The sequence below is a fragment of the Micromonospora sp. NPDC049203 genome, from assembly GCF_043197215.1.
Classification (GTDB): domain Bacteria; phylum Actinomycetota; class Actinomycetes; order Mycobacteriales; family Micromonosporaceae; genus Micromonospora.
In genome coordinates, this window is record NZ_JBICSV010000008.1 from 226721 (window position 1) to 282903 (window position 56183).

Sequence of the window (56183 nt, forward strand, 5' to 3'; positions counted from 1 at the left end):
CGTTCACCGGAATGTCGTACCGGGCCACGTAGGCGTCCACCTCCCGCTGCGTCCAGGCCGCTATCGGGTTCACCTTGACCTTGCCGCGCCGCGCGTCGAAGCCCACCACGGGCGTGTTCGCCCGGGTCGGCGACTCGTCCCGGCGCAGCCCGGCGGCCCAGGCGTCGTACCCGGACAGCGCCCGCTCCAGCGGCTCCACCTTGCGCAGCTGGCAGCAGTCGTCCGGGGACCTGTTGAACAGGCGCGGGCCGTACTGGCCGTCCTGCTGGCCCACGGTCATCCGGGGCCGGATCGAGCGCACCCGAACCGGCATCCGCCGGGCCACCTCGTCGCGGACCCGCAGCGTCTCCGGGAAGTGCAGCCCGGTGTCCAGGAACACCACGTCGACGCCGGGCGCGACCCGGGAGACCAGGTGCGCCAGCACGCCGTCGGCCATCGAGCTGGTCACGCAGAACCGCTCACCGAACGTCTCCACCGCCCAGCGCGCGATCTCCAGCGCGGGCGCGTCCGCCAGTTCCCGGCCGGCCTCCTCGGCCAGCGCGCGCAGCTCCTCCGGGTCGCGGCGAGCCGGCCCACCCGGGCCGATCAGGCCGAGGCCGGCGGCGGAGACGAGGCCGGTCACCGGGTCACCGCCCGGCTCAGCAGGCCGGTGAACTTGACCGCGAAGACCCGCGCACAGGCGTGGCACTCCCAGGCGCCGTGCCCGGCCTCGTGCGGCCGCAGGTCCTCCTCCCCGCAGTACGGGCAGTAGAGAGGCGCAGATCGGGCGTCGCTCATCGCGCCACCTCGCTTCGCTCGCTCATCGGAGCTCCTCCTCGTCGGCTCTGATCACCCAGTTGGCGAACGTCTCCCCCTCGGTCCGGCCGGCCAGGTAGCGGCGGGCGAGCCGTTCCACGTACTCCGGAAGCTCCTCGGCGGTGGTCTTCAGGCCGCGCAGCTTGCGGCCGAAGCCGGCCGTCTGCCCCTGCGCCATGCCGAGGCCGCCGCCGAGGTGCACCTGGAAGCCCTCGACCTGCCGGCCGTCCGGGCCGACCACGAGCTGGCCCTTGAGCCCGATGTCGGCGACCTGGGTGCGGGCGCAGGCGTTCGGGCAGCCGTTGAGGTGGATGGAGATGTCCGCGTCGAAGTCGCGCAGCCGCTCCTCCAGGCGCGCGACCAGTTCCTCGCCGCGCCGCTTGGTCTCGACGATGGCGAGCTTGCAGAACTCGATGCCGGTGCAGGCCATCGTGCCGCGCCGCCACGCCGACGGCCGGGCCTCCAGGCCGATCCCACGCAACGCCGTGACCAGCGAGTCGGTCCGCTCCGGCGCCACGTCCAGCACGAGCAGCTTCTGGTACGGCGTGAGCCGCACCCGGCCGCTTCCGTGCGCCTCGACCACGTCGGCGAGTTGCGCCAGCTGGGTGCCGGACACGCGGCCCACCACCGGGGCGGCGCCCACGTAGTTCGCGCCGTCGCGCTGGGCGTGCACGCCGATGTGGTCCACCGGCTTGGCCGGCAGGTCGGCGGCCGGACCGTCGAGCAGCGTGCGGCCCAGGTACTCCTTCTCCAGCACCTCCCGGAAGCGCTCCACGCCCCAGTCGGCGACCAGGAACTTCAGCCGGGCCCGGTTACGCAGACGGCGGTAGCCGTAGTCGCGGAAGATGCCGACCACCCCGGCCCACACGTCCGGCACCTCGTTGCGCGGCACCCAGACGCCGAGCCGCTTGGCGAGCATCGGGTTGGTGGAGAGTCCGCCGCCGACCCACACGTCGAAGCCGGGACCGTGCTCCGGGTGCTCCACACCGAGGAACGCGATGTCGTTCGCCTCGTACGGCGTGTCGACCAGCCAGGAGATCGAGGTCTTGAACTTGCGGGGCAGGTTGGAGAACGCCTTGTCGCCGACGTACCTGCTGACGATCTCGTCGATCGCCGGGGTCGGGTCGAGCACCTCGTCCCGGGCCACACCGGCGACCGGGCTGCCGAGCACGATCCGGGGGCAGTCGCCGCACGCCTCGGTGGTCTGCAGGCCGACCGCCTCCAGCCGGCGCCAGATCTCCGGCATGTCCTCGACCCGGATCCAGTGGTACTGGATGTTCTGCCGGTCGGTGATGTCGGCGGTGTCCCGGGCGAACTCGCGGGAGATGTCCGCGATCACCCGGAGCTGGGCCAGGTTGAGCTGGCCGCCGTCCACCCGGACCCGCAGCATGAAGAACTCGTCCTCCAGCTCGTGCGGCTCCAGCACGGCGGTCCGCCCGCCGTCGATGCCGGCCTTGCGCTGGGTGTAGAGGCCCCACCAGCGGAACCGGCCGCGCAGGTCCTGCGGGTCGATCGAGGCGAAACCGCGGTGGGCGTAGATGTTCTCGATCCGGTCCCGCACGTTCAGCGGGTCGTCGTCCTTCTTGATCCGCTCGTTGGGGTTGAGCGGCTCACGGTGCCCGAGCGCCCACTGCCCCTCGCCGCGTGGCCGGCGGGGCGCACGGGCGGCGGGCGCCGGGCTGTCGGGACGGGTCGGGGTGCTGCTGACCGCCATCGCGGCGTCCTCCATGGTCTGCTGCGGTGCCTGGAGCGCGGACGCGGCGGCCGGCCCTGGAGAGGGCCGTGGACGGCGATGTCGATGACGGCCGGCGCGAGTACGCGCCCGAGACGGAAAGGTCGGGCGTCGTCAGTGGGCCGGACAGATCGCGCTGCGCACGCGGCCGTAATCGACGTGGCGGCGAGCCACGAAGCGGCGGACGACAGCGGCGGTCATGTGCCTCATGCTGCCACACCACGCCCCGCACGACCACAGCTCCGCACTGTGATCCCACATCACGGGCCACCCCCACCACCCACCCCCACCCCGCCCTCTCTCCCGCCCCGCCCCGCCCCGCCCCGGTGATGAAGGAGTTAACGTCCCCAACCCGCCATCCGAGCCCCGCAATCTCCTTGGTCAACACCCCCACCTCCCTCCCCGGCCCGCCGCCGACGCGTTGATCATGAGGTTGGCGGGGACAAAAGGGACAGTGAGCGCGGTCAACCTCATGATCGACGGGGTGGAGGTGGGTGGAATCGGTGGAGAGGGGTGGGTGGAGGGGCTTGGGCGTGTGAGGCTGCGGGGGTGAGGAGGTTCGCGCCCGGCCGGCCGGGGCCGGTGGTGGTGTGGGTGGTGCCCGGGCTGCTCACGCTCGTGGTGACGCTGGCCGGCATCGGGCACGCCCAGCCGTGGCGGGACGAGCTGGCCACCTGGAGCGCGGCGACCCGGCCGGTACCGGACCTGTTCCGGATGACCCGCACCATCGACGCCGCCACCGGGCCGTACTACCTGCTCACGCACGGCTGGACCGCGCTGGCCAGCACGTCGCCGACGGCACTGCGGCTGCCGTCGGCGCTGGCCATGACAGTGGCCGCCGCGCTCACCGCCCGCCTCGGCGCGGTGCTCGTCGGCCGCCGCGCCGGGCTGCTGGCCGGACTGCTGTTCGCGGTGCTGCCGGTCACCTCGCGGTACGGGCAGGAGGCCCGCCCGTACGCCCTCGCGACGCCGCTCGCCGTGCTGTCCACACTGCTGCTGGTCGAGGCGCTGCGCCGGCCGGGACGGTGGCGCTGGGCCGGGTACGCGGCAGCGGTCGCCGCGCTCGGCCTGTTCCACCTGCTGGCGCTCACGCTGCTCGCCGCGCACGCCCTGGTGGTGCTGCTGGTCGCCGCGCGCGGCCCGTCCGCCGCGGGCCTCGACTCGCCACGCCCGGCCGATGCTCGCACGGATTCTGACGGCACACGGCGGAAGCCGATGGTGCTCGCCTGGTGGCTGGTGGCGCTGCTGCCGGCCGTCCTGCTGGTCACCCCGCTGGCTCTCGTCGCCGGAGGACAGCGTGGACGGCAACTCGACTGGGTCGATCCGGCTCGCCTGCCCGACCTGGCGGCGTTGCCCGGCGCGCTGGCGCAGAGCGGCGTCGTCGGCGGGTTCGTGCTCGCGCTCGCGGCGCTCGGCTCGGCCAGGATGGGCCGCCGGGCGCTGCTGCCGGCCGCCGCCGTGCTGTTGCCGGTGCTGCTGGTCTTCGCCGTCGGGACGGTGGTGCCGCTGTGGGTGACCCGGTATCTGGTGTTCACGGTGCCGTTCGCCTGCGTGCTGGCCGGCACCGCGCTGGCCGCCGCTCGGGCCGCTCCCGCACCGACGGCGACGCCGGGGACGGCGACGCCCGCCGAAACAGAACACACGGCGACGCCCGCCGAGACGGAACGCGCGGCAACGCCCACGGAAACGGAGCGCGCGGCGACACCCATGGAAACGGAACGCACGGCGACACCCACGGCAGCAGAGCGGGGACGGACGCCGCCCGGAGGGCGGATCGCGGCCGGACTGGCAGTGGTGGTCCTGGCCGGGCTGCTCGGGCTGCCGGATCAGGCGGCCCTGCGCCGCACCCACGAGTGGCCGCGCAGCGCACCTGTCGACTACGCGGGCGCCGCCGGGGTCATCCGCGCCGAGCAGCGGCCGGGCGACGCGATCGTCTACGCGTCCCGCGACGGCTGGCTGTTCCCGGATCTGGGCATGGCGTACCACCTGGGGCCGAGGTTGCCGCGCGACGTGCTCGTGGTCCGCGACCAGCGCCGGGACGCGAGTCTCTGGGCCGTGGAGTGCGACGACCCGGCGCGCTGCCTGGCCGGGACGGACCGGGTCTGGCTGGTGGTCACCGGCCGGCGCGCGGACCCGCTGGCGGCGGTGCCGGGTGCGAAGGGCGACGAGCTGCGCGCGGGCTACACCGTGCGGCAGGTGTGGCAGCGCCCGGGAATCACGGTGGCCCTGCTCGTCCGGTGAGACGGTCGGTGGTGCCGCGGGCCAGCGGTACGACGATTGCCGCCTCGGTGCCGCCGTCGGCGCCGTTGCGCAACGTGATGGTGCCGCGCAGCTCGCCGGTGACGAGCGCCCGGACGATCTGGAGGCCCAGGTTGCCGCCGCGTTCGGCGTCGAACTGCTCGGGCAGTCCCCGGCCGTTGTCGGTGACAGTGACGTGCAGTTGCTTGCGGGCCCGGTGCGCGGAGACCACCACCTCGGGCCGGGGCGCGGAGACCACCACCTCGGGCCGGGGCGGGGAGACCACGGCCTCGGGCCGGGGCGCGGAGACCACGGCCTCGGGCCGGGCCGCGTCCGCGGGCGACGGGGCACCGGCCTCCTCGTCGGCCGGCGGGAAGCCGTGCTCGACGGCGTTGAGCAGCAACTCGTTGAGCACCATCACCAGCGAGGTGGCGATCTCGGCGGGCAGGACGCCGAAGGTGCCGCGACGGCGCATGCCGACGCTCACCTCGGTGGCGGCGACCTCGGTGGCGGCGCTCGCGACCCGGTCCACGATGCCGTCGAACTCGACCGCCTCGTCGCTGGACATGGAGAGCGTCTCGTGCACCAGCGCGATCGAGGCGACCCGGCGTACCGATTCTTCGAGCGCCACCCGCGCCTCGGGCATGGCGACCCGCCGGGCCTGGAGGCGCAGCAGCGCGGCGACGGTCTGGAGGTTGTTCTTCACCCGGTGGTGGATCTCCCGGATGGTGGCGTCCTTGGTGATCAGGGCGCGGTCGCGGCGGCGTACCTCGGTGATGTCGCGGACCAGCACCAGCGCGCCGATCGGCACTCCGGCGGGCATCAGCGGCAGCGCGCGGGTGAGCATGGTGGCGCCGCGGGCGTCGATCTCCCGGCGGGGTGGCGCCTCACCGCGCAGCGCGGCGAGTACGGCGTTGCCCGCGTCGGTGCCTTCCAGGGGGTCGCCCGCGAGCCGGCGGTGCAGCTTGGCCAGGTCCTCCCCGACGAGGTGGGAGGCGTAGCCGAGGCGGCGGTACGCGGACTGCGCGTTCGGGCTCGCGTAGGTGACCTTGCCGTTGGCGTCGAGCCGCACCAGGCCGTCGCCGACCCGGGGCGCCGAGGTGGTCTCGCCCGGGTGCCGGGGCGGCGGGAACGTGCCGTCGGCGATCATCTGGGCGAGGTCGTCGGCGGTGGTGAGGTAGTTCAGTTCGAGCTGGCTGGGCGTGCGGGCGGTGGACAGGTTGGTGTCCCGGCCCACCACGGCGATCACCTCGCCGGCTTCACCGTCGCCGGTGCGCAGCCGGACCGGGATCGCCTCGTGGCGGGCCGGGACGTCGCCGTACCAGACCGGGTCGCCCTCGCGCCAGATCCGTCCCTGCCGGTGGGCCACCTCCAGGTGGGCCACCTCGGCCCCGCCGACGATGCGCCCGACCTGGTCGTCCAGGTAGGCGGTCGGCGCGGTGGTGGGACGGACCTGGGCCACGCAGAGGAACGTGCCGTCACCGTCCACCGGCACCCAGAGCAGCAGGTCGGCGAAGGAGAGGTCGGACAGCAGCTGCCAGTCGCCGGCGATCCGGTGCAGGTGGTCGATGTCGGCCGGACGGAGCGCGGTGTGCTCCTCGGCGAGATCACGGAGGGTGGACACGCCACACAGCGTGCCACGCCGGACGTCACATCGTCGCCGTGACCTTCTTCAAGCCGCGCGGCGCGTCCGGGTCCTCGCCCCGGGCCAGCGCCAGGGACAGCGCGAGCCGTTGCAGCGGCAGGATGTCGAGCAGCGGCGCGTACCGCTCGTCGACCTCGGGCACGGCCATCCGGGTCTCGCCGACGTCGGCGGAGCCGACCACCACCACGTCGGCGCGGCGCTCGCCGAGCCGGGGCAGCACCTCGCGCATCGACGTGCCGCCGGGGCCGGAGCCGACCACGGCGAGCACCGGGACGTCCGGGTCGGTCATGGCGAGCGGGCCGTGCAGCAGGTCGGCGCCGGAGAAGGCGAGCGCCGGGAGGTACGAGGTCTCCATCAGCTTCAGCGCCGCCTCCCGGGCGGTCGGGTACGCGTAGCCCCGGCCGGTGGTGACGAGCTGGGCGGCGAACCGGTAGCGCGGGGCGAGCCGGGCCGGGGTGTCGTCGGCGAGCGTCTGCGCGGCCAGCCCGGGCAGGCGGCTCAGGGCGGCGCGTTCCTCGGCGGGCAGCACGCCGTCGCCGGCGCGTACGCCCTCGATCAGCATGAGCAGCGCGAGCAGCTCGGCGGTGTACGTCTTGGTGGCGGCGACCGCGCGTTCGTGGCCGGCGGCGATGTCCACGCTCAGCTCGGCGGTCTCCACCAGCGGCGAGCCGGGGTTGTTGGTGACGGCGAGGGTGAGCGCGCCGGAGGCGCGGGCGACCCGCAGCACCTCGGCGAGGTCGGGCGAGCCGCCGCTCTGGCTGACGCCGACGACGAGCGCGTCGGAGAGGTCGGGCCGGGCACCGAAGACGGTGATCGCGCTCGGTGAGGCCAGTCCGGCGGGCAGTCCGAGGCGGATCTCGGTCAGGTAGGCCGCGTAGAGCGCGGCGTGGTCGGAGGTGCCCCGGGCGGTGAAGACCACGTGCCGGGGGCGGCGTTCGGCGACGACGGCCGCCACCTCGGCGATGGCTGCCGCGTGTTCGGTGGAGAGCAGACGCTCGTAACCGGCCGGCTGCTCGTCGATGTCGGCGGCCATACCGGCCCCTGCTCGCGTCACTCCAGAACCTCCTTCTGCGCGTTTCCCGCGCGTTCGATGCTCAGTCTTGCACGTTTTGACAGGATCAATCAACGCAACGAGCACTAGTGCGCAGTGGATCACTAAATCGGCGGAAGATCCCCTAGGCTTGCCCGGCTGACCGACCCGACCCGCGAGAGGACGACGTGCCCGACGACGACGCCGCGCTCTCGGCGGAGGAGGAACTCGCGCTGGCCCGGCTGGCGCTGGACGAGGGCGACCTGCGGCACGCCGCCGACCACGTGGCCGCCGCGCTGGTCCGCTCCCCCACGCTGCCCGAGGCGCACGAGACGCTCGCCCGGCTGAACGCGGCCAGCGGCGGCGACCTCGACCTCTTCCCGCTCGGTCAGCAGGCGTTCGTCGGCGCCGTGGTGGCCCGCGCGCACCTGCTCGCCGCCGCCGGCCGCCCCGCCGAAGGGCTCGACCTGCTCGCCGCCGCCACCGGCTACGCGCCCGCCGCCCCGTGGGCCGCCGTGCCCTGGGTTACCGCCGCCGACCTGCCGGAACGCCTCGATCCCGAGCGCACCGCCCGGATCCTCATGCAGGTCTGCGCGGCGGCGCCCGACCCCGCGCCGCGCCGGCTGCGCGAGCCGCTGGAGCCGTACCTCACGCTGGCCCGCAACGCGATCACCGTCCATCCGGCCCATCCGCTGCTGCTCGGCGCGGCGTCCGCGCTGGCCCGGCGCCTCGGCGAGGTCACCCTCGCCGTCACCTGGGCCACCCGGGGGGTACGCGCACAGCCCACCAAACTCGGCGAGGTGTGGCTCGGGTACGCGTACCGCAGCGCCGGCCGGACCGGCGAGGCGCTCGCCGCACTGGAACGCGCTGTCGCGCTCGACCCGGACGACCTCGCTGTCTACGCGGACATCGCCGGCACGCTGGCCGACCACGGCCGGCTCGACGCGGCACTGGGCTGGGTCGACCGGGCGCTGGCGAAGGATCCGTCCTTCGACTGCGCGGTGCACACCGCGCACCGGCTGCGCTACCTGCGCGACGGGAACGTGGACCACCTGGTGGCGCTCGCCGACTTCGTCCGCGACCACCCGGACGACACGCACGAGCACGGTGACCTGGCCGAGTGCTGCCGGGGCCGCCCCTGGCTCGGGCAGGTGACCCCGGCCGGCGACGACGCCCCGGCCCCTGACGGTCCCGCTCCCTCGGCCGAGGCGGTACGGCGGCTCCAGCAGCTCGCGCACCCGGCCTGGCCGCACCCACCCGCCGCGTACGACGCCGCCGTCGGGCTGGCCACGCTGGACCTCGCCGACCTGCTCGCCCTGCTGGCACACCCGCCGGAGGCGCCGGCGACCGCGCTGGGCCGGGTGCTCGGCGGGCAGGACCCGGCACTGTGGACGCGCTGCGCGCAGGTCTGGGCCTGCCTCGGCCTGCTGCACCACCGCACCGACGAGCAGTGGGAGCGGTCCACCCGCCGCCGGGTGCTGCGGGAACTGGCCGCCGGCGATCTCGGCCCGGCCGCCGAGGCGGCACTGTTCGCCCTGGTCACCGCCGCCTGGATGCACCCGGACACGCGCACCGACGTGGCCGCGCTGGTGGCCGGTCGGATCGCCGAGGTGGCGGCCGGGTCCGCCCGGCGTAGCCCGGTGGCGGTGTCGCTGGCGTACCTGGCGCGAGCCACCCCGGCACTCGACCCGGCGGCACGCGCCACTGCCGACGGGCTGATCGCCGACGCCGAGGGCGGACCGCTGCGGCGTCTCTGGCGACGCCTCGCCGCCCTGTTCCGCCGCGGCTGACCACGCGCGGAGCGGCAGACGCGGCCCCGCGTACCCCTGGAGGGGCGGCGGGGCCGCGACCGTGCGTCAGGCGACGGGGGCCCGGCCGAGCGCGGCCTCGGCCTCGTCCTCAGGTGTGGCGCCGGCCGGCGGCACGTCGTTCGTCGCGCGCAGCGGCACCTCCTTGATGAACCAGGCGAGCACGGGTACGGCCACTGTGAACAGGACCGCCCAGAAGAAGACGTGCGAGATGGCGTCGGACAGGCCGCCGAGCACCGCTTCGCGCACCGGGCCGGTGAGCTTCCTGAGCGCCTCCAGATTCATCGCGCCGCCCTCGCCGCCGCCCGAGCCCGAGAACGCGGGACCGGCCGCCGAGTCGGCAAGGCGGTTGGCGAAGATCGCACCGAAGAGGGAGACGCCGAACGAGCCGCCGATGGACCGGAAGAAGGTGGCCGCACCGCTGGCCGCGCCGAGGTCCTTCTGTTCCACGCTGTTCTGCGCGATGAGCATCGAGGTCTGCATGAGGAAGCCCATGCCGACACCGAGCACGATCATGTAGAGCGAGGACTGCGCCTTGCTCGTGTCCACGTCCAGCAGGCTGAGCAGGCCCATCCCGGCGGCCATCACCACACCGCCGACGATCGGGAAGAGGCGGTAACGGCCGGTCTTGGTGATGGTCCGGCCGACCACGAGCGACACCACGAGCATGCCGAACATCAGCGGGAGCAGCAGCAGGCCGCTGTTCGTGGCCGAGGCCCCCTGGACGGTCTGCTGGTAGAGCGGCAGGAAGTTCATCGCGCCGAACATGGCGAAGCCGAGCAGGAAACCGATCACCGAGATCAGCGCGAAGTTGCGGTTGGCGAACAGGCTCAGCGGCAGGATCGGCTCCGGCACACGTCGCTCGACCAGCGCGAACGCGCCGAGCGCGAGCAGCGCCAGCACGGCGAGGCCGAGGATCTGCGGCGAGACCCAGTCGTACTCGTTGCCGCCCCACGTGGTCACCAGCACGATGGCGGTGATGCCGACGGACAGCAGCGCCGCGCCCAGCCAGTCGATCTTGTGTTCGGTGCGGTACTTCGGCAGGTGCATGGTGGTGGCGAGGACCAGCAGCGCCACGCCGCCCAGCGGCAGGTTGACGTAGAACGCCCAGCGCCAGGAGAGGTTGTCGGTGATGAAGCCGCCGACGAGCGGGCCGGCGACCATGGCGATGGCCATGATGCCGGCGATCATGCCCTGGTAGCGGCCACGCTCGCGGGGCGGGACCAGGTCACCGATGATGGCCATGACGCCGACCATCAGGCCGCCCGCGCCGAGGCCCTGCACGGCACGGAACGCGATCAGCTCGGTCATGCCGGTCTCCGTGCCGCCGAAGACGCCGGAGCCGGACATGCCGCAGAGGGCGGAGCCGACCAGGAACACGACGACCGCGGTGAGGAAGACCGTCTTGCGGCCGTAGAGGTCGCCGAGCTTGCCCCAGATCGGTGTGGAGACCGTGGTGCCCAGCACGTACGCGGTGACCACCCAGGTGAAGTGGTCAGCGCCGCCGAACTCGAAGACGATCCGCGGCAGCGCGGTGCTGACGATCATGTTGTCGAGCATCGCGAGCATCATCGCGATCATCAGGCCGAACAGGACGATACGGACGTTGGGTCTCGTGGTCACCTGGGCTGGTTGACTCATCGGTAGGCTCCCCCGAAGATCGGATGATCGACTTACTTGCCGCCCGGCTAGTTGACTTACTAGCCGGACGGTAAGCTGATGGCGGGCGCACGTCAAGCGGATTGGAAGGATGTCGGCTGGTGAGGGAGACCACAGGGGGCACACGGCAGCGGATCCAGGCCGTCGCCTTGGAACTCTTCACCGAGCAGGGCTACGAGAAGACGTCCCTGCGGGAGATCGCCGAGCGGCTCGGCGTGACGAAGGCGGCGCTCTACTACCACTTCAAGAGCAAGGACGAGATCGTCACCAGCCTGGTCGACGACCGGCTGCGCCGGATGGACGAGCTGATCGCCTGGGCCGCCGACCAACCACCCACGCTGGCCACCCGGCGCGCCCTGATCGGCAGGTACGCCGACAGCATGTTCGCCGGCGACCTGCCCCAGGTGATGCGCTTCTTCGAGCAGAACCAGACGGTGCTCAAGAGCCTTGTCGCGGGCCAGCAGATGCGGGACCGGATAATGCGCCTGGCGCACGAGCTGTGCCGGGGCGACGACTCCCCCGCCGCCCAGCTCCGCGCCGCGCTCACGCTGTTCGCGGTGCACAGCAGTTGGTTCGCGGTACGCGCGCCCGGCATCACCGACGATGAGCGCAAGCGGATCGCGCTCCAGGTCGCCGACGAGCTGCTCGCCAAGATCGGCGAGACCGGCGCGGAAGGCGACGCCTGAGCCGCGCTCAGCGGGCCGCGGTCAGGTCCAGCCGCAGGCCGCGCAGCTCGATGCCGGGCATCGGCATCCAGTCCTTCTCCGGGTACCTGACGAAACCCAGCCGCTCGTAGAGGCGGTGCGCGCTCGCCGCCATCCCGGCGCGTACGCAGATCACCAACGCCGTGCAGCCCAACTCCGTCGCGCGCGCCACGCACGCGGACGCGAGCGCCGCGCCCGCGCCCCGGCCCTGTGCGACCGGATCCACCGCGAGCATCCGGAACTCGGCCTCGCCCGGTTCGGCGAGGTCGGCGTACGGGCTGCCGGGCAGCACGAACGTCACCGCGCCGAGTACGTGGCCGGTGGCGTCGTCGACGGCCACCAGAACCTCGCCACTCTCGGCGCGGGTGGCCACGTCGGCGAGCACCGGCGCGTACCCGCTCTCGTCCTTGAGCTGGCCGTCCGCCTCGTACGCGGCCACCGTCAGCCGGGCCACTGCCGGCAGGTCCGCCGGGTCGGCGCGGCGCACCCGCAGGCCGGTCAACCGATCTCCGCGATCAGGTCGCCGTCCTGCACCACGTCACCCTCGTTGACCGCGAGCCTCCGCACCACGCCGTCGGACTCGGCGACGACCGGGATCTCCATCTTCATCGACTCCAGGATGACGAGGGTGTCGCCCTCGGACACCGTGTCGCCGGCCGACACGACGACCTTCCAGACGTTGGCCACCATCTCGGCGCGGATCTCCTCGGCCATTTTGTGGCCCTCCCTCTCCGACAGCTCCCCGACAATCCTGCGAACGGTATCCAATCATGACGCCGGTCACGCCGGGCCGCGCACCACCGGGCGCGCGATCCGCCCCACCGCGTCCCGGCGGGCGGCCACCGCACTAGCATCGTGCGGGTCGGCCACCGGCGAGCCCGGGGGCCACACACCGCGACCTCCGCCGCGCCCAGCCGCGGACGGAACCGTGACCAGCACAAGGAGGCAGAGCATGGCGAAGAAGGCCCGGAAGAAGAAGGCCCGTAAGAAGAGCAGCGCCAACCACGGCAAGCGCCCCAACTCCTGATCATCGGATCAGCGCGGCAGAAGCCGGAAACGCGGAACGGCCCGGGTCCGATCACGGACCCGGGCCGTTCGTGGCTTGTCAGTCGGCCAGTTCGCGGGACTCGGTGGTCTCGAAGACCACCAGCTCGGTCAGCCGCAGGCGCAGCCGCTCCCGCAGCTTCTCCGGCGCCGCCTCGTTGCCGCAGCACCGGGCCACGAGCGCCTTGACCTCCTGCTCGATGCCGTACTCGCGCAGGCACGGCCCGCACTCGTCCAGGTGGTGCCGGATCAGCACCCGGCGCTCCTCGGCGCACTCCAGGTCGAGGTAGAGGTAGACCTCGGCGAGGACCTCGCGGCAGTCCGTCTCGTGCGGTTGTCCACAGCTCACGGTCACACCTCCCGGCCGGCGGCGGCGGTCGAACCCTTCTTCGACGAGGCGGCGCTGAAACCCCGCTCCGCCGCGTACTGCTCCAGCAGCTTCCGCAGATTACGTCGGCCACGGTGCAGACGGGACATCACGGTGCCGATCGGCGTACCCATGATGTCGGCGACCTCCTTGTACGAGAAGCCCTCGACGTCGGTCAGGTAGACGGCCATGCGGAACTCCTCCGGCAGCTGCTGGAGGGCCTCCTTGACGTCGCTGTCCGGCAGCCGGTCGAGCGCCTCCGTCTCGGCCGAACGCAGGCCGCTGGACGTGTGCGACTCGGCCTCGGCGAGCTGCCAGTCGGTGATCTCCTCGGTCGGCGCCTGGATGGGCTGGCGCTGCCGCTTGCGGTAGGTGTTGATGTAGGTGTTGGTCAGGATCCGGTAGAGCCAGGCCTTCAGGTTCGTGCCCTGCTCGAACTGGTGGAAGGCGGCGTACGCCTTCAGGTACGTCTCCTGAACCAGGTCCTCCGCGTCCGCCGGATTGCGGGTCATCCGCAGCCCGGCAGCGTAGAGCTGATCGACGAAGGGCATCGCGTCCCGCTCGAAGCGGGCCCTGCGCTCGTCCGTCTTCTCGGTGGTCAACCGCACATCCCCTCGCGTCGGATGCTTTCCCGCCGAGGATACGCGTACCCACTTACCGGCAGATTCACTTCCGGAGTGTGTGCCGGTGCTCACGACCGACGCCGCCGCGGGCCACTCCGGCGCGTCGAGCAGCCGCCGGAGCTGGCGCTCGTCCCGTTCGTCCCGTTCCCGGCTCCGTGTCTCGATCGGCACCGGTCACCCCCCTCGCCTGGCTCTGTCGTCGTCCAAGGGAGGTAACGCGAGGTGCGGGGTGCGGCATTCCTCCACCCCACCCGATCCTGGTCCCGGCCTCGGCCGCGACCGAGGCTGGGACCAGGAAGGGCCTGGGAGGGTGGCCCCGGCGCGCCCGAACCGGGCGGCCGGCACCAACCGGTGCAACGACCCGCCGCGTCGGACGGTCACGGCACGCGCCGCCGGTCAGGACGACCACCCGTGTACGCGCAGCCAGTCCCGCACCACGGCGGCCGTGCCGGACGGATCTCCGCGCAGGTCGTGGCGCTCTCCCGGCCGGACCACCACCTCGATGCCGGGGCCCGGCTCGGGTACGCCGAACGGGTCCCGGTCGCCGTTCACGACGAGCGTGGGCAGCCCGGTGCGCAGTTCCCCGGCCCGGGAACGCTCCGGTCGCCCCGGCGGGTGCAGCGGGAAGGCCAGCGCCACGACTCCGGCCGCCCCGACGGCGGCGGCGGTACGGCAAGCCACCCGGGCACCACTGGACCGGCCCCCGACCACCCAGTGGCGCACCAGTGGGGCGCGACGGCGCAGCTCGGCCAGGACCGCCGTCCACGCCTCGTCGAGGTGCCCGGCGGGGGCGGGCGCGCGGCGTCCGGCCACCCGGTACGGCTGGGTCACCAGGGCCACCCCCGCCCCGGCGGCGAGCGCCGCGTCGCGTACCGCGGTGAGGTCCGGCGCGTCCACGTCACCGCCGGCGCCGTGCCCGAGCACCAGCACCGTCGCGCCGCCGGTAGGCGGATCGAACCGCAGCCGGGCGGGGCCTCTCGGGGTGTCGATCTCGTCGTCGTGCCGCACCGGCTCATTCTGCGCGGGCCGGGCGGCCCACCGGCGGCCGGGCGCGGAAACGCCGACGTCGCCCGTGGCCCACTGCGGCGGGCCACGGGCGACGTCGGGATCAGCTCAGCGGAACCAGCGTGAGCAGACGGTCGCGCACCGGCGGGCCGGCGTCGTCGAGCGCGTCCGGATCCGGCTGCACCTCGCTGCGCCAGGCCACCAGCATGGCCCGCCGCTCACGCGGCGTGGTGCCGCCCCAGACGCCGTGGCAGTCGCCCACCTCCAGCGCCCAGGCCAGGCAGGAGCCCTGGACGTCGCAGGTGCGGCAGAGCGCCACGGCGGCGTCGGCCGGCTCGTTCGGCGCCGGGAAGAACGTCTCCGGATCGACGTTCTGACAGGTGCCCCTGGTGCGCCAGGCGTCGTCCTGGCGTCGTTCGTCAAGCGCCCGCAGCAGTCGCGGATCGCGCCGCGCGGCGGCTACCTCGTGCGGACGGGGCATGCGTGCCCGTGTCAATACACCCACCTCCCCCGTGGGAACCGGCGAAGATCTCTAAAAGATCGATGGATGTCATCCGCCCCGTGCGAACAGACGCCCATCACCGGCGCTGTGTTCTATCGCATTCGCATGCGTAAGGACAAGGGTCTTCGATGAAAGTGACTGAACGTCTGGGCGACTTTCCCACCCAACCCCGACAGAAAGGGCCGCGTGAATGTGGCAGAGCGTGATCAGAACAGGGTCGCTCCGGCGGCCGTCCCGGTGCCCGCCGGAACCACCGGCACGATCAGTTCCGGGCCGTCGTTGCGGACGTCGCCCACGGCCCGGGACACGGGCCTGATCTCCAGGCCGGCGAGCAGGCCGGCATGCGGCGGCGCGAGCAGCTCAGCCGGCTCCTCGGCCGGGCCCAGCCAGGCCGCCCAGCGCTCCGGCGGCAGCAGCAGCGGCATCCGGTCGTGCACCTCGGCCAGCTCGCCGACCGCGGCGGTGGTGAGCACGCTGAACGTGAGCCGGGCCGCCCCGGCCGGCTCCCACACCGACCAGATGCCGGCGAGGGCCAGGACCGAGCCGTCCCGCGGGGTCATGAAGTAGGGCTGGCGTCCGCCGTCGGCGAGGCGCACCCACTCGTACCACCCGTCGGCGGGGACCAGGCAGCGGCGGCGGGCGAAGGACGGCGCGTACGCCCGGCTGGTGGCGACCGTCTCGGCCCGTGCGTTGATCATGCGGGCGGCCCCGGCGGCGCTGCGCGACCACTGCGGGAGCAGGCCCCAGCGGCCGAGGGAGAGCAGGCGGTGCCCCTCCGGGGCGAGCCGGACCAGCGGCACCGGATCGGTCGGCGCCACGTTGAAGTCCGGCGTCACCCCGCCGGTCTCGTCGGCAGACTCGAAGATCGCGCTCAGATCGGCGGCGCTCCGGGTCGTGGCGTACCTCCCGCACATGGCGCCCACGCTAGCCGCATTCGGACGTCCCGGCTGTCCCGCCCAACGGGAGCGGGGGCGACGAACGGTGCCACCGGGCCGGGAGCTTGGCAGAATGTAACGGTGAGCAATCCGACCGCGACGCGTCCGCCGCAGCAGTGGACCGCGCCGACCGCGAGCGACCCGGTCGCCGCGACGCTGCGCCTGCCCGGCTCCAAGTCCATGACCGCCCGGGCCCTGGTGCTCGCCGCGCTCGCCGGCGGGCCGTCGACACTCGCCCTGCCACTGCGCGCCCGGGACACCGAGCTGATGGCCGGCGGGCTGCGCGCGCTCGGCGCCCACGTGTCGATCTCGGACGACGACCGCTGGCTGGTCCGCCCCAACCCGCTGGCCGGACCGGCACACGTCGAGGTCGGCCTGGCCGGCACGGTGATGCGCTTCCTGCCCCCGGTGGCCGGGCTGGCCGCCGGCCGGGTCACGTTCGACGGCGACCCGCACGCCCGAACCCGCCCGCTCGGGCCGCTGATCGGCGCGCTGCGGGCGCTCGGCGTCCGCATCGACGCACCGCCGACGGGCAGCCTGCCGCTCGCCGTGCTCGGCGCCGGCCGGGTGGCCGGCGGCGAGGTGGTCATCGACGCCTCCGCGTCCAGCCAGCTCGTCTCCGGGCTGCTGCTGGCCGCGCCCCGGTTCGACAGGGGCGTGGTGGTCCGGCACGAGGGTCCCCCGGTCCCGTCCGCGCCGCACGTGCGGATGACGGTGCAGATGCTGCGCGCCGCCGGCGCCGCGGTGGACGACACCACGCCGGACGTCTGGACGGTCGAGCCGGGCACGCTGTCCGGGCGTGGCTGGGAGATCGAGCCCGACCTGTCCGGCGCCGCGCCGTTCTTCGCCGCCGCGCTGGTCACCGGCGGCGAGGTGACGCTGCAGGGCTGGCCGCGCAGCAGCCTCCAGCCGGTCGAGCGGCTGCGGGAGCTGCTGCACCGGATGGGCGGCGAGGTGACGCTCGGCACCGACGGCCTGACCGTGCGGGGCACCGGCACGGTACGCGGGCTCGACGCCGACCTCTCCGACGTCGGCGAGCTGACCCCGGTGCTGACCGCGCTCACGCTGCTGGCCGACGGCCCGTCCCGGCTCACCGGCATCGGCCACATCCGCGGCCACGAGTCCGACCGGGTGACCGCGCTGGCGAAGGAGTTCACCGCGCTCGGCGCGGACATCACCGAGACCCACGACGGGCTGGAGATCCGGCCCCGGCCGCTGCGCGGCGGGACGTTCCAGACGTACGCCGACCACCGGATGGCGCACGCGGCGGCGGTGGCCGGGCTCGCCGTCCCCGGCATCGAGGTCGACGACGTGGCGTGCACCTCGAAGACCATGCCGGAGTTCCCGGCACTATGGTCGGGGATGGTGACCGGCAAGAACTGACAGCGGGGGGACGTCCTGGCGACGAAGCGGCGCGAGTACGACGAGGACGACGTACGGGTCCGACCGGGCCGGTCGTCGCGCCCGCGTACGCGCACCCGGCCCCGGCACGCCGACGCCGTCGAGGGCTTCGTCATCGCCGTCGACCGGGGCCGCTACACGTGCGTGCTGTCCGGTGCCGGGCCGGACGCGCCGCTCGTGACCGCCATGCGCGCCCGCGAGCTGGGCCGCAAGTCGGTGGTGGTGGGCGACCGGGTCGGGCTGGTCGGGGACACCTCCGGGGCACCCGGCGCGCTGGCCCGCATCGTGCGCATCGCCGAACGGACCTCGGTGCTGCGGCGTACCGCCGACGACGACGAGACCACCGCCGAGGGGCGGCTGGAACGGGTGGTGGTGGCGAACGCCGACCAGCTGGTGATCGTCAGCGCGCTCGCCGACCCGCCGCCGCGCACCGGGTTCATCGACCGCTGCCTGGTGGCCGCGTACGACGCCGACATCGAGCCGCTGCTCTGCCTCACCAAGGCCGACCTGGGCGGCCCGGAGGCGGTGCTCGGCTACTACACCGAGCTGGAGCTGCCGTACGTGCTGATCCGCCCGGACTCCGACCTGACCGCGCTGCGGGCGCTGCTCACCGGCCGGGTCTCGGTCATGGTCGGGCACTCCGGGGTGGGCAAGTCGACGCTCGTCAACCGCCTCGTCCCGGACGCCGAACGGGCGGTCGGCACGGTCAGCGCGATCGGCCGGGGCCGCCACACGTCGACCAGCGCGGTGGCGCTGCGCCTGCCCGCCGAGCGCGGCGCCGACGGCGACACCGGCTGGATCGTCGACACCCCTGGGGTACGCAGCTTCGGGCTGGCCCACGTGTCCGCCGAGAGCCTGCTGCACGGCTTCCCCGACCTGGTCGAGGCGACAGTGGACTGCCCGGCCAACTGCCCGCACACCGCCGACGAGGCGGACTGCGCGCTCGACGCCTGGGTGGCCGCCGGCAAGGCGGACGCGCGCCGGCTCGCCTCGTACCGCCGGTTGCTGGCCTCGCGCAGCGGCGAGGGCGACCCGCGCGAACCGGAGCGCAACCCCGGCGACCCGCTCGCCGGGTCCTGATCGGCGGACCGGCGGCGACCCGCCGTCGCGGGCCGGGCCGCCGCCACTAGCGTGTCGGACATGACCGGGTACGCCGACGATCTCGCCCTCGCCCACCTGCTCGCCGACGCGGCGGATGCCGTCTCCTCGGCCCGGTTCCGCGCACTCGACCTGCGCGTGGAGTCCAAGCCGGACCTGACCCCGGTCTCCGACGCGGACACCGCCGTCGAGCGGGAGATCCGCGCGCTGCTGGCCGCCCACCGTCCCGCCGACGGCCTGCTCGGCGAGGAGTACGGCGAGCAGCCGCCGGCCGGACCGGACGGGCGGCGCTGGGTGGTCGACCCGATCGACGGCACGAAGAACTTCGTCCGGGGCGTACCGGTCTGGGCCACGCTCATCGCGCTGCTGGAACACGACCGGCCGGTGCTCGGCCTGGTCTCCGCCCCGGCGCTGGGCCGCCGCTGGTGGGGCGCGCTCGGCGCGGGCGCGTTCGCGGGCACCGGCCCGGCCGACGGCACGCCGATCCGGGTCTCCGGCGTCACCGCGCTCGGCGACGCGAGCTTCTGCTACTCGTCGCTGACCGGTTGGGAACAGGCCGGCCGGCTGGACGCGGTGCTCCAACTCATGCGCGACACCTGGCGCAGCCGCGCGTACGGCGACTTCTACGGTTACATGCTGCTGGCCGAGGGCGCACTGGACGTGATGGTGGAGCCGGAACTGTCGCTCTGGGACATCGCCGCGCTGGTGCCGATCGTCACCGAGGCCGGCGGAAGGATCACCGACCTGGCCGGGCGGCCCGCGCCGGCCGGCACCGACTCGGCCGACATCAGCGCCGTGGCCAGCAACGGCGCGTTGCACGACGACATCCTGGCCCGGCTCGGCCGTCCAGCCGAGCGCTGACCCGGGGGGAGCCTCTATCCTCGCCAGGTGGTTTCCTCTGGTTGGTGCTTCCTGGCGGCGATGATCATCGCGTACGGCTTCGCCAACCTCCTTCAGTCGGTCGCCGCCGCGCGGACCACTGTGCACCACACGTTCGACCCGGGGCTGCTGCTGCGCCTCGCCGGGCACCGGACGTACCTGATCGGCCTGGCCTGCCAGGTGGTCGGCTTCGTGCTGGCCTTCCTGGCCCGCCGGGACCTGCCGTTGTTCCTGGTCCAGGCCAGCGTGGCGGCCGGGCTCGGGGTGACCGCCGTACTCGGCGTGCTGGTGCTCAAGTGGCGGCTGCCGGCCGCCGAGGTGGTCCTGCTGGTGCTGTTGTTCGCCGGCATCACCGCGCTCGTGCTGTCGGCCCAGCCGGCGCCGTCACGGCAGCTCGGCACCGCCGGGCTGGTCGGCCTGGCGGTGGCCGTGGTGGCGATCGCCGGCTCGGGCTTCTTCGCCGCCCGGCTGCACGGCGCGCTCGGGTCCGTGGTGCTCGGCTCGCTCGCCGGGATGGCGTTCTCCGCCGCGGCGGTGGCGGCCCGCCCGCTCGCCTCGGCCGGATCGGCGGAGGCGTTCTTCCGCGACCCGCTGCTCTACCTGCTCGTCGTCCACTCGGTGATCGGTCAGCTCCTGCTCGGGCTGGCCATGCAACGCGGGTCGACCACGGCGGCGGTCGCCGCGATGGACGCGGCCGGCGCGGTGCCCGCGGCGGTCGTCGGGCTGCTGCTGCTCAACGACAAGATCTGGCCCGGCCGGGAGTGGCTGGCCGGGCTCGGCTTCCTGGTGACGCTCGCGGCGGTGGTCGGCCTGACCCGGTACGCCGAACCGCAGCACCACCACGCCAGCGCCCGCCAGAAGGCGATCGTGGGCGCCGGGATGGTGCCGGTTCAGGCCGCCTCGACCGGTCCCCGTTCCGAGACAGCCACCTCGACCGGCGCGGCCACCTCGACCGGCGCGGTCACCTCGACCGGCGTCGGCTCGATCGGGGTGGCCGGACGGCGACGCCCGATCACCCGCTCGTAGAGGCGCTCCAGCGCGGCGGCGGTCCGTTCCCAGGTGTAGCTGCACCGGACCCGGTCCACGGCGGCGTGCCCGTACGCGAACCGCCCGGCGTTGTCCGACAGCAGCCGGCGCAGCGTCACCCCGAGCGTGCGGACGTCACCCGGCGGCACCAGTTTGCCGGTCACCTCGTCCACCACCGCGTCGGCGATGCCGCCCATGGCGTAGCCGACCACCGGCACGCCGCAGGCCATCGCCTCCAGCGACACCCGCCCGGCCGACGCGTAGTGCGGCGTGCAGGCCACCACGTCGGCGGAGCGGTACCAGGTGGCCATCTGGTCGTGCGGCACCGCGCCGACCAGCTTCACCTGCTCCGCCACGCCCGCGCGTTCGGCCAGCTCGCGCAGGCGGCGCGCTTCGGCGTGCCCGTCCAGCCGCTCGGGCGGCGGGCCACCGGCGATCACCAGTTCGGCGTCACCGACCAGCCGCATCGCCCGGATCAGGTCGTCCTGGCCGTGCCCGGGCGCGAGCCCGGCGACGGAGAGGATCCGGGGCCGCCGGTCGCGGGGCGCCGCCTCGCCGTCCGGGTGGAAGCGGCCGGTGTCCACGCCGGTCGGCACCATCGCCACCGACGTGCGTTGCAGGCCCATCCGGGTCAGCTCGTCGACCTCGTCGTTGCACTGGGCCACCGCCACGTCCACGGCCCGGGTCAGCGCCCGCTCCAGTGGGATGCGCTCCCCCGGCCCGGTGTAGTCACGGCCGAGGTGGCGCAACTGCTCCACGCCGAGCGAGTGGAAGGTCTGCACCACCGGGATGTCGGTGGCGCGTACCGCGTGGGCGGCGGCCAGCCCGCCGATCCAGTAGTGCCCGTGCACCACGTCGGGGGTCCAGTCACCGGCCCACTGCCCGGCCAGCCAGCGGCCGTACTCGGCGACGAAGGGGACCAGTTCGGCGGTGGAGAGCGTGTCGGGCGGGCCGACCGGGACACGTTCCACCCGGTAGCCGTCGAGTTCGGTCAGGGCGGGCTGGGCGGACGCGGCACGGCGCTCGTAGACGCGGACGTCATGGCCCCGGGCGGCGAGTTCCGCCGCCACGCGCGCAATGTGCTCCTGCGTCCCGACGGCGGGACCGTCGGTGGACGAGCCGGCGTGCGCGCATACAAGGCCGACGCGCATGGTGCACCTCCATGCGTTCTCGCGAGCGGGGTCTCCGGTCAGAGCGTCCCATTAACCCAGGTCCGGTGCGCCCAAACCTGACAGATCGGGGGGTCACCCGGCCACCGCGTCCCGCCGACGGGACAGCCGACCGAACCCGATCACGGGCGAAATCGGTCGGCATGACGGCCCGGGCCGGGGGTACCGACGAGGAATGCCGCTCACCCGCAGTCTCTCCGACGCCACTGTCGTCGTCACCGGTGCCTCCAGCGGGATCGGCGCGTCCACCGCGTACGCGCTGGCCCGCCGGGGCGCCGACGTGGTGCTGGCCGCCCGGACCGAGTCCGCGCTGCGCCGGGTCGCCCTGCTCTGCCGGGAACTGGGCGGGCGGGCCCTGGTCGTGCCCACCGACGTGACCGACCCGGAGGCGGTCCAGCGGCTGGCCGAGCGGGCCGTGGCCGAGTTCGGCCGGATCGACGCCTGGATCAACAACGCCGCCGTGGGAACCGTGGGGCTGTTCGACGAGATCCCGGTGGCCGAGTTCCGCCGGGTGGTGGACGTGAACCTGCTCGGCGCCGTGTACGGGACGCGGGCCGCGCTGCCCTGGCTGGAGGCGGCCGGCGGCGGGGTGCTCGTCAACAACGCCTCGGTGCTGGCCGAGGTGGCGATGCCGTACCAGTCGGCGTACAACGCGACGAAGCACGCGATCCGCGGGCTGGCCGACACCGTACGGCAGGAGTTGCGGGTGACCGGCCGGGGGAACATCTCAGTCTGCACGGTGCTGCCCGCCACCATCGACACGCCGTTCTTCCGGCACGCGGCCAACCACTCCGGCCGGGAGCTGACCGCGCCGCCGCCGGTGTACCCGCCGGACATGGTCGCCGAGACGATCGTCAAGCTGCTGCGCCGGCCCCGGCGGGAGGCGTACGCGGGCGGCGCGGCCCGGCTGATCGGGCTCCAGTGGCGGCTCGCCCCGGCGGTGGCCGAGCGGGTGCTGGGCTGGTACACCGCGCGCACCCAGTTCGGCCCCGGCCTTCGCGCCGGCTCCACCGGCGCCGTGTTCACGCCGGACTCGGACGCGGAGCGGACCGACGGGTGGTCCGGCCGACGCGGTCAGGTGCTGCGGTTGACAGCGGCCGTCGGGCTGGCCGCCGGCACCGCCGTCGGCACGGTGGCGGCGCTCAGCCGCCGGTCGCGGTCCGGTCGGCCGTGAGTCCCGTCGACCGGACCGGTGCGCGGGCGCGGGCCGACGTGCACAATGGGGCGATCATGCCGACGGATGCGCGTTGCCTGGTGGAGACCGACGACTCCTCCCCGACGGTCCGGCTGACCGGAGTGCTCGACCGGTCCGAGGTGGAGACCGTGCGGGACGCGTTGCTCGCCCGGCTGTGGCGGCGACCCGGGGTGCTGCTGGTGGACCTGTCCGGAGTGCGGATTCCCGATCCGGGCGCACGCGACGCGCTGGACGAGGTCTGCCGGGCGGTCGCCGACTGGCCCGCCGCCGAGCTGCTGCTCGATCCGGCCGCGCCGCCGCCGGACGCGCCGCCCGAGCCGCTCGACGCCGACCTGCCCCCTGTGGTCGAGGCCGCCCGCGAGGCGCGGGTGCTGGTGACCGCCGGGTGCGCCAGGTGGGGGCTGCCGGAGCTGGCGGAGCCGGCCTGCATCGCGGTCACCGAGATGGTCAACAACGTGGTGGCGCACGCCGTCACGCCGATGACGCTGCGGCTGGCCCCGCGCGGCGGCGCGCTGCACCTGGCCGTCCGGGACCACTCGACCGGGCGGCCCGCGTACCGGGGGCCGGCGCCGGCGGACTCGGTGGGTGGGCGGGGGCTGCTGCTGATCGACACGGTGGCCCGGCGCTGGGGCAGCACCGCGCTGCCCGACGGCAAGGTGGTGTGGTGCGTGCTGTACGCCGAGGACGAGGCGATGTTCCGCAACTGAGGCACCTTTTCGCCCCGTTACTCCCGATCCACCCGGCCGGTCGCGGTTAGTGCGGGGAGCGCAGTGGGTAGATGCCGAGCATGCGCGACGACGAGTACCCCACCCCCGTGTCCGATCCCGAGGCGGCGGGCCTGCCCGACACCGCCGACGACGACTCCACCGCGAACGACGACGTGCTGACCGGGCGCGAGGCGGACGGCCCCGAGCCGGCCCAGCTCCCCGGTGACCGCACGCCGGTCGCCGTGGACCAGTTCGGCACCACGGCGGAGGAGCAGCTCGACGGCGAGTCGCTGGACTACAAGCTCCAGCGCGAGCGGTACGAGCGCCCCGCGGACGATCCGCTCGCCGGCCCGGTCGACCCGGACATCGCCGCCGAGGCGGACAGCGAGGAGGCCGCCGCGCAGGCCCAGCTCGACGCCGACGTGATCGACCCGGGCCCGGTCTCGGACCCGAACTCCCCGGTCTCCGTGTACGACCACGGGCAGCTCGGCACCGTCGCCGACCACCAGGTGGGCCGGCTGGTCGAGCCGGACGAGGGCGCGCACACCGACCAGGAGACCGACAACGTCGCCTACGACGCCGGGGCGGCCGGCGGCGGGGCCAGCGCGGAGGAGCTGGCGGTGCACGAGACCCGGCCGCCGGAGGCGCGCTGACCGCTCAGCCGTCCAGGCCCCGCTCGATGGCGTACCGGGTCAGCTCGACCCGGTTGTGCAACTGGAGCTTGCCCAGCGTGTTCTGCACATGGTTCTGCACGGTCCGGTGGGACAGGCCCAGCCGGTCGGCGATCTGCTTGTAGGACAGCCCCTTGGCCACCAGGCGCAGCACCTCGGTCTCCCGTTCGGTGAGCCGGGGTGCGTCGTCGTCCGGGTCGGGCGGCGCGGCGGCCAGCCGCCGGTACTCCCCCAGCACCAGCCCGGCCAGGCCGGGCGTGAACACCGGCTCACCGGCAGCCGTGCGGCGCACCGCGTCCAGGAACTCCGCCGGGGCGGCCGACTTGACCAGGTAGCCGGTGGCGCCGGCCTTCACCGCGTCGAGCACGCCCTGCGGCTCCCCGCTGGCCGAGAGCATGAGCACCCGCACGTCGGGCAGCGCGGCGCGCAGGCCCCGGATCACCTCGACGCCGGAGATGTCCGGCAACTGGAGGTCGAGCACGACCAGGTCGGGGCGGGCCGCCGCGGCCACCCGTACCGCCTGCCGACCCTCACCGCTTGTCGCCACCACCTGATGGCCCGCCTCGGTGAGGTCGCGGGCCACGCCCTCACGCCACATCGGGTGGTCGTCGACCACCATCACCCGGACGCTCATCCTCGGCTCCTCGGCACGACCAGCTCGATCTCGGTGCCGGCGCCGGGCGCGGAGGCGATCCGCACCTCCCCGCCCAGGTCCGCCACCCGGCCCCGGATGGACTGCGCCACCCCGAGTCGCCCCTGCGCGGCGGCCTCCGCCAGCCGCCCCTGCGGGATGCCCGGTCCCTCGTCGCGTACCGAGACGGTCACCGTCTCCTCCTCGTCCTCTATCAGCACCCAGGCCCGCCCGCCGGCGTACCGGGCCACGTTGTCGAGCGCCGCGCCGACCGCCGCGGCCAGCTCACCGGCGGTACGCGCCGGCAGCGGCACGGGTGTGGCGGGCGCGGCCACCCCGACCGTGGCCGAGGCGTACCTGTCGATCAGGTCACGCAGGTCCTGCTCGGCCCCGGCCGGGTCCGGCGCCGCCCCCGCCCGGCCGATCAGCGCCCGCAGCGCCTCCTCCTGTTCGCCGGCCAGCCGCGCCAGCTCGGCCGCCTCGCCGTCCAGCTCCGCGCCGCGTCGACGGACCAGCGCCAGCACCTGGAGCACCGAGTCGTGGATGTCGCGGGCCAGCCGTTCCCGTTCCCGGGTGGCCGCCTCCAGCTCCACCGCCCGCTGCAACCGCTCCTCCGCCTCCACCGCCAGCCGCGCCACGTGCCCGACCACCACACCGGCCAGCAGCATCAGGATCGCACCGGTCAGCGCGGACGGGCTGATCCGGTCCCGGGTGGCGAGGTCGGCGCCACCGAGCACGATCGCGGCCACCGCGCCGCCACGCCGCCCGCAGGCGACCGCCCAGGCGAGCACCGGCCCGGCCAGCCAGGCGGCGGTCAGCATCGGCACCCCGGCGACCAGCGCCGCGCTCCCGATCACCCACGGGGTGACCAGGATGAGCGCCAGCACCACGCCGAGGTCGGTCAGCAGCAGCGGCCAGCGCCGCCCGGCCGGACGGCCGTAGCCGGCCGCCGTCACGCCGCTCCAGGCCAGCATCGCCAGCAGGACACCGCCCGCGGCGACCGGGTGCGCGTAGCGGCCCGCGTCGCGCAGCACGACAAGTCCGACGTACGCGAGCGCGGCGAAGCGGAACACCGCTATCGATCGCCAGAACGGGCCCTCGAGGCCGGAGGACGACGGCATGTGCGCCACCCTGTCACAGCCCGTCCAGGGCACCCCGGCCGGTGCGGCCCGAGAAACCCTGACGTACGGTGGAAATGCCGCGAAAGTCGTCGAGAACCATCGTCGGGACGGGGTCATGACAGACGCAGAACTCCCCGCACCGCGTACGGTTGTGCCCATCGAACCTTCCCTGCTTCTCGCCACGGCCTTCGACCAGGCGCAGGTGACCGGGCTGCGGCACTCGGTCACCGCACACGCGCACGGCGCGGGCCTGTCCGGCCAACGGCTGGACGACTTCGTGCTGGCGGTCAACGAACTGATCACCAACGCGGTCCGGCACGGCGGCGGGCAGGGCTGGCTGCGGCTCTGGCAGCGCGGCGACGACCTGGTCTGCGAGGTCGCCGACCACGGGCCCGGGATCAGCGAACGGCGACTGCGCGACCGGGACCGGCCCGCGCCGGACACCGCCGGCGGCTGGGGTCTCTGGCTGGCCCGGGAGCTGAGCGACTCGATGGAGGTGGACAGCGGCGACGCCGGCACCGTCGTCCGGATCACCGCCGCGCTCACCACCCGGCAGCCCGTCACCGGCCCGTTGGAGGGCTGACCCCGGCCCGTCAGGCGAACAGGGCGCTCACCGACTCCCCGTTGTGGATCCGCCGCATCGCCTCGGCCAGTGCCGGCGCCACCGACAGCACCTCAAGCTTCGGCACCCGCTTCTCGACCGGGATCGGCACCGTGTTCGTGCAGACGATCTCCAGTACGCCCTCCTGTGCGCTCAGCCGCTCCAGCGCCCCGCTGGAGAACAGGCCGTGCGTGCAGGCCAGCCGGATCGAACGGACCCGCCGCTCGTGCAGGTGCGAGATCAGCTCGATCACGGTGCTGCCCTTGGCGATCTCGTCGTCCAGCACGATCACGTCCCGGTCCGTCACGTCGCCGATGATCGTGCTGATCTGCACCCGGTCGTCGCTGTAACGCTGCTTGGCCCCGGCCGCGACGGGCGTGCCGAGCATCCGGGCGAACGCGGCGGCCTCCTTGGCGTTGCCGAGGTCCGGCGAGACCACCACCGCGTTGCTCAGGTCGTACCCCTTGAAGTGGGCGGCCAGCTCGCGCAGCGCGTGCAGGTGGTCCACCGGGACGCTGAAGAAGCCGTGCACCTGCGGCGAGTGCAGCGTCATGGCCAGCACCCGGTCCGCGCCCGCGGAGGTGAGCAGGTCGGCGACGAGCCGGCCGCCGATGGAGATGCGCGGCGCGTCCTTCTTGTCCGACCGGGCGTACGCGTAGTGCGGCAGCACCACTGTGATCCGCGCGGCCGACGCGCCCCGGGCCGCGTCGATCATGAGCAGCAGCTCGACCAGGTGCTCCTGCACCGGTGGCACCAGCGGCTGGATGAGGAAGACGTCGCGCTCCCGGCAGTTCGCCTGCAACTGCACCTCCAGGCAGTCGTTCGCGAACCGGGACACCCGTACCGGGTGCAGTGGAACGTGGAGGTGGGCGCAGATCTCGGCGGCGAGGTCCGGGTGGGCGGTCCCGCTGAACACGGCAATGTCACGCACGTCTGATGATCGTACGGGTCGCCGGAGGGAGACGGTGGGCGGTCACGGCGGGTACGGTGCTGCCGTGACCGCAGAGTTCGTCGCCGCCATCGACCAGGGCACCACGTCCTCGCGCTGCATCGTCTTCGACCGGGCCGGTGAGATCGTCGCCGTGGCCCAGCGCGAGCACCGGCAGATCTTCCCCCGGCCCGGCTGGGTCGAGCACGACGCCGAGGAGATCTGGACGAACGTCGAGCACGTGGTGCGCGAGGCGCTGGCGAGCGCCGACATCGGCACCGGGGCGCTGGCCGCGGTCGGCATCACCAACCAGCGGGAGACCACAGTGGTGTGGGACCGGGCGACCGGCCGCCCGGTGGCCAACGCGATCGTCTGGCAGGACACCCGCACCGGCCCGCTGCTGCGCGAGCTGACCGAGACGTACGACGAGGAGCGGCTGCGGACCCGCACCGGCCTGATCCCGGCCACCTACTTCGCCGGCCCGAAGCTGCGCTGGCTGCTCGACCACGTCGACGGGCTGCGCGAGCGCGCCGAACGCGGCGAGGTGCTGTTCGGCACCATGGACAGCTGGCTGATCTGGAAGCTGACCGGCCGGCACGTCACCGACGTGACGAACGCCAGCCGCACGATGCTGATGGACCTGGAGACGCTCGACTGGGCCCCGGAACTGCTCGACGCGCTGCGGATCCCGGCCGCCGTGCTGCCCGAGATCCGCAGCTCCGCCGAGGTGTACGGCACCGCCCAGGGGGTGCTGGCCGGAGTGCCGGTGGCGAGCGCGCTCGGCGACCAGCAGGCGGCGCTGTTCGGGCAGACCTGCTTCCAGCCCGGCGAGGCCAAGTGCACCTACGGCACCGGCAGCTTCCTGCTGCTCAACACCGGCGCCAGCCCGGTGCCGTCCCGGCACGGCCTGCTCACCACTGTGGCGTACCGGATCGAGGGTCAGCCCGCCGCGTACGCGCTGGAGGGCGCGATCGCGGTCACCGGCTCGCTGGTGCAGTGGCTGCGCGACAACCTCGGCCTGATCTCCACCGCACCGGAGGTCGAGGAGCTGGCCCGCACCGTCGACGACAACGGCGGCTGCTACGTGGTGCCGGCCTTCTCCGGCCTGTTCGCGCCGCACTGGCGCAGCGACGCCCGGGGCGTGGTCGCCGGGCTGACCGGCTACATCACCAAGGGGCACCTGGCCCGCGCGGTGCTGGAGGCGTCAGCCTTCCAGACCCGCGAGGTGGTGGACGCGATGAACGCCGACTCCGACGTGGCGTTGCGGCGGCTGCGGGTCGACGGCGGGATGACCGGCAACGAACTGCTCATGCAGTTCCTCGCCGACGTGCTGGACGTGCCGGTGGTCCGGTCCCGGATCACCGAGACGACCTGCCTCGGTGCCGCGTACGCCGCCGGTCTGGCCGTGGGGTTCTGGCCCGACCTGGCCACGCTGCGCGAGAAGTGGCGCTCGGACGCGCAGTGGGAGTCGACGATGGACCCGGCGCACCGGGAGCGCGAGCTGCGCCAGTGGCGCAAGGCGGTCCAGCGCACGCTCGACTGGGCCGACTGAGCGTCAGTCCCAGCGGTTGCCGGTGAGCTTCTCGTACACCTCGACGTAGCGGGCCCGGGTCGCCTCGATCACCTCGGCCGGCACCTCCGGCGCGGGCGGCTGCCTGTCCCAGCCGCTCGCCGTGGCCCAGTCCCGCACGTACTGCTTGTCGTAGGAGAACTGGGCGCGGCCCGGCTGGTACGACTCGGCCGGCCAGAACCGTGACGAGTCGGAGGTGAGCACCTCGTCGCCGAGGACCAGCGTGCCGTCCGGCGCCCAGCCCAGCTCCAGCTTCGTGTCCGCGATCAGGATGCCCCGCTCGGCGGCGATCTCCGCGCCACGCCGGTAGACGTCGATGGTGATCTGCCGCAGCCGCTCCGCGACCTCCGGCCCGACCTTGTCCACCACCTGCTCGTAGGTGATCGGCTCGTCGTGCTCGCCCTTCGGCGCCTTCGTCGACGGCGTGAAGATCGGCTCGGGCAGGATCGACGCCTCGACCAGGCCGCGGGGCAGCGGCACCCCGGAGACCGAGCCGGTGCGCTGGTACTCGGCGAAGCCGCCGCCGGTCAGGTAGCCCCGGGCCACGCACTCGACCGGCACCATCTCCAGCCGCCGGCAGCGGATCGCCCGGCCGGCGAACTCCGCCGGCACGTCCGTCGCGGAGATCACGTGGTTCGGCACCAGGTCGGACAGCTGCTCGAACCACCACAGCGACAGCGCGGTGAGCAGGCGGCCCTTGTCCGGGATCGGGGTCGGCAGCACCACGTCGTAGATGGAGACGCGGTCGGTGGCGACCAGGATCAGGTCGTCGCCGTCGGCGTAGACGTCCCGGACCTTGCCCGAGTGCAGAAGTTCCACGGCGCTAGTACACCATGACCGGCGTGGACCGCCCGGCGCGCCCACCGCCGTCCCGCCCGGCGTTGACACCCGGGCGGGGGCCGGTGAAATGATCCGTTCACCCCACCTTCGGGAGAGACCCCGTGCGCGCTCCGCAGTCCGTACCCCGTCCCGGGCTCGACCGGCGACGGTTCCTCGGCGCGCTCACCGGGCTGCCGCTGGCCGCCGGGCTGCCGGTGCTCGCCGGGTGCGGCCCGGACGAGGTGGCCGCCGACGACGGCCCGATCGAGCTGTCTGTGTTCTGGTGGGGCGGCGCCCGCCGGGCCGCGGCCACCGAGCAGGCGCTGCGGCTGTACTCGCAGCAGAACCCGCGAGTCAGCTTCCGGGTCACCTGGCAGGGGCTGGGCGGCTACTACGACCGGATCGCCACCCAGGCCACCGGCGGGAACCCGCCGGACCTGTTCCAGATCGACGACACCCTGCTCGCCGAGTACGCCGGCCGGGACATCCTGCTCGATCTCACCCGGTACGTCGCCGACAAGCGGCTCGACCTGCGCGAGGTGCCGGAGCAACTGGCCCGCTACGGCCAGGTGGACGAGCGGACGGTCGGTGTGCCGGCCGCGCAGACGAGCGCGGCGCTGGTGTTCAACCGCCGGCTGCTGCGCCGGCTAAGCGAGCCCGAGCCGCGTACCGGGATGTCCTGGAAGGAGTACGCGTCCTGGGCCGCCCGGGTCACGCGCGCCTCCGGCAACCGGGTGGCCGGCACCATGGACGCCTCCGGCGACTACCGGGCGTTCTGGTTGTGGCTGCGCGGCCAGGGCAGCGAGCTGTACCAGGGGCGGCAGCTCGGGTTCAGCTCCGCCGAACTGCTCGCCTGGTTCGAGTTCTGGGAGGTGGCGCGCTTCGACCGGGCCACACCGAGCGCCGCCCTGGTCGAGCAGGCCGACAGCGGCGAGCTGGCCCGCCAGCTCGTGGTCACCGGGCACACCGCCGCCTCCTTCGCCTGGTCGCACCAGTTGCCGGAGCTGCAGGGCCTGACCGACGACGAGCTGGGCGCGGTCGCCTTCCCGGGCACGCCCGCCGCGCAGTGGCCGCGCGCGTCGATGTACTGGGCCGGTTTCCGGGGCACCCGCCACCCGGGGGCGGTGGTGGACGTGCTCGACTTCCTGACCACGAACGTGGCGGCCGGCCGTCTCCTCGGCCTGGAACGCGGCCTGAACGCCAGCAAGCAGGTGCGCTCGTTCGTCGCCGAGGAGGTGACCGGCCGGGCCGAGAGGCGCATGGCCGCGCTCGGCGCCGAGCTGGCGGATCTGGCCGGCCCGTCGCCCGCGCCGCCGCCCAAGGGGCACGCGGCGGTGCGCACGCTGCTGATCGAGGCGGCCGAGAGCATCCGCGCCAAGCGGGCCGGCGCCCGCACCGCCACCTCCCGCTTCATGGCCCAGGCCAACACCGCTCTCGCCGGGTGACCCGCCCCACCCCGCCCGGCGTGGGCGGGGTGGGCAGGGGCGTCAGCGCGGGGGCCGGTTGCGGCGGCCGCGAGTGAGCAGCACCACCAGCAGCACGATGCCGCCGACCACCACGAGGCAGCAGAGCAGGCCGATGATGCCGAACCCACCACGGGAGCGGCGGCGGGCCGCCTCCACCACGATCTCGCCGGTACCGCTCGACGCCCAGGCCGCGACCGGCACGAAGACCGAGAGCACGACCGTACCGAGGACCGCGCCCAGGCGGCCCCACCACTTGTTCCATGCAGACATGCCCCCATCCTCGCCGAGACCCGCAACCGGGGCACGGCGGACAGGGCGGATGTCGCCGGACACGGCGCGGGGTCGCCGGCACAGTCCGCGTGGCCCGACTCACGATTAACCGTCCATTTGGACTGTTAGGGTTCCCTGGTGACTTCCTCCCTGCCCTCGACCTCCGCACGGGCCCTTGCCGGAAAGCGGGAGTGGGCGGCCCTCGTGGTGCTCGTTCTCGTGGTCCTCCTCCTGGCCGTCGACGGGACCGTCCTCTACCTCGCGGTCCCGTCGCTGACGGAGGACATCGGGCCCACCGCCACCCAGATCCTGTGGATCGGGGACATCTACGCCTTCGTGCTCGCCGGGCTCCTGATCACGATGGGCAACCTCGCCGACCGGATCGGTCGCAAGCGGCTGCTGATGATCGGCACCGTGGGGTTCGGCTCGGCGTCCGTGCTGGCGGCCTTCGCCACCACCCCGGAGGTGCTGATCGCGGCCCGCGCCCTCCTCGGCCTGGCCGGCGCCACGCTGATGCCGTCGACGCTCTCCATCGTCCGGTCGATGTTCGCCGATCGCGCCCAGCGGGCCCGGGCCATCGCGCTCTGGTCGGCCGGGGCCACCGCCGGCGCCGCGCTCGGCCCGCTGGTGGGCGGCGTGCTGCTGGAGCGCTTCTGGTGGGGATCGGTCTTCCTGATCAACGTGCCGGTGATGGTGCTGGCGCTGGTGGCGGGATGGCTGCTGCTGCCGGAGTCGAAGGGTGAGGCGCCGGCCCGGATCGACGTCGGCTCCTCGGCGCTGTCCATCGCCACGATCGTCCCGCTGGTCTTCGCCCTCAAGCGCCTCTTCAGCGACGGGGTCGACGCGCTCACCGTGACGGCCACCGCCGTCGGGCTGCTGGCCGGATGGTGGTTCGTACGGCGGCAGAACCGCCTGGCGGTGCCCCTGCTCGACGTCTCACTGTTCCGGGTGCCGGCGTTCTCGGGTGCGCTCGCCGCCAACGTGCTGGCCATCTTCGGGTTCCTGGGGCTGCTGTTCTTCTTCTCCCAGTACCTGCAACTGGTTCGCGGCTTCGGCCCGCTCAAGGCAGGCGTCGCCGAGTTGCCCGGCACACTCGCCGCGGTGCTCGTCGTGGCGCTGATCGGCGTCCTGCTGTCGCGGCTCGGTGCGGGCCGCGCGATCGGGCTGGGACTGCTGGTCGCCGCCGCCGGGCTCACCGTCATGGGGCTCAGCGTCGACCTCCGGACCTACTGGGGGCTGGGCATCGGCCTCGCCGTCATCGGGCTCGGCATCGGTGTCGCCATGACCCTCTCCACCGACGCCGTCGTCGGCGCCGTCCCGGAGCGGCGCGCGGGCGCCGCTTCGGCGGTGGCCGAGACGGCGTACGAGCTGGGGGGCGCGCTCGGCATCGCGGTCCTCGGCTCGTTGCACGGGCTGCTCTACCGTTCGTCGCTGGCCCTCCCCGCCGAGGCCACCGCCGCCGATCGGGCACTGGCGGAGGACTCCCTGGCGGCGGCCGTGTACGGGGCACCGGCACCCGGCGTGGTGGCCGCGGCGCAGGACGCGTTCGCCCAGGCGATGCAGTCCGCCACCTTCGTCGCCGCCGTGATCCTGGTGGTCGCCTCGGTAGTGGCCTGGAAGATCATTCCCTCCGAGCCCGTGTCTCCTGGAGGTGCACGTGTCGACCACTGAACGTCGTCCCATCCGCGATCGTGCGCGCACCCGGCGAGCGGTGCTGGACGCCGCCGAACGGATGATCACCCGCCACGGCGCCAACGTCAGCCTGGCCGCCGTCGCCCGGGAGGCGGGCGTCACGAAGAGCGGCCTGATGCACCACTTCCCCTCCCGGGAGGACCTGCTCGCCGCCCTGGTCGAGCAGGTGGTCACACGCGTCTGGGAAGAGGTGAACGCCCACGTCGACAGCGGCGACGAGCGGCCGGGCGCCTTCACCCGTGGTTACGTGCGCGCCCTCACCGGAGACAGCGCGTACCTGGCGGAACTGGGCAGCGCCACCGGCCTGCTCGCCCAACTCGGGGTCGACAGCATGGAGCACGTGCTGGCGGTGGACCCCGAGGACCCGGCACGCTGGAACCGTGCCTTCGAGGCCGACGGCCTGCCACCGGGCCGGGTCTGGGCCGTCCGGTACGCCGCGGAGGGGCTCGCCATCGCCATCGGCACCGCCTATGTCACTGACGAACAGCTCCGGCTGGCCCGTGCGGAACTGCTCGTCCTCACCGAGACGGCCCCGGAATGAGTTCAGGCCCGGAATCCGTGGATTCCGGGCCTGAACTTTGGTAGCGGGGACAGGATTTGAACCTGCGACCTCTGGGTTATGAGCCCAGCGAGCTACCGAGCTGCTCCACCCCGCGTCGGCTCGTACAGCTTATCGCACTCCGATCCTGGAGATCAGCCGGGTCCCCCGATCCGGCGCGCGGCCGGCGGAAAGGCGACGCGGCCGGCTGGTGGCGCTTGCCGGGCGGAACGACGAAGGCCCCGGAGAGAACTCCGGGGCCTTCGTCACGAGTAGCGGGGACAGGATTTGAACCTGCGACCTCTGGGTTATGAGCCCAGCGAGCTACCGAGCTGCTCCACCCCGCGTCGGCTCGACAACCGTAGCGCACCGACCCGGTGAGGCGCAAAACGGGTACCCGGTGGCGACGCGGCCGGGCGTCCCGCTCGACGGACGAGACGAGACGAGCCCGTGGCCCGGGTGACCGTTGCGGTCCCGGACCACGGGCTCGTGGTGTCGGCTCGTGCTGTCGGCCGGGGCGTCAGCCGCCCGGTGACGGCGCGGGTGACGTCGGCGCCGGTGGCGAGACACTGCCCGACGGCGCCGGGTTGCCCGAGCCGTTCGACGCGGCCTGGGCCTGCTGGAACGCGCTCATCGCCTCGTCCAGCGCCTTCAGCGCCCGCCCGTACCGCTCGAAGTCGCCGGACGCCTGCGCGGCCTTGACCTCACCGATCGCGGTCTGCACCCGGGCGGCCGCCTGGGCCAGTTCCCCGCTCACCGGCGGCGTGTTGGTGTCACCCGCGGTCGGCGACGGCGTGGGGCTGTCGGGCGTGGGCCTGTCGTCGGTGCTGGGCGGCGGGTTGTTGTTCGGCGCCCGCTTGCCCTGCTCGACGAGCTGCTTGATGCCGTCGCTGAGGTTGTTGGCGAGCACCACGTACGAGCCGCCGTCACCGTAGGAGAGCAGCACCTTCTGCAGCAGTGGGTACGCGTCCTGGCTGCTGCTCTTCACGTACACCGGCTCCACGTAGAGCATGCCGTCGGCGAACGGCAGCGAGAGCAGGTTGCCGTACTGCACCTGTGCCTGGTTGGACGACAGCAGGTTGAGCTGCTGCCGGATGTCGCCGTTGTTCGTCATCTGCTGGTGCACCTGTGTCGGCCCGGAGATCCGGGTCTGGTCCGGCAGCTCCAGCACCTCAAGTCTCGGCTGCCCGTCGACGTACGACCCGGACACCAGCGCGGCCAGGTTCTGCCGCCCGTTCGGGGTGACCGCCGAGGTCAACTGGAAGCGCGGCCCCTCCTGCCCGGGGAACTGGGTGAACAGGTAGTACGGCGGCTGCTTCTGCCCGCTGTCCGGCGCGTCCGGCACGTTCGGCACCTGCCAGAAGTCCTGGCCGGAGTAGAAGTCGCCGGGATCGGTGACGTGGAACTTGGTGAGCAGGTTGCGCTGCACCTTGAACAGGTCGGCCGGGTAGCGGAAGTGCTCGGCCAGCTCGGCCGGGATGTCGCCCTTGGGCAGCACCACGTCACCGCCGAACGCCTTGTTCCACGCCTTGAGCACCGGGTCGGCGTCGTCGTACGAGTAGAGCTTGACCGTGCCGTCGTACGCGTCGACAGTCGCCTTCACCGAGTTGCGGATGTAGTTGACGTTCTCCCGGGCGAGCTGGAACGTGCCCCGGCCGGTCAGCTCGTCGGCCGTCTCGGCCTGGAGGTTGACCCGCTCGGCGTACGGGTAGGTCGCCGCGGTGGTGTAGCCGTCGATGATCCACAGGACGCGCCCGTTCACGACCGCCGGGTACGGGTCGCCGTCGAGCGTGAGGAACGGCGCGACCTTCTCCACCCGGTCGCGCGGGTTGCGCACGTACAGCAGCTTCGAGTTCTCGTTCACCGCCTCGGAGAGCAGGAAGTTCGACTCCTGCTCCTTGATCGCGTAGAGCAGCCGGCGCGGGAACGAACCGATCTTGACGCCGCCCTCGCCGGTGTAGGTGTAGTACTGCTCACCGCCGGTGGAGGTGGGGCGGTCGAACTCGACGTTGCGGTCGCCGTTCTGCCCGACGATCGCGTAGTCGTTCGCCTCCATCCGCTCGCCGTAGTAGATCCGCGGCTGCTGGGCCGGGATCTCCTCGGTCGGCGCGGAGCACGCCTCCTGCGCCTTCTCGCCGAGGAAGCCGGAGACGAAGTACGGCTGGCCGCCGCAGACCACCTGGTTCGCCGGGGCGGCCACCAGGCCGTACCCGTGGGTGTAGACGGTGTGGCGGTTGATCCAGTTGTTCTGCTGGTCGGTCAGCTCGCCGTAGTTGATCTCACGGACGCCGACCACGTAGTCGGAGGTCTTGTCCTTCACCGAGTACCTGTCGATGTCCAGCTTCGAGCCGAAGTCGTAGAAGCCACGGACCTGCTGGAGCTGCGTGTACGTCTCGGAGACGAGCTGCGGGTCGAGCAGCCGGATGTTCGACACCACCGAGGTGTCGGTGGCCAGGCTGGCGGGTGGTACGAGGTTGCTGGCCGCGTACGGCGTGGTCTTCGTGCCGTCGAGGCCGAACGCGGACCGGGTGGCCTTGATGCTGCGTTCGATGTACGGCGCCTCCTTGTCCCGGGCGCTCGGCTTGACCTCGAACGTCTGCACCGCCCACGGGTAGATGCCGCCGATCGCCACCGCGGACACGCCGAGCAGGGCGAGCGAGATGCCCGGCCAGACCAGGTTCCGCATGACCGCGTTGGAGAACACGATGATCGCCAGGGCCACCACGATCGAGATCCAGGCGAGGATCTCCTTCGCCGGCAGCAGCGCGTTCACGTCGGCGTAGCCGGCGCCGTAGAGCTTGGCGCCCTCGTTGTACTCCAGCAGCATGGCCCGCCGGTCCAGCACGTATGCGACGGCCTTGAGCAGCACGAACACGGCGACCAGCGAGCTGAGGTGGGCGCGGGCGGAGTTCGTCATCCGGTCGCCGACGCCCTGGAGCCGCACCCCGCCGAAGATGTAGTGCACGGCGAGCGCGCCGAGCAGCGACAGCACCACGACGGTGAAGCCGACGCCGAGCAGGTAGCGCCAGAACGGGAGCTGGAAGACGTAGAAGCCGACGTCGACGCCGAACTCCGGGTCCTTCACCCCGAAGTCGCCGCCGTTGCGGAACAGCAGCCACTGGGCCCACCGGCTCTGCGCGGAGAGGCCGGCGAACAGCCCGACGACGGCGGCGGCGAGCGCGATCCAGGTGCCGAGCCGCGGGCTCAGCAGCATCCGGTAGCGCTCCAGCGTCGCCTGCTCGGCCGAGTGCGGACGCATCCGGGGCCGCAGCCGGTACGCCAGCCAGAGGTTGCCGCCGACGATCAGCGCCATGCCGACGCCGACCACCAGGAACAGCAGCAGCCGGGTGGCGAGCACGCCGGTGAAGACCTGGGTGTAGCGGACCTCGTCGAACCAGAGCCAGTCGGTCCAGGCGTTGACGCCCCACCCGAGGAGGGTGAACAAGACGAACACCCCGATCAGGACACCGATGGTGACGCGTCCGCGCCGGCTCATCCTCGGTAAGGGACTGCTACGCATGACCACTGTTTGGCTCCGCACGCTCGATGTGATCGGCTCCGACCAGGCACCAAGAGTACGGGGTGTTCCTGAGCACGTCGGGTCAAGGTCACGTCACGATCCGCCCGGTAGCCGCCGGCCGGCCCGCCTCAACAGCGCGTCGGCTGCCCCCCGGACCGCAACGTTTCGAGCGCCTTCAACGCCTCGTCGAGCGTGGCGACCTTCAGCAGCGGCAGGTCCGGCTGAGGGTTGCGGACCGCCTCGGCGCAGTTGTCAGCGGGCACCAGGAACGCCTTAGCGCCCGCGTCCTTGGCGCCGACCAGCTTCTGCGCGATGCCGCCGATCGGGCCGACCCGGCCCTCGTCGTCGATGGTGCCGGTACCGGCGATGATCTTCCCGCCGGTGAGGTCGGCCGGCTCCAGCTTGTCGATGATGCCGAGCGAGAACATCAGCCCGGCACTGGGACCGCCGATGTCACCCAGGTCGATCTTGAGGTTGAACGGGTGCGGCTGCTGCTGGTCGATCTCCACGCCGATGCGCGGCCGGCCGTCCTGTTCGCGGCTGGTCACAGTGGCGGTGCCCGGGGTGTCGCCCCGGGTGTAGCCGATCTTCAGCGCGGTGCCCGCCGGCTTGGACCGGATCAGCTCGGTGAGCTTGGCCGCGCTCGTCACCTGCACCCCGTCGACCGAGGTGAGCACGTCGTCGGGCCGCAGCACGTCGACCGACGGGCCGCCCGACGTGACCGCCTTGACCAGCACCTTGACCGGGTAGCCCAGTTGGCGCAGCGCCGCCGTCTCGGCGCTGGTCTGCGAGTTCTGGAAGTCCTCCGCGTTGCGCTTCTCGACCTCCTCCTGCGACTCCCCCGGCGGGTAGACCAGTTCCCGCGGCACCACCGCCTCGTCCGAGGAGAACCATCCGGCCAGCGCCGACCGGAGCCGCACCGTCGGCTGCACACCGACAGTGGTGAGCCGGAGCTGACCGGCGGAGGTGGACGTCGCGCGGCCGGTCACCTGGATGACCTCCTTGCCGTCCTCGCGGCCCAGCGTGTTCACCGTCGGACCGGGGCCGAGCACCACGTACGGCAGCGGCACGCTCAGCACACCGATGCTGAGCAGGGCGGTGAGCAGGGCACCGAGGAGGACGGTCACGCCGCGACGTCTCATGCGCCAGAGCGTACCGATCCGACCCCCGCCATCCGGCGCGGTGACCGGCGGACTTCGCCCTCAGCGCAACGCCGAGTGGCCCGACCTGCGGCGGGCCCCGCGTACCGTAGACGTCGTGCCTGATATTCCGTTCGGCTTCGCGCTCCCGGGTGGTCAACCACCAGACCCCAACGACCCCGCGGCGATGCAGCAGTTCATGTCGCAGTTGCAGCACCTGCTCTCGGCGCCGGGCAGCGGGCCGGTCAACTGGGACCTCGCCCGTCAGGTGGCCGCCAGTCAGCTCGCCGCCGCCGGCGACCCGGCGGTGTCGCCGTTCGAACGCAACGCGGTCGAGGAGGCGCTGCGCATCGCCGACCTCTGGCTGGAGCCGGCGACCTCGTGGCCCTCCGGCATCCGCACCTCGGTCGCCTGGAACCGCAACGAGTGGATCTTCAAGACGCTCGACGTGTGGCGCAAGCTCTGCGACCCGGTGGCCAGCCGGATGGTCGGCGCGATGGGCGACTTGGTGCCACCGGAGGCCCGCGCCCAGCTCGGCCCGATGCAGTCGATGGTCGCCACGCTCGGCGGCGCCCTCTTCGGCGGCCAACTCGGCCAGGCGCTCGGCTCGCTCGCCGCCGAGGTGCTCTCCGCCGGTGACATCGGCCTGCCGCTGGGCCCCGCCGGCACCGCCGCGCTCGTTCCCGCCAACATCAAGGTGTACGGCGAGGGCCTGGAGCTGCCCGAGGACGAGGTACGCCTCTACGTGGCCCTGCGCGAGGCCGCTCACCAGCGCCTGTTCCAGCACGTGCTGTGGCTGCGCGGGCACGTGCTGACGGCGGTGGAGAACTACGCCGCCGGCATCCGGGTCAACCGGGAGGCGATCGAGGAGGCGATGGGCCGGGTCGACCCGACCGACCCGGAGTCGATGCAGGCGATCGCGCTGGAGGGCATCTTCACGCCGGAGGACACGCCCGCGCAGAAGGCGTCGCTGGCCCGGCTGGAGACAGTGCTCGCGCTGGTCGAGGGCTGGGTCTGCCACGTCGTCGACAGCGCCGCCGGTGACCGCCTGCCCAACGTGGTACGCCTCGGCGAGGCGTTCCGCCGCCGCCGCGCCGCGGGTGGCCCGGCCGAGCAGACGTTCGCCGCGCTGGTCGGCCTCGAACTGCGGCCCCGCCGGCTGCGCGAGGCGTCGGTGCTGTGGGCGGCGCTGACCGAGCACCGCGGCATCGCCGGGCGGGACGCGGTCTGGGGCCACCCGGACCTGCTGCCCTCCGACGACGACTTCGCCGCCCCGGAGGCGTTCGCCACGACCAGCACCGATCTCGACGACGAGCTGGCGAACTTCGACTTCTCCGCCCCCGGCGCCCCGGAGGAGAAGGCCCCCGGCGAGGACGACGACAAGCGCTGACGCAGTACGCGACGGGGCCCGCACGGATCACCGTGCGGGCCCCGTCCACGTCCCACCCCCGCCCCACCCGCCACCCCACCCCGCCCATCCCACCGTCGATCTTGGAGTTGTGGCGCCCAGGATGTCCCGAAGGCGGCTTCTGTCAGGTGCCACAACTCCAAGATCGACGGGGCAGGGAGCGGGCGGGCGGGGCGGGGAGCGGGCGGGGCGGCGGGCGGGGTGGGCGGCGGTCAGACGGGGCGGCCGGACAGCAGGGCCCGGGTGGCCTCCCAGCCCTCGACCGCCGGATCGAGGGCGGCCAGGTCGGCGGGGCCGCGCAGCCGGTGCCAGCCGGCGGTGACCGCCACGTCCCCCGGGTTCGGTGCCGCCCGCCGCACCTCGGCCGGGGCGGTCGTGTCCAGATCCAGCGCCGGCAGCCACGCCGGTACGGGCAGTCGCGCCGCCACCCCCAGCAGCCCGGTTCCGCTCCCCTCGGCCGGGGCCACCGCCACCGGCCGGGTGGTGAGCGGCCGCAGCAGCTTGCCGAGCGTCAGCCCGGGCAGGTCCGGCGTGTCCGCCGCCACCACCGCCACCTGGTCGTAGCCGGCTGCGCCGTCCTCGTGGACCGCCTGGTCGCCGGTGATCGCCGCGAACACCGCGTTCGGCGTCGGCTCGGTCACCTCGTACACCTGGGTGCCGGGCCAGACCACGGCGTCGGCCAGCCATCGGTCCCGGGCCGTGACCGCCACCGCTGTCTCCACCTCGTTCAGGGTGGCCAGCAGGTCCACCACGTCCTCGGCGAGCGCGGCACGCCATCGCGCCGGATCGATTCCGGGCGGTGACCAGGTCACCGGGCCGAGCAGCGCCACCACCACACGTCGCGACATCCGCCGACCTTAACCCCCGCCCCGACCCGCTTCCGTGCACGATCATGAGGTTGGCGGTGACGAAGCGGACGAAACGCCGGGCCAACTTCATGATCGACCGCAAAGGCGGGAGGGTCAGGGGACGGCGGCGGTGGCGGCAACGCCCTCCAGGTAGCCGCGGGCCCGCTCCGACCTCGGGTAACGGGCGACGAGCGCCCAGAACTCGGCGTTGTGGCTCGGCACGATGAGATGAGCCAGCTCGTGCAGCAGCACGTAGTCGATCACCCAGTCGGGCATGTCCTGGACGCGGTGCGAGATCCGGATGGTGCGGTCGGCGGGCGTGCAGGAGCCCCAGCGGCCGTTCTGGTTGGTGACCCAGCGGACGCTCGCCGGGGCGGCGGCCGAACCGTACTCGGTCAGGTAGCTGTCGATCAGGCGGGCGGCGCGGGCGAGCAGTTCGGCGTCCGAGCGGGCCAGGCGGCCCTCGCGGGCGGCGAGCCGGGCGAGCATCCGGTCGACCCACTCGCTCTCCTCGGCCCGGGAGAACTGGTCGGGGATCAGCACGACGACGCGCTCCCCGTCCCGGTACGCGGACACCGTGCGCCGCCGGCGCTGGCTGCGCCGCACCTCGACGACGGGCTTCCGCGTCACGGCCATTACCGGTCCGCGCAGCCTCGGTTGACTGTCACGAGGGAAAGGTAATGCGTACTGACCAGGGCTCCGCAAGAGTCAACACGACGACACGCGCCCGGAAAATGGTGGTTGATTGTCCGGAGTCCGGAAAAAATTCTTTGCGACGGTAGCTGACCATCACCTGACCGGCCCTGTTCACGTTAAGTGATCTACGACGGGTGACGGCCGGCGGGGCGGCGCGAAGCGGATCTGGGTGCATTCATCCGGCGTGTCCGCGCGAAACTGACTTATCCGATGTTACTCGGCATGCACACTCTCGACGTCGACTTGCTCACAGAGTCGGCGTACAGCTGACATGGAACCGCCCAGACCTGGGTAGGGTCCGCCAACCACGGTCAGGTGACTGGCCGCGGAGAACCCCCGGCGCCGGTGCCACGCGTGGCCCGCCGCAGGGAGACCCGCCGGACACCTCCGGCGGACGAGACGAGGAGGCTACCGTGGCCGACCAGGCCCAGACCTACAACGGTTACTGCGTGAAGTGCAAGGAGAAGCGGGACTTCGAGGGGCACGTGGAGGTCTCGAAGACCGGCATGAACATGGCCAAGGGCAAGTGCCCGGTGTGCGGCACAACAGTGAACCGCATCCTGGGCAAGGCCAAGGTCTGACCCGTAGGACAACACACGGGGGAGGGCGGCCGGTGGCCGCCCTCCCCCGTCGCGTAGCCGACACGGTTACCGGCTGGTTGTGGAAAACCGGCGAGATCCTGTGGACAGCACTGGCCACGGCACGCCGCACCTGTGGACAACGAGCGACGGAGCGCGTGGAGACGGTCACCATCAGTTGCGTGACCGACCCGACACCGCTCGTCCGTCCCATCCTGCTACCCGGCCTGACCCGGCTCTGGCGCGACCGGCACACGCTCCAGCTCGGCGAGCAGCCCGGCCGGGCGGTGCTGCTGGAGATGTCCTCGCCCGGGACCGCCCGCCTGCTCGACCTGCTCGACGGCACCCGCAGCGAACGCGCCGTGCTGGCCGAGGCGGGCGCCGCCCGGATCCCGCCCGGCGAGGCCCGCGCCCTGCTCGACACGCTCCGGGAGGCCGGACTGGTGGTGCCGGCGCAGGCGCTGCTTCCCCGTGACCTCACCGGCTCGGCCCGGGCCCGGCTGGCCGCCGAGGCCGCCGCGCTGGCGCTCGCGTCACCCGACCTGCCCGGCACCCCGGCCCGGTTGCTGCGCCGCCGCCGGGGCGCGCGGGTGCTGGTCACCGGCACGGGACGACTCGGCGCGGCGGTCGCCGTCGCGCTGGCCCACGCCGGCGTCGGGCACGTCGTACCCGATCTGGCCGGCCTGGTGGGCGCCGGTGACCTGGCCGGGACCGGCCTGACCACCGCGGAGCTGGGCCGGCCGCTGGCCCCGGCGGTACGGGCGACGCTGGAGCGGTGCGCGCCCGGCACGGTCACCGCCCCGTTGCGGGGCGCCCGGCCGGACCTGGTGGTGCAGCTCGGCGTGGACCGTCCGGCGGAACTGCTCGCCACCGGGTACGCCCGCCGGCGCCAGCCCCACCTGCTGCTCGACCTGCGCGGCGGCGTACCGGTGATCGGTCCGCTGGTCCGCCCGCCCGTCGGGCCCTGCCTGCGCTGCCTCGACCTGCATCGCGGCGACCGGGATCCGGACTGGCCCACGCTCGCCGCCCAGCTCGCCGCCGACCGGGGCGAGCGGGCCTGCGCCGTCGCCACCGGGCTGGCCGGGGCGGCCTTCGCGACGGCGGAGGTGCTGGCCCAGCTCGACGGCGCCCAGCCGGAGACGCTCGGCGGCGCGGTGGAGATCCGCGGTCCGGGTCGTGTCCGTCACCGACGGTGGCCGCCGCACCCCTCCTGCGGCTGCTGCCGGCGTCGCCCGATCCGGTCGACGCCGGTCGCTACCCGCCGCACGGCAGCAGCGGAGGCCCCGAGTCGGTAACAATGGCCGGGTGACCGACATCCCGCGCCGGGCCGTGTCCCGCACCGCCAAACTCGCCGCCCTGCCGCTCGGGTTCGCCGGTCGAACCGTCCTCGGCATGGGCAAGCGGGTGACCGGCCTCGCGTCCGACGTCATCTCCGCCGAGATCCAGCAGCGCACCGCCGAGCAGTTGTTCAGCGTGCTCGGGCAGCTCAAGGGCGGGGCGATGAAGTTCGGCCAGGCCCTTTCGGTGTTCGAGGCGGCGTTGCCCGAGGAGGTCGCCGCGCCCTACCGGCAGGCGCTCACCAAACTCCAGGAGGCAGCGCCGCCGCTGCCGGCGGCGACGGTGCACAAGGTGCTGGCCGAGCAACTCGGCCCGGACTGGCGCGACCGGTTCGTCTCCTTCGACGACACTCCGGCCGCCGCGGCGAGCATCGGGCAGGTGCACCGCGCGGTCTGGCGCGACCCGGGGTACGGGCCGGACGGCGGCCCCCTGCACCGGGACGTGGCCGTGAAGATCCAGTACCCGGGCGCCGGTGACGCCCTGCTCGCCGACCTCAAGCAGCTCTCCCGGCTCGGCGGCATGTTCCGGGCCATCCAGCCGGGGCTGGACGTGAAGCCGCTCCTGGCCGAGCTGCGCGAACGCATCACCGAGGAGCTGGACTACGAGCTGGAGGCGGAGTCGCAGCGGGCGTTCGCCGCCGCGTACGCCGACGATCCGGACATCTTCATCCCGGAGGTGCTCGACGCCGCACCCCGGGTGCTGATCACCGAGTGGGTGGAGGGCATCCCGCTGTCCCAGATCATCCGCGAGGGCACCGAGGAGCAGCGGAACGAGGCCGGCCGGCTGATGGCCGAGCTGCACCTGTCCGCGCCGGAGCGGGCCGGGCTGCTGCACGCCGACCCGCACCCGGGCAACTTCCGGCTGCTCCCGGACGGGCGGCTCGGCGTGATCGACTTCGGGGCGGTGGCCCGGATGCCGCAGGGCACGCCGGAGCCGATCGGCCGGATCGCGGCGCTGGCGCTGCGCGAGGACGCCGACGCGGTGGTGGAAGGGCTGCGCGCCGAGGGCTTCGTCAGCCGTACCGAGTCGATCGACGCCCCGGCGGTGCTCGACTTCCTCCGCCCGATGCTGGAGCCGATCGCCGCCGACGAGTTCCGCTTCACCCGGGCCTGGCTGCGCGCCGAGGCGACCCGGCTGGCCAGTCCCCGCTCCCCCGCCTACCAGCTGAGCCGCCAGCTCAACCTGCCCCCGTCGTACCTGATGATCCACCGGGTCACGCTGGGTTCGATCGGGGTGCTCTGCCAGCTGGAGGCGAAGGCCCCCTACCGGTCGATCCTGGAACGCTGGCTACCAGGCTTCGCGCCGGTGGCCTGACCAAAGCGGGCCGGCGAGCGAGAGCGCGGCCGCCGAGTGAGCACAGCGAAGGGGCGGTGACCTGTCGGTCACCGCCCCTTCTCACGATCGTTCTACAGAACGCCCAGGTCGCGGGCCGACTGACTGCGACTCCGCATGGCGACGGTACGGGCGGAACGGGTTGCCTCAGTGCTCGTGGTGGTGCGACCGGCCTGAGGCCGGCGCATTCGGGCCCTGGACAACGCTTCGTGGAGTAGTTGCATCTCGAATCCGTTCGGCATGTTCAGCATCAGAATTTCTCTCTCAGGTCGGCCGGTGGAGGGACACCGGCATCGGTCGGTTTCGGAACGTAGGTTTGTCAGGCTGCCAGCCGGACGGAGTTCCGCGACTCGGACAGCCCGCTGGCCGCCAGTCGCTCCTCCGCCTCGACCCGGAGCTGCGCGTCACGGGCGAGGTCCTCCTTGCGCGGACGGCCACGGGGCCGCTTGCGCGGGACGACCGCGCCACGCTCGAAGATCTCGCCGCCCCAGACGCCCCAGGGCTCGGCTCGCTCCACCGCCCCGGCCAGGCACTCGACGCGCAGCGGGCAGTCCCCGCAGAGCGACTTGGCCAGCTCGAGCTCGGCGGGCGAGTCGGAGAACCACAGGTCGGGGTCGAACTTCCGGCAGGGCAGGTTCGCCTCCACGTCGACGCTCACGTCGAGGGGGGCCAACGCCAGACTCATCCTCCGGTCACCTCTCTCTCACTTCGATCTCGTGGATCGCATTCCGACGTACTTCGGCGGGACAAAAAACTGAGGCCGCGGATCCCGGTATGCGGGTTCCGCGGCCTCGAGGTGAGCCGGTGGTCTGATGGATCAGACCGGTCTACCTCGAGGTGGAACGCCGCGGACATCCGTGCGCTTCTTGGCGCCATCGATGCCCTTGCCCGCGAAGCCACTGGTCCCCTCGACTCCGGCGATCGGCGCAACGGTCAGGATCAGCTCGGCCTGAACCTGAACCTGGTGCACCTGCGGAGCCGACGGTCGAGCAGCCGGGGCCACCCGGACAGCCGACAGCGGAGCGACGGCAGACGGCATCGCCGCAAGACGCTCATAAGTGAAGATCTTCATTGGTGCCACCTCCCTACTCTCCTCGTGCCGACCGTGGACTCATCCCCTTTGAGCAGCCAGAACGGCGCCGCTCGCGAGGTGTGTCATGAGGCTATTCCTCGCCCTCGGGGGAGGGCAAACGATTTACGGCTAGTTTTCAGAAGTTTTCTGTGGGCAGACGTCGTCCACCGTGGTGCCCGCCACCAGGGCGAGCACCGTATCCCCGTAAAGCCCGACTTTTCGGGGCCCGATCCCGGCGATCGCCACCAGTTCCTCGGTGCGGCCGGGCTTCCGCTCGGCCAGCGCGGTGAGCGTGGCGTCGGTGAAGACCACGTACGCCGGCACCTTCTGCGCGCCCGCCACCCGCTGCCGCCACTCGCGCAGCCGCTCGTACAGCTCCTCGTCGATGTCCGAGGGGCAGGTCGGGCAACGGCCCAGTTTGCGGTCCGCGCCGGCGAGCAGCGTGGCGCCGCAGATCCGGCAGGAGACCACCTGCGGCCGGCGCCGCTCGGCCCGCCGTGCCGGGCCCGCACCGCCGGCCCGCTCACCGCCGCCGGAGCGGTCGAGCTGGGGCAGGAACCGCGACGGCCGCCGGGCCCGGCCACCCGGCGAGCGCGACGTGGCGTACGACAGCCAGAGCCACTCCCGGGCCCGGGTGATCCCGACGTAGAGCAGCCGCCGTTCCTCCTCGACCTGCTCCATGGTCTTCGCGTACGTGGTGGGCAGCGTGCCCTCGGCCAGCCCGACCAGGAACACCGCGTCCCACTCCAGCCCCTTCGCCGAGTGCAGCGACGCGAGTGTCACCCCCTCGACGGTGGGCACGTGCTGCTGGGCGGCCCGCCGGGCGAGTTCCTCGGTGAACCCGGTCAGGCCGGGCTCCTCCTCGGCCTGCGCCGCGTGCTCCTCGGCGAGCTGGACCAGCGCGGCGAGCGCCTCCCACCGTTCGCGGGCGGCGCCGCCGGGCGGGGGCGCGTCTGGCGCCCAGCCGACGGCGGTGAGCGCCTCGACCACGGCGGCCGGCAGCGGGGTCCCCGCGTCAGTCGACCGGGTGGCGGCGCGCAACGCGATCATCGCCTGCCGCACCTCGGGCCGTTCGAAGAACCGCTCCGCGCCCTGGAGCACGTACGGCACCCCGGCCTCGGAGAGCGCCTTCTCGTACGCCTCGGACTGGGCGTTGGTGCGGAACAGCACCGCGATCTCCCGCGCCGGGGTGCCACCCGCCACGAGTGCCCGGCAGCGGGCCGCGACCGCGTTGGCCTCGGCCGGCTCGTCGGTGAAGATCCGCAGGTCCGGCTCCGGGCCGGGCCGGCGCTGGCCGTGCAGCTCCAGCCGCAGCCGCGCCTCGGCGCCCCGGGCCTGCGAGATCACCGCGTTGGCGAGCCCGACGACCTGCGGGGTGGAGCGGTAGTCGCGGACCAGCCGGACCACTGTCGCGCCCCGGTGCAGTCGCGGGAAGTCGACCAGGTACGACGAGGTGGCGCCGGTGAACGAGTAGATCGTCTGGCTGGCGTCGCCGACCACCGTCAGGTCGTCCCGGCCGCCCAGCCACGCCTCCAGCAGCCGCTGCTGGAGCGGGTTGACGTCCTGGTACTCGTCGACCACGAAGTGCCGGTACTGGCTGCGCACCTGCTCGGCGACGTCCGGGTGCTCCTCGATGCCCCAGACGGCGGCGCGCAGCATGTCCTCGAAGTCGATCACCCCGTTGCCGCGTTTGAGCCGCTCGTACGCGTCGAACACGTCGGCGACCCGGGCCGGCTCGTACGGCGTCTCGCGCAGCGCCTTGGCGGCGGCGACGACATACTCCCCCGGCTCGACAAGCGACGACTTGGCCCACTCGATCTCGGCGGCCAGGTCCCGCGCGGCGGCCCGGTCGGCGCGCAGGCCGACCTTGGCGGCGGCGAGCGTGACCACCCGCACCTTGCTGTCCAGCAGCTCCGGCATGGCCCGCCCGGCCAGCAGCCGGGGCGCGAAGTAGCGGACCTGCCGCAGCGCGGCCGCATGGAAGGTGCGCGCCTGCACACCCCGCACCCCGAGCACAGTGAGACGGCTCCGCATCTCGGCGGCGGCGCGGGCGGTGAACGTGACCGCCAGCACGTGCCGGCCGGCGATGTCGCCGGTCAGTGCCCGGTACGCGATCCGCGACGTCACCGCCCGGGTCTTACCGGTGCCGGCGCCCGCCAGGATGCAGACCGGGCCAGCCGGGGCGGTCACCGCGGACCGCTGCTCCGGATCCAGTCCGGTCAGCACCCGTTCCGCACCTGAGTCAACGCCCACAGCAGGGAATCATCCCAGCATCGTCCGACGTTGCAGCGGTTAGCCTGGCCTGATCGGACCGGGCGCGAGTCACCCCTTGGAGGAGCAGACCATGCTGACGATGTATTCCACCCCGTGGTGCGGCTACTGCCACCGGCTGAAGTCGCAGCTCGACCGGGAGGGCATCGCGTACGAGGTGGTCGACATCGAGCAGGACCCCGCCGCCGCGGACTTCGTGATGAGCGTCAACGGCGGCAACCAGACCGTCCCGACGCTGCGCTTCACCGACGGCAGCGCCCTGACCAACCCCTCGATCACCCAGGTCAAGCAGCACCTGGCCGCGCTGCCCGGCTGACCTCCCACGACGCCGCGAGCGGCCGTACCCGGTTCGGGTGCGGCCGCTCGTCGCCGTTTCAGGACCCGCCGCGGCTGAGCACCCCGTCGCCGGCCGGCCGCCGGGGCGCCGGGATCCGGACCGGCGCCGCGACCGGCGTGGTCAGCCCGCGCCCCCGCCACAGGTAGAGGCCGGCCGCCGTGGTGACGATCCCCACCACCGCGAACAGCAGCCGGTAGTCGAACACGCCGACGAGCAGCGCGCCGGTGCCGATGGAGAGCGCCTGCGGCCCGCTGACCAGGGCCTCCGACGCCGCGGTGACCCGGCCGAGCAGCCGCGGCGGCGTCCGCCGCTGGATCAGCGTGTGCAACCCCACCATGGTCAGTGGCAGCGAGAGGCCGGCCATCAGCAGCGCCACCACCCCGAGCCACAACCGGGGGTACGCGAGCGCCAGCGCGGCCGGTCCGAAGAACGTCACCCCGGCGGCCAGCGCCCCGACTTCGCCGAACCGGCGGACCACGGCGGCCGAGAACAGGCCGCCGGCCAGCCCGCCGACGCCCTGCACCATGACGAGCACGCCGACGAACGCGGCGTCGCGGCCCAGGCCCAGATCGACGTACGCGAAGATCAGCGACTCGGTGAAGCCCATCACCAGCGAGCCGAGCCCGTACCCGAGCAGCGCCCGGCGCAGCGCCGGCTCGCCGGTCAGGTGGCGCAGCCCCGCGCCCAGCTCGGACGGCCCCCGGCGGGCCGGCCGCGACGGTGTGCCCTCCTCCACGCGCAGCCGCGCGACCACCGCCGCCGCGGTGACGAAGCCGGTCATGGCGAGCAGGACCAGCAGCCACCCGCCCACGGCGGCGTACACGCCCGCCCCGGCCAGCGGCCCGATCAGGCGCAGGCCCTGCCGGACGGTCTGGAGCAGTCCGTTCGCGTCGGCCAGCAGCTCGGCCGGAACCAGATGCCGGATGAGTCCGTTGAGCACGGCGGTGAGGGTGATGTACGACAGCCCGTAGAGCGCGGCGACCACGTAGATCACCCAGACGTCGGACCGGTCCCGGACGGCCAGCAACGGCCCGAGCAGCACCGCCGCGACCAGGTTGGCGGCGATGAAGAACGGTCGCCTGCGACAGCGGTCGACCACCCAGCCGACCAGCGGGGCGAGCGCCATCGGCGCGATGACCGCGAAGATGGTCGCCCCGGCCATGCTGTCCGAACCGGTCAGGTCCTTTACCCAGACGGCCAGGGCGAGCAGCAGGACCGACTCCGCCGCCATGCTCGCGACGAGCGCGGCGAAGAGGAGACGGAAGTCGGGGCGGCGCAGGACGGTGCGCATCGGGTCCTCCACGGTCCTCTTTTTGTCACGTGACACGCCCTCGCCGGAACCTCCGACGCCGGTCGCGCCGTCCATACTGACCGTGGGGGGCGAATTTCATACAGTTACCGTCGCGTCAAGCGACGGTCGACGGGAAAGAGGACGCCGTGCCTCCTGCCGTACCAGGCCCGATTCTGCGCCGTCGCCGGCTCGGCACCGAGCTGCGCCGGCTCCGCGAACAGGCCGGTCTGACCGGTGACCAGGTCATCGAGCGGATCGGCTGGGCCTCCGCATCCAAGCTGTCCCGTCTGGAGAACGGCCGCAGTCGTCCCGACCCGGACGACGTGGACGCGTTGCTGACGCTCTACGGCGCCGACGAGGAGCAGCGCGCCGAGCTGACCGGGATCACCCACGAGGCCGGCGACATGCGCGGCTGGCTGCGCAACTTCCCGGTGATGACCCAGCAGCAGCGCGCCTTCGCCGAGCTGGAGGGCGGTTGCGCGGAGATCTCCGAGTACAACCCGGTGCTGGTGCCGGGGCTGTTGCAGACGCCCGGGTACGCCCGGCACCGGATCATCTCCGCCGCGCAGGTGGCCGCCGAGGCCGGCGACCCGGAGAGCGAGGATCCCGAGACCGAGGTACGCGCCCGGCAGGCCCGCCAGTCGCTGCTGACCCGCTCCCCGGACGTGCCCCGCTACACGGCGGTGCTGGAGGAGGCCGCGCTCGGCCGCCGGGCCGGGCCGCCGGAGGTGCTGCACGAGCAGCTCGTCCACCTGTGCGAGATGGCGCTGCTGCCGAACGTGACGCTGCGCCTGCTGCTACGGGACACCCGGGTCGGTGACTGGTACCTTCCGCCGACCGCGTTCTCGGTCTACCGGTTCGCCGATCCCCTCGATCCGGAGACGCTCGCCATCGAAGGTGGGTTCACCGACGTCATGTCGACCGAGATAAACACTCTAAATCGCTATAAAGTGGTGTTCGAGTGGCTATGCTCGTCGGCGCTCTCCGCATCGGACACCCTCTCCTGGTTGATCGAGGCGACGGGACGGCTGACCGGCACGGCAGTCGAGTCCACGGTGGCGTACGGGCCGGCAACGGCGCCGACCCAACGTCGCCGGGACTCGGGACGCCTCACCACGGAGCGGTGATCCGACCGGGACGCCGCCCGCGCGCGGGTGTCGCTCGTCCCCATCGGAGCACCTCATCAGGAGCAAGCACCATGAACGAGATCCACACCAGCACGACCGCCCTCTCGGCACGGCTCGCCGGTGCCGCCTGGCGCAAGAGCACCCGTAGCCAGACCTCCAACTGCGTGGAGGTCGCGCCGCTCGACCCCGGGCCGGCGACTGTGGCGCTGCGGGACAGCAAGGACCCGAACGGGCCGGTCCTGCTGTTCGACCGGACCGGCTGGCTCGGCTTCCTCGCCGGCACCAAGAGCGGTCAGTTCGATCTGGATTGATCCGGCGAACCACGGGGGCCGTCGGCGCGAACCGGCGGCCCCCTCACCTGTCCGCCCTCGACAACGGCACTGACCTGGGATCCCCCGATCGGTCGAGGTGGCGCGTTCCCCTTGCCGGGCGGACACATCGGCGTAACATGACGCGGGAGTGACGTGGAAGTTCCAGCGTGTAACCGCCGATTGTCCGGGGGACACCATGCGGTTCCTGATCGTCCGCACCGAGATCCGTACCGCCGCCGACGCCGACATCGCCGCCGCCTGGGCCGGCGGTCGCCGGCTGCGGGACGAGAAGAGCACGCCGGAACCCCGCCGCCAGGTCGTCCACGCCGAGGATCGGGACGCCGCCCTCCTGCTCGCCCGAGCGCTGTCCGCCGTCGGGGCGGTACGCACCGGCCGGCACCGGGTCAAGGTGCTGCCGATCGAGGAGCCCGCAGCCGGGCACCCGTACCGCTGGGACGGTGGATGACCGGACGCTGACGTCCGTCGCGGCCGGACCGGCCTCCCCCGCCGTCATCCCGCCACATCCGGCCGCGACGGCACGTGTTCCCGACCCGTGGCCGTCGCGGCAACGGCGACCCGGGTCGGGGCCGCGTCCGGCCGGCCGGGTGGTCAGCAGTGCCCGTCGAGCCAGCGGTGCACCAGGAACAACGCGATCGACGACGGCGGCGGCAGCACCAGCCGGTCTCCCCCGCCCACCGGCACCGGCTCGTCCGCGAGCGCCGCGCCGATCTCCCGGCGGGTGAACCAGCGCGCGTGCGCGATCTCGGCCAGGTCGACCCGGATCGGCGCGTCCGCGTCGGCGCGGGCCAGGAAGCCGAGCATCAGCGAGCCGGGGAACGGCCAGGACTGGCTGCCCACGTACGCGATCTCGTCGACCGGGACGCCGACCTCCTCGCGCACCTCGCGCAGCACGGCGGCCTCGGCCGACTCGCCGGGCTCGACGTATCCGGCCAGGCAGGAGTAGCGGCGCATGCCCGGGGTGCGCGGCCAGGCCGCGTTGTTGCCGAGCAGGCAGCGGCCGTCCGGGCCGTCCACCCCGTCGTGCACCAGCACGATCATGGCCGGGTCGGTACGCGGCCAGACCCGGTCGCCGCCCGGGTCGATCCGCGACCAGCCGGCCTCGTCGGCGCGGGTCGGTTTGCCGGTGGTCGACGAGTAGCCGTGCCGCAGGTGCCAGTTGAGCAGCGCCAGCGCGGTGGTGAACAGGCCCGCGTCCCGGTCGGTCATCAGATGGCCGACCTCGCGCAGGTGAGCCGGACGGGTGTCCGGCAGCGCCGGCAGCGGCCCGTCCACGGCGAAGACCGGCACGCCGTCCGGCTCGACACCGAGGAACATCGGCACCGACCGGGGCACCTCGGGCAGCTCACCGGGAGCCACCAGGACCAGCTCCGGCGGAACCGCCGCGCCCCGGACCAGCGCCCGCCCCTCGGCTGCGGAGTCGAGCACCAGCACCCGGGCCCGCTCCCACGCCTCGGTGAGCCAGGCCGGGTCGGCACGCCGGTGCGCGGCCCGGTCGAGCGTCGACCGGGCCAGCGGCGGCGCGGATTCGCCGCTCATGCCGATTCCGTACGCACCGGTGTCAGCGCGGCGAGCGAGCCGGCCACCCGCGCCGCGTCGCCGAGCACGACGGTGACCGCGCGCGCCGGCGCCAGGTAGCGGGACGCCACCTCGGCCACGTCGTCCACAGTCGCGGCGGCCAGCCGGGCGGCGTACTCGGCGAGGAAGTCCAGCCGCAGCCCGTTGCCGGCGTACGCGCTGGTCAGCGACGCGAGACCGGCCTGGGTGGACATGCCGAGCTGGAGCGTGCCGAGCGCGTACTGGCGGGCCTGCTCCAGCTCGTCGGGCTTCGGCGGCACCGTGGCCAGGCGGCCCAGCTCGTAGGTCGTCTCCACCAGCGCCGCCGCTGTCACCTCGGTGGCCACCTCGGCGCCGGCGACGAGCAGCGAACCGGCCACCGAGTGCTCCACCAGCGAGTGCGGCCCGTACGTGTAGCCCTTGTCCTCGCGGATGTTCTCCACCCAGCGAGAGGAGAAATAGCCGCCGAAGATCAGGTTGGCGAGCTGCAACGCGGCGTGGTCCGGGTGGGTACGGGGCACCGCCGGGAGCGCGAGGCGTACCGAGGACTGCACCGAGCCGGGCCGGTCGACGAGCAGCAGTGGCCCGGGTTCCAGCGGCGGCGCGGGCGGCAGCTCGGCGACGTGGCCGTCACCGCGCCACCCGGCGAGCGCCTTCTCGGCCGCGTCCAGCGCCCGCTCCGGCGCCACGTCGCCGACGAGCACAAGCACCCCGCCGGCCGGATGCACCCGCTCGGCGTGCAGCCGGCGCAACGCGGCCGGGCGGACCGCCCGGACCTGGTCCGGGTCGGGCGTCTGCACCGCGTACGGGTGCCGCCCGTACACCCGCTTGAGCAGCGCGGTGCGGGCCAGGTGGGACGGCTGGCTCTGGGCGACCTGGATGCGGTCGACCAGCCGGTCCCGTTCGGTCTCCACCCAGTCGGCCGGGTAGGTGGCGCCGGTGAGCACCTCGGCCAGCAGCTCCAGCATCCGGTCCAGCCCGGTGACCAGGCCCGCGCCGGAGAGCATCAGCCGGTCCGGGTCGAGGCCGGCGGTCAGCCCGCCGCCGACCTTCTGCAACTCGGCGGCCAGCTCGGTGGCGCTGTGCGCCTCGGTGCCGGAGAGCATGGTCTGCGCCAGCATCGCGCCACGGGCCAGGTGGGTACGCCCGAACGGCATCCACAGTCGCAGCTCGGCCAGCGGTACGGAGGAGCGGCGTACCGCGATCACGGTGAGGCCGTTGCGGAGCGTGCGCTCGGCCTGCTTGGGCACCTTGAGACGGCGGTTGGGGCCCAGCGCCGGCAGCGGCCGGACGGTGGTGGTCGGCGTACTCATCGGGAACCTCCGGCGACGACCTCGACGGACGCGCGGCGCTCGGGCCGCAGGGTGGCGGCTGCGGCGCGGACCTGCTCCTCGGTCACCTCGCCGACCAGCCGGGGCAGGTCGTTGAGCAGGCCGGGTTCGCCGCGTTGCTGTTCCAGCACCGCCATCCGCAACGCCCGGCCGAGCACCGCGTCGGTGTCGCGCAGCAGGTGGGTGGCCATCCGGGCCTGGGTACGCGCCAGCTCGCCCTCGGTCAGCCCGTCGGTCGCCAGCCGGTCCAGTTCCTCGTCCATGGTGCGCAGCACCTTGTCCACGTCGCCGCCGGGCGGCAGGTGCGCCTGGAGCAACAGCGCGGTGGGGTCGCGGACGTCGAACGGGTCGCCCATGAAGCCGAGGTACCCGCCGAGGCTGGTCACCGACCGGTCGCGCTGCACCAGCCGCTCGACCAGCCGGGAGGCGTCGCCGTCGGTGAGCACCTCGGCCAGCACCACGTACGGCAGATAACCGGCGAAGTCGCTGACCGGGTCGGGCACCCGCCACGCGCCGGCCACCGCCGGGAGCGGGGCCAGCGCGTCGGTGTACGTGCTGCGCCGCTCGGTGGTCAGGTCGGGCTCGGCGAAGTCGGGCCGCCGCGGGGCGGGCCGGGCCGGCACGTCCCCGAAGTGCCGCTCGATCAGCTTGGTCGCCTCGGCCACGTCGATGTCGCCGCTGACCGCGAGTACGGCGTTGCCGCTGGCGTAGTAGCGGCGGAAGAAGTCGGCGGCGTCGGCCACTGTCGCCGACTCCAGGTCAACGAAGGAGCCGTAGCCGTCGTGCGCGTTGGGGAAGGTGTCGAACATCACCGGGGGCAGCGTCAGCCAGGGGAACCCGCCGTACGGCCGGTTCAGCACGTTGACCCGGATCTCCTCCTTGACCACGTCGACCTGGTTGCGCAGGTTCTCCTCGGTCAGCCGGGGGCCGCGCATCCGGTCGGCCTCCAGGAACAGCGCCCGTTCCAGGGCGTTCGCGGGAAGCGTCTCGAAGTAGTCGGTGTAGTCCAGGTGGGTGGAGCCGTTGAACGTCCCGCCCGCGCCCTGGACGTGCCGGAAGTGGGCCAGCTTCTCCAGGTTCTCCGAGCCCTGGAACATCAGGTGCTCGAAGAGGTGGGCGAACCCGGTGCGTCCCTCGGGCTCGGAGCGGATGCCGACGTCGTAGACCACCGTCACCCCGATGACCGGGGCGCTGCGGTCCGGCGTGAGCACCACGCGCAGGCCGTTGTCGAGGGTGAACCGTTCGACCGGGTACTTCGTCGCTGGGATCTTCGCTCTCCGCGTCGGCACGAGATCGACACTAGCGCCTCGGTACCGGCTCTATCGCCTGTGTGCCCTGGCCGAAAGGTGGACTGTTGCGGGACGGGTCTTGACGCCGACGGCCGCTTGCCCCAGTCTTCCTACCAACTAAATAGGAATACTGCGGATTGGACATTCGATGAGACGGCTTCCCCTGCGCCGCCTGGCCACCGTGGCGGCCCTGGCCGCCCTCGGCGCGGCCACGCTCGGCACCACCGCCGCCTGCGGCGAGGACAGCGACGCCGGCGCCGGATCCGGCCCGGTGACGCTGCGCCTGGGTTACTTCCCCAACATCACGCACGCACCGGCAGTGGTCGGCGTGGAGAAGGGGATCTTCGCCGAGAAGCTCGGCAGCGACGTCGAGCTGGACACCAAGACGTTCAACGCGGGCCCGGCCGCCATCGAGGCCGTCTTCTCCGGCGCGCTCGACGCCACGTACATCGGCCCGAACCCGACGGTGAACGCCTTCTCCAAGTCCAAGGGCGAGGCGGTCCGGGTCATCTCCGGTGCCGCGTCGGGTGGCGTCGCGCTCGTGGTCAAGCCCGGCATCACGTCGGTGGAGCAGCTGCGCGGCAAGAAGATCGCCACCCCGCAGCTCGGCAACACCCAGGACGTGGCGCTGCGCTACTGGCTCAAGGAGAAGGGCCTGGAGACCACCAAGGAGGGCGGCGGCGACGTCAAGATCGTCCCGCAGGAGAACGCGCAGACGATCGAGACCTTCGGCAGCGGCGCCATCGACGGCGCGTGGGTGCCCGAGCCGTTCGTCTCCCGGCTTGTGAACGCCGGCGGCAAGGTGCTCGTCGACGAGCGTGACCTCTGGCCGGACAAGAAGTTCGTCATCA

At 73.2% G+C, this 56183-nt stretch carries 54 protein-coding genes, 2 tRNA genes and 1 pseudogene (2 of these 57 running past the window's edge); 25 read left to right on the forward strand and 32 right to left on the reverse strand.

Features of this window, described 5'->3' with window-relative positions; genetic code table 11:
* The 3 genes in view from ACGFIA_RS22325 to ACGFIA_RS22335 are tightly spaced (at most 22 nt apart) and all read right to left on the reverse strand, a layout consistent with a single transcriptional unit that may run on beyond the window.
* Positions 1-622: the 5' portion of a phosphoadenylyl-sulfate reductase gene (locus ACGFIA_RS22325; RefSeq protein ID WP_357383723.1), read on the reverse strand. Its footprint begins 128 nt before the window's first position; only the first 622 of its 750 coding nucleotides appear in the window; the start codon lies at positions 620-622; its stop codon lies beyond the left edge, outside the window.
* On the reverse strand, positions 619-777 hold the full coding sequence (locus ACGFIA_RS22330) for a hypothetical protein (RefSeq protein WP_013288361.1): 159 nt from the start codon (positions 775-777) through the stop codon (positions 619-621). Before ACGFIA_RS22330 ends, ACGFIA_RS22325 begins: the two co-directional genes overlap by 4 nt.
* Before the next feature lie 22 nt (positions 778-799).
* Entirely contained in the window at positions 800-2509 is a 1710-nt protein-coding gene (locus ACGFIA_RS22335) for a nitrite/sulfite reductase (RefSeq protein ID WP_393261797.1), read from the reverse strand.
* Positions 2510-3109: 600 nt separating this feature from the next.
* Here ACGFIA_RS22335 and ACGFIA_RS22340 point away from each other — a divergent pair.
* Positions 3110-4768 carry a glycosyltransferase family 39 protein gene (locus ACGFIA_RS22340; protein ID WP_393261886.1) on the forward strand — a complete coding sequence of 553 codons (1659 nt, stop codon included), beginning with the start codon at positions 3110-3112 and terminating at the stop codon, positions 4766-4768.
* Here ACGFIA_RS22340 and ACGFIA_RS22345 read toward each other — a convergent pair.
* Together ACGFIA_RS22345 and ACGFIA_RS22350 are read right to left on the reverse strand one after the other, a co-directional pair.
* Positions 4743-6389, reverse strand: coding sequence for a histidine kinase N-terminal domain-containing protein (locus tag ACGFIA_RS22345; RefSeq protein WP_393261800.1), 1647 nt, complete (start codon positions 6387-6389; stop codon positions 4743-4745). The genes ACGFIA_RS22340 and ACGFIA_RS22345 overlap by 26 nt on opposite strands.
* Before the next feature lie 25 nt (positions 6390-6414).
* Entirely contained in the window at positions 6415-7443 is a 1029-nt protein-coding gene (locus ACGFIA_RS22350) for an SIS domain-containing protein (protein WP_357383921.1), read from the reverse strand.
* A gap of 185 nt (positions 7444-7628) precedes the next feature.
* Between ACGFIA_RS22350 and ACGFIA_RS22355 the strand changes: the two genes are divergently transcribed.
* The gene (locus ACGFIA_RS22355) at positions 7629-9230 is read left to right on the forward strand and encodes a tetratricopeptide repeat protein (RefSeq protein ID WP_393261803.1); all 1602 of its coding nucleotides are present in this window, start codon (positions 7629-7631) and stop codon (positions 9228-9230) included.
* 66 nt (positions 9231-9296) lie between these two features.
* Here the strand turns inward: ACGFIA_RS22355 and ACGFIA_RS22360 are convergent, their stop codons facing one another.
* Positions 9297-10889 (reverse strand): MDR family MFS transporter, encoded by a 1593-nt coding sequence (locus tag ACGFIA_RS22360; protein ID WP_357472347.1) that lies wholly within the window; start codon positions 10887-10889, stop codon positions 9297-9299.
* A 119-nt stretch (positions 10890-11008) separates the two neighbouring features.
* Here ACGFIA_RS22360 and ACGFIA_RS22365 point away from each other — a divergent pair, with 119 nt between their 5' ends.
* Positions 11009-11593, forward strand: coding sequence for a helix-turn-helix domain-containing protein (locus ACGFIA_RS22365; protein ID WP_357383711.1), 585 nt, complete (start codon positions 11009-11011; stop codon positions 11591-11593).
* Between the two features lie 7 nt (positions 11594-11600).
* On the opposite strand, the gene ACGFIA_RS22370 is transcribed toward ACGFIA_RS22365, so the two are convergent.
* Positions 11601-12113 carry a GNAT family N-acetyltransferase gene (locus ACGFIA_RS22370; protein ID WP_357472350.1) on the reverse strand — a complete coding sequence of 171 codons (513 nt, stop codon included), beginning with the start codon at positions 12111-12113 and terminating at the stop codon, positions 11601-11603.
* Positions 12110-12325, reverse strand: a complete 216-nt coding sequence (locus tag ACGFIA_RS22375; RefSeq protein ID WP_357383706.1) for a biotin/lipoyl-binding carrier protein — start codon at positions 12323-12325, stop codon at positions 12110-12112. Before ACGFIA_RS22375 ends, ACGFIA_RS22370 begins: the two co-directional genes overlap by 4 nt.
* Positions 12326-12563: 238 nt before the next feature.
* Here ACGFIA_RS22375 and ACGFIA_RS22380 point away from each other — a divergent pair, with 238 nt between their 5' ends.
* A complete protein-coding gene (locus ACGFIA_RS22380) occupies positions 12564-12638 on the forward strand; it encodes a 50S ribosomal protein bL37 (protein WP_369752275.1) in 75 nt (24 codons plus the stop codon).
* Positions 12639-12716: 78 nt separating this feature from the next.
* Here ACGFIA_RS22380 and rsrA read toward each other — a convergent pair whose 3' ends face one another.
* From rsrA to ACGFIA_RS22405, 5 genes are all read right to left on the reverse strand, one after another.
* Positions 12717-13004, reverse strand: coding sequence for a mycothiol system anti-sigma-R factor (rsrA, locus tag ACGFIA_RS22385; protein ID WP_026267729.1), 288 nt, complete (start codon positions 13002-13004; stop codon positions 12717-12719).
* Positions 13005-13006: 2 nt separating this feature from the next.
* Positions 13007-13816 (reverse strand): sigma-70 family RNA polymerase sigma factor, encoded by an 810-nt coding sequence (locus ACGFIA_RS22390; RefSeq protein WP_357383704.1) that lies wholly within the window; start codon positions 13814-13816, stop codon positions 13007-13009.
* A gap of 225 nt (positions 13817-14041) precedes the next feature.
* Entirely contained in the window at positions 14042-14653 is a 612-nt protein-coding gene (locus ACGFIA_RS22395) for an alpha/beta family hydrolase (RefSeq protein WP_357472353.1), read from the reverse strand.
* A 100-nt stretch (positions 14654-14753) separates the two neighbouring features.
* The gene (locus tag ACGFIA_RS22400; RefSeq protein ID WP_354871564.1) at positions 14754-15146 is read right to left on the reverse strand and encodes a WhiB family transcriptional regulator; all 393 of its coding nucleotides are present in this window, start codon (positions 15144-15146) and stop codon (positions 14754-14756) included.
* Between the two features lie 212 nt (positions 15147-15358).
* Positions 15359-16066, reverse strand: a complete 708-nt coding sequence (locus ACGFIA_RS22405) for an SOS response-associated peptidase (RefSeq protein WP_357472356.1) — start codon at positions 16064-16066, stop codon at positions 15359-15361.
* A 102-nt stretch (positions 16067-16168) separates the two neighbouring features.
* Here ACGFIA_RS22405 and aroA point away from each other — a divergent pair, with 102 nt between their 5' ends.
* The 4 genes and pseudogenes from aroA to ACGFIA_RS22425 form a co-directional block, all read left to right on the forward strand.
* Entirely contained in the window at positions 16169-17470 is a 1302-nt protein-coding gene (aroA, locus tag ACGFIA_RS22410; protein ID WP_357472359.1) for a 3-phosphoshikimate 1-carboxyvinyltransferase, read from the forward strand.
* 162 nt (positions 17471-17632) lie between these two features.
* Entirely contained in the window at positions 17633-18568 is a 936-nt protein-coding gene (gene rsgA / locus ACGFIA_RS22415; RefSeq protein ID WP_393261811.1) for a ribosome small subunit-dependent GTPase A, read from the forward strand.
* Positions 18569-18628: 60 nt separating this feature from the next.
* A complete protein-coding gene (gene hisN, locus ACGFIA_RS22420; RefSeq protein WP_357480340.1) occupies positions 18629-19447 on the forward strand; it encodes a histidinol-phosphatase in 819 nt (272 codons plus the stop codon).
* A gap of 60 nt (positions 19448-19507) precedes the next feature.
* Positions 19508-20398 (forward strand): annotated as a pseudogene (locus ACGFIA_RS22425) (hypothetical protein); the annotation flags it as partial.
* Here ACGFIA_RS22425 and ACGFIA_RS22430 read toward each other — a convergent pair.
* A complete protein-coding gene (locus ACGFIA_RS22430) occupies positions 20356-21642 on the reverse strand; it encodes a glycosyltransferase (protein WP_357472368.1) in 1287 nt (428 codons plus the stop codon). The pseudogene ACGFIA_RS22425 and the gene ACGFIA_RS22430 sit on opposite strands and share 43 nt — an antisense overlap.
* 193 nt (positions 21643-21835) lie before the next feature.
* On the opposite strand from ACGFIA_RS22430, the gene ACGFIA_RS22435 reads away from it, so the two are divergent.
* The 3 genes from ACGFIA_RS22435 (at position 21836) to ACGFIA_RS22445 (ending at position 24215) form a co-directional block, all read left to right on the forward strand.
* Positions 21836-22834 (forward strand): SDR family oxidoreductase, encoded by a 999-nt coding sequence (locus tag ACGFIA_RS22435; protein ID WP_357383689.1) that lies wholly within the window; start codon positions 21836-21838, stop codon positions 22832-22834.
* A gap of 56 nt (positions 22835-22890) precedes the next feature.
* Positions 22891-23562: an ATP-binding protein gene (locus ACGFIA_RS22440; protein WP_357480343.1), complete on the forward strand. Its 672-nt coding sequence runs from the start codon at positions 22891-22893 to the stop codon at positions 23560-23562.
* An 80-nt stretch (positions 23563-23642) separates the two neighbouring features.
* Entirely contained in the window at positions 23643-24215 is a 573-nt protein-coding gene (locus tag ACGFIA_RS22445; protein WP_135241906.1) for a DUF5709 domain-containing protein, read from the forward strand.
* A gap of 4 nt (positions 24216-24219) precedes the next feature.
* On the opposite strand, the gene ACGFIA_RS22450 is transcribed toward ACGFIA_RS22445, so the two are convergent.
* Together ACGFIA_RS22450 and macS are read right to left on the reverse strand one after the other, a co-directional pair.
* Positions 24220-24867 (reverse strand): response regulator transcription factor, encoded by a 648-nt coding sequence (locus ACGFIA_RS22450; RefSeq protein WP_357383684.1) that lies wholly within the window; start codon positions 24865-24867, stop codon positions 24220-24222.
* Positions 24864-25985 carry a MacS family sensor histidine kinase gene (macS, locus tag ACGFIA_RS22455; protein ID WP_357383682.1) on the reverse strand — a complete coding sequence of 374 codons (1122 nt, stop codon included), beginning with the start codon at positions 25983-25985 and terminating at the stop codon, positions 24864-24866. Before macS ends, ACGFIA_RS22450 begins: the two co-directional genes overlap by 4 nt.
* A gap of 115 nt (positions 25986-26100) precedes the next feature.
* On the opposite strand from macS, the gene ACGFIA_RS22460 reads away from it, so the two are divergent.
* The gene (locus tag ACGFIA_RS22460; protein WP_357383680.1) at positions 26101-26568 is read left to right on the forward strand and encodes an ATP-binding protein; all 468 of its coding nucleotides are present in this window, start codon (positions 26101-26103) and stop codon (positions 26566-26568) included.
* A gap of 10 nt (positions 26569-26578) precedes the next feature.
* Here ACGFIA_RS22460 and ACGFIA_RS22465 read toward each other — a convergent pair whose 3' ends face one another.
* Complete coding sequence (locus tag ACGFIA_RS22465) at positions 26579-27517, reverse strand: ribose-phosphate pyrophosphokinase (protein WP_357383678.1); 939 nt, start codon at positions 27515-27517, stop codon at positions 26579-26581.
* Positions 27518-27581: 64 nt separating this feature from the next.
* Here ACGFIA_RS22465 and glpK point away from each other — a divergent pair, with 64 nt between their 5' ends.
* Entirely contained in the window at positions 27582-29066 is a 1485-nt protein-coding gene (gene glpK, locus ACGFIA_RS22470; protein WP_357383676.1) for a glycerol kinase GlpK, read from the forward strand.
* 3 nt (positions 29067-29069) lie between these two features.
* On the opposite strand, the gene ACGFIA_RS22475 is transcribed toward glpK, so the two are convergent.
* Positions 29070-29903 (reverse strand): phosphoribosylaminoimidazolesuccinocarboxamide synthase, encoded by an 834-nt coding sequence (locus tag ACGFIA_RS22475; protein ID WP_357383674.1) that lies wholly within the window; start codon positions 29901-29903, stop codon positions 29070-29072.
* 122 nt (positions 29904-30025) lie between these two features.
* On the opposite strand from ACGFIA_RS22475, the gene ACGFIA_RS22480 reads away from it, so the two are divergent.
* On the forward strand, positions 30026-31348 hold the full coding sequence (locus tag ACGFIA_RS22480; protein WP_393261818.1) for an ABC transporter substrate-binding protein: 1323 nt from the start codon (positions 30026-30028) through the stop codon (positions 31346-31348).
* A gap of 42 nt (positions 31349-31390) precedes the next feature.
* Here the strand turns inward: ACGFIA_RS22480 and ACGFIA_RS22485 are convergent, their stop codons facing one another.
* Positions 31391-31639, reverse strand: a complete 249-nt coding sequence (locus ACGFIA_RS22485; RefSeq protein WP_013475255.1) for a hypothetical protein — start codon at positions 31637-31639, stop codon at positions 31391-31393.
* Positions 31640-31777: 138 nt separating this feature from the next.
* On the opposite strand from ACGFIA_RS22485, the gene ACGFIA_RS22490 reads away from it, so the two are divergent.
* Positions 31778-33310, forward strand: a complete 1533-nt coding sequence (locus ACGFIA_RS22490) for an MFS transporter (RefSeq protein ID WP_357383669.1) — start codon at positions 31778-31780, stop codon at positions 33308-33310.
* Entirely contained in the window at positions 33297-33872 is a 576-nt protein-coding gene (locus ACGFIA_RS22495) for a TetR/AcrR family transcriptional regulator (RefSeq protein WP_357383667.1), read from the forward strand. The genes ACGFIA_RS22490 and ACGFIA_RS22495 overlap by 14 nt, the downstream gene beginning before the upstream one ends.
* A gap of 38 nt (positions 33873-33910) precedes the next feature.
* Here ACGFIA_RS22495 and ACGFIA_RS22500 read toward each other — a convergent pair.
* The 4 genes from ACGFIA_RS22500 to ACGFIA_RS22515 form a co-directional block, all read right to left on the reverse strand.
* Positions 33911-33987: transfer RNA gene (locus ACGFIA_RS22500), tRNA-Met, on the reverse strand.
* Positions 33988-34142: 155 nt separating this feature from the next.
* Positions 34143-34216 (reverse strand) — tRNA-Met (locus tag ACGFIA_RS22505).
* A gap of 173 nt (positions 34217-34389) precedes the next feature.
* Positions 34390-37389, reverse strand: coding sequence for a UPF0182 family protein (locus tag ACGFIA_RS22510; protein WP_357500654.1), 3000 nt, complete (start codon positions 37387-37389; stop codon positions 34390-34392).
* A 128-nt stretch (positions 37390-37517) separates the two neighbouring features.
* Entirely contained in the window at positions 37518-38531 is a 1014-nt protein-coding gene (locus ACGFIA_RS22515; RefSeq protein ID WP_357500653.1) for a PDZ domain-containing protein, read from the reverse strand.
* A 115-nt stretch (positions 38532-38646) separates the two neighbouring features.
* On the opposite strand from ACGFIA_RS22515, the gene ACGFIA_RS22520 reads away from it, so the two are divergent.
* Positions 38647-39918, forward strand: a complete 1272-nt coding sequence (locus tag ACGFIA_RS22520; protein ID WP_393261824.1) for a zinc-dependent metalloprotease — start codon at positions 38647-38649, stop codon at positions 39916-39918.
* 230 nt (positions 39919-40148) lie between these two features.
* Here ACGFIA_RS22520 and ACGFIA_RS22525 read toward each other — a convergent pair whose 3' ends face one another.
* Both ACGFIA_RS22525 and ACGFIA_RS22530 read right to left on the reverse strand, forming a co-directional pair.
* On the reverse strand, positions 40149-40784 hold the full coding sequence (locus ACGFIA_RS22525) for a hypothetical protein (protein ID WP_357500651.1): 636 nt from the start codon (positions 40782-40784) through the stop codon (positions 40149-40151).
* Between the two features lie 114 nt (positions 40785-40898).
* Positions 40899-41420, reverse strand: a complete 522-nt coding sequence (locus ACGFIA_RS22530) for a M48 family metallopeptidase (protein ID WP_357383657.1) — start codon at positions 41418-41420, stop codon at positions 40899-40901.
* Between the two features lie 473 nt (positions 41421-41893).
* Here ACGFIA_RS22530 and ACGFIA_RS22535 point away from each other — a divergent pair, with 473 nt between their 5' ends.
* The 3 genes from ACGFIA_RS22535 to ACGFIA_RS22545 all read left to right on the forward strand — a co-directional run bounded on the left by ACGFIA_RS22535 (position 41894) and on the right by ACGFIA_RS22545 (position 44710).
* Positions 41894-42061 carry a DUF5679 domain-containing protein gene (locus ACGFIA_RS22535; RefSeq protein WP_007464795.1) on the forward strand — a complete coding sequence of 56 codons (168 nt, stop codon included), beginning with the start codon at positions 41894-41896 and terminating at the stop codon, positions 42059-42061.
* Between the two features lie 179 nt (positions 42062-42240).
* Positions 42241-43353 carry a hypothetical protein gene (locus ACGFIA_RS22540; RefSeq protein WP_393261828.1) on the forward strand — a complete coding sequence of 371 codons (1113 nt, stop codon included), beginning with the start codon at positions 42241-42243 and terminating at the stop codon, positions 43351-43353.
* A gap of 10 nt (positions 43354-43363) precedes the next feature.
* On the forward strand, positions 43364-44710 hold the full coding sequence (locus ACGFIA_RS22545) for an AarF/ABC1/UbiB kinase family protein (protein ID WP_357500648.1): 1347 nt from the start codon (positions 43364-43366) through the stop codon (positions 44708-44710).
* A gap of 337 nt (positions 44711-45047) precedes the next feature.
* Here ACGFIA_RS22545 and ACGFIA_RS22550 read toward each other — a convergent pair whose 3' ends face one another.
* The 3 genes from ACGFIA_RS22550 to ACGFIA_RS22560 form a co-directional block, all read right to left on the reverse strand.
* A complete protein-coding gene (locus ACGFIA_RS22550; RefSeq protein WP_357383651.1) occupies positions 45048-45413 on the reverse strand; it encodes a WhiB family transcriptional regulator in 366 nt (121 codons plus the stop codon).
* Between the two features lie 132 nt (positions 45414-45545).
* Complete coding sequence (locus ACGFIA_RS22555) at positions 45546-45800, reverse strand: hypothetical protein (protein WP_357383649.1); 255 nt, start codon at positions 45798-45800, stop codon at positions 45546-45548.
* Between the two features lie 129 nt (positions 45801-45929).
* Complete coding sequence (locus tag ACGFIA_RS22560; RefSeq protein ID WP_393261832.1) at positions 45930-48053, reverse strand: ATP-dependent DNA helicase UvrD2; 2124 nt, start codon at positions 48051-48053, stop codon at positions 45930-45932.
* Positions 48054-48144: 91 nt separating this feature from the next.
* Between ACGFIA_RS22560 and ACGFIA_RS22565 the strand changes: the two genes are divergently transcribed.
* Positions 48145-48387, forward strand: a complete 243-nt coding sequence (locus ACGFIA_RS22565; protein WP_357383645.1) for a mycoredoxin — start codon at positions 48145-48147, stop codon at positions 48385-48387.
* Between the two features lie 58 nt (positions 48388-48445).
* Here the strand turns inward: ACGFIA_RS22565 and ACGFIA_RS22570 are convergent, their stop codons facing one another.
* Entirely contained in the window at positions 48446-49774 is a 1329-nt protein-coding gene (locus ACGFIA_RS22570) for an MFS transporter (protein WP_357383643.1), read from the reverse strand.
* A 71-nt stretch (positions 49775-49845) separates the two neighbouring features.
* On the opposite strand from ACGFIA_RS22570, the gene ACGFIA_RS22575 reads away from it, so the two are divergent.
* The 3 genes from ACGFIA_RS22575 to ACGFIA_RS22585 all read left to right on the forward strand — a co-directional run bounded on the left by ACGFIA_RS22575 (position 49846) and on the right by ACGFIA_RS22585 (position 51603).
* A complete protein-coding gene (locus ACGFIA_RS22575; RefSeq protein WP_357383641.1) occupies positions 49846-50826 on the forward strand; it encodes a helix-turn-helix transcriptional regulator in 981 nt (326 codons plus the stop codon).
* Between the two features lie 71 nt (positions 50827-50897).
* The gene (locus ACGFIA_RS22580; protein ID WP_357383639.1) at positions 50898-51137 is read left to right on the forward strand and encodes a DUF397 domain-containing protein; all 240 of its coding nucleotides are present in this window, start codon (positions 50898-50900) and stop codon (positions 51135-51137) included.
* A gap of 196 nt (positions 51138-51333) precedes the next feature.
* Positions 51334-51603, forward strand: a complete 270-nt coding sequence (locus ACGFIA_RS22585) for a hypothetical protein (RefSeq protein ID WP_357383637.1) — start codon at positions 51334-51336, stop codon at positions 51601-51603.
* 143 nt (positions 51604-51746) lie between these two features.
* Here the strand turns inward: ACGFIA_RS22585 and nudC are convergent, their stop codons facing one another.
* The 3 genes from nudC to ACGFIA_RS22600 are packed head-to-tail and all read right to left on the reverse strand — an operon-like array spanning position 51747 to position 55332.
* Positions 51747-52694 carry an NAD(+) diphosphatase gene (gene nudC, locus ACGFIA_RS22590; RefSeq protein ID WP_357383635.1) on the reverse strand — a complete coding sequence of 316 codons (948 nt, stop codon included), beginning with the start codon at positions 52692-52694 and terminating at the stop codon, positions 51747-51749.
* Positions 52691-54025 (reverse strand): pitrilysin family protein, encoded by a 1335-nt coding sequence (locus ACGFIA_RS22595; RefSeq protein ID WP_357383633.1) that lies wholly within the window; start codon positions 54023-54025, stop codon positions 52691-52693. Before ACGFIA_RS22595 ends, nudC begins: the two co-directional genes overlap by 4 nt.
* Positions 54022-55332 carry a pitrilysin family protein gene (locus ACGFIA_RS22600; RefSeq protein WP_357480357.1) on the reverse strand — a complete coding sequence of 437 codons (1311 nt, stop codon included), beginning with the start codon at positions 55330-55332 and terminating at the stop codon, positions 54022-54024. The genes ACGFIA_RS22595 and ACGFIA_RS22600 overlap by 4 nt, the downstream gene beginning before the upstream one ends.
* Positions 55333-55480: 148 nt before the next feature.
* On the opposite strand from ACGFIA_RS22600, the gene ACGFIA_RS22605 reads away from it, so the two are divergent.
* Positions 55481-56183, forward strand: partial view of an ABC transporter substrate-binding protein gene (locus ACGFIA_RS22605; RefSeq protein ID WP_357480360.1) — the 5' portion only. The gene runs 359 nt beyond the window's last position; the window shows 703 of its 1062 coding nt (coding positions 1-703); the start codon lies at positions 55481-55483; its stop codon lies off the right edge, out of view.

Coding starts and splice junctions, on each gene's coding strand:
- ACGFIA_RS22405 (WP_357472356.1), bottom strand. CDS start 16,066: ATGTGCGGGAGGTACGCCACGACCCGGAGCGCCGCCGATCTGAGCGCG.
- ACGFIA_RS22595 (WP_357383633.1), bottom strand. CDS start 54,025: ATGAGTACGCCGACCACCACCGTCCGGCCGCTGCCGGCGCTGGGCCCC.
- ACGFIA_RS22525 (WP_357500651.1), bottom strand. CDS start 40,784: ATGTCGCGACGTGTGGTGGTGGCGCTGCTCGGCCCGGTGACCTGGTCA.
- ACGFIA_RS22530 (WP_357383657.1), bottom strand. CDS start 41,420: ATGGCCGTGACGCGGAAGCCCGTCGTCGAGGTGCGGCGCAGCCAGCGC.
- ACGFIA_RS22485 (WP_013475255.1), bottom strand. CDS start 31,639: ATGTCTGCATGGAACAAGTGGTGGGGCCGCCTGGGCGCGGTCCTCGGT.
- ACGFIA_RS22580 (WP_357383639.1), top strand. CDS start 50,898: ATGAACGAGATCCACACCAGCACGACCGCCCTCTCGGCACGGCTCGCC.
- ACGFIA_RS22330 (WP_013288361.1), bottom strand. CDS start 777: ATGAGCGACGCCCGATCTGCGCCTCTCTACTGCCCGTACTGCGGGGAG.
- ACGFIA_RS22515 (WP_357500653.1), bottom strand. CDS start 38,531: ATGAGACGTCGCGGCGTGACCGTCCTCCTCGGTGCCCTGCTCACCGCC.
- ACGFIA_RS22460 (WP_357383680.1), top strand. CDS start 26,101: ATGACAGACGCAGAACTCCCCGCACCGCGTACGGTTGTGCCCATCGAA.
- ACGFIA_RS22555 (WP_357383649.1), bottom strand. CDS start 45,800: ATGAAGATCTTCACTTATGAGCGTCTTGCGGCGATGCCGTCTGCCGTC.
- nudC (WP_357383635.1), bottom strand. CDS start 52,694: ATGAGCGGCGAATCCGCGCCGCCGCTGGCCCGGTCGACGCTCGACCGG.
- ACGFIA_RS22440 (WP_357480343.1), top strand. CDS start 22,891: ATGCCGACGGATGCGCGTTGCCTGGTGGAGACCGACGACTCCTCCCCG.
- ACGFIA_RS22360 (WP_357472347.1), bottom strand. CDS start 10,889: ATGAGTCAACCAGCCCAGGTGACCACGAGACCCAACGTCCGTATCGTC.
- ACGFIA_RS22335 (WP_393261797.1), bottom strand. CDS start 2,509: ATGGCGGTCAGCAGCACCCCGACCCGTCCCGACAGCCCGGCGCCCGCC.
- ACGFIA_RS22435 (WP_357383689.1), top strand. CDS start 21,836: ATGCCGCTCACCCGCAGTCTCTCCGACGCCACTGTCGTCGTCACCGGT.
- hisN (WP_357480340.1), top strand. CDS start 18,629: ATGACCGGGTACGCCGACGATCTCGCCCTCGCCCACCTGCTCGCCGAC.
- ACGFIA_RS22565 (WP_357383645.1), top strand. CDS start 48,145: ATGCTGACGATGTATTCCACCCCGTGGTGCGGCTACTGCCACCGGCTG.
- ACGFIA_RS22570 (WP_357383643.1), bottom strand. CDS start 49,774: ATGGACGGCGCGACCGGCGTCGGAGGTTCCGGCGAGGGCGTGTCACGT.
- ACGFIA_RS22375 (WP_357383706.1), bottom strand. CDS start 12,325: ATGGCCGAGGAGATCCGCGCCGAGATGGTGGCCAACGTCTGGAAGGTC.
- ACGFIA_RS22445 (WP_135241906.1), top strand. CDS start 23,643: ATGCGCGACGACGAGTACCCCACCCCCGTGTCCGATCCCGAGGCGGCG.
- ACGFIA_RS22510 (WP_357500654.1), bottom strand. CDS start 37,389: ATGCGTAGCAGTCCCTTACCGAGGATGAGCCGGCGCGGACGCGTCACC.
- ACGFIA_RS22550 (WP_357383651.1), bottom strand. CDS start 45,413: ATGAGTCTGGCGTTGGCCCCCCTCGACGTGAGCGTCGACGTGGAGGCG.
- ACGFIA_RS22430 (WP_357472368.1), bottom strand. CDS start 21,642: ATGCGCGTCGGCCTTGTATGCGCGCACGCCGGCTCGTCCACCGACGGT.
- ACGFIA_RS22450 (WP_357383684.1), bottom strand. CDS start 24,867: ATGAGCGTCCGGGTGATGGTGGTCGACGACCACCCGATGTGGCGTGAG.
- ACGFIA_RS22350 (WP_357383921.1), bottom strand. CDS start 7,443: ATGGCCGCCGACATCGACGAGCAGCCGGCCGGTTACGAGCGTCTGCTC.
- ACGFIA_RS22585 (WP_357383637.1), top strand. CDS start 51,334: ATGCGGTTCCTGATCGTCCGCACCGAGATCCGTACCGCCGCCGACGCC.
- macS (WP_357383682.1), bottom strand. CDS start 25,985: ATGCCGTCGTCCTCCGGCCTCGAGGGCCCGTTCTGGCGATCGATAGCG.